Origin of the sequence: Bradyrhizobium agreste (assembly GCF_016031625.1) — a bacterium.
GTDB classification, from domain to species: domain Bacteria; phylum Pseudomonadota; class Alphaproteobacteria; order Rhizobiales; family Xanthobacteraceae; genus Bradyrhizobium; species Bradyrhizobium agreste.
On the sequence record NZ_JACCHP010000023.1, the window covers coordinates 57,108 to 98,630 of the forward strand.

34 protein-coding genes, 1 tRNA gene and 2 pseudogenes (1 of these 37 cut by a window edge) are annotated in these 41,523 nt (G+C 64.6%); 26 read left to right on the top strand and 11 right to left on the bottom strand.

What is annotated here, in order from left to right:
• Nucleotides 1-405 carry the start of a YjgN family protein gene (locus HZZ13_RS28860; RefSeq protein ID WP_376707085.1) on the bottom strand. The gene continues 750 nt to the left of window position 1, outside the view, so the window shows 405 of its 1,155 coding nt (coding positions 1-405); its start codon is at nt 403-405; its stop codon lies beyond the left edge, outside the window.
• A gap of 300 nt (nt 406-705) precedes the next feature.
• Between HZZ13_RS28860 and HZZ13_RS28865 the strand changes: the two genes are divergently transcribed.
• Both HZZ13_RS28865 and HZZ13_RS28870 read left to right on the top strand, forming a co-directional pair.
• Nucleotides 706-1,971, top strand: a complete 1,266-nt coding sequence (locus HZZ13_RS28865) for a cytochrome P450 (RefSeq protein ID WP_197962907.1) — start codon at nt 706-708, stop codon at nt 1,969-1,971.
• A gap of 176 nt (nt 1,972-2,147) precedes the next feature.
• The gene (locus tag HZZ13_RS28870; RefSeq protein ID WP_197962908.1) at nt 2,148-3,422 is read left to right on the top strand and encodes a cytochrome P450; all 1,275 of its coding nucleotides are present in this window, start codon (nt 2,148-2,150) and stop codon (nt 3,420-3,422) included.
• A 329-nt stretch (nt 3,423-3,751) separates the two neighbouring features.
• Here the strand turns inward: HZZ13_RS28870 and HZZ13_RS28875 are convergent, their stop codons facing one another.
• A complete protein-coding gene (locus HZZ13_RS28875) occupies nt 3,752-4,672 on the bottom strand; it encodes a LysR substrate-binding domain-containing protein (RefSeq protein ID WP_197962909.1) in 921 nt (306 codons plus the stop codon).
• Nucleotides 4,673-4,797: 125 nt separating this feature from the next.
• On the opposite strand from HZZ13_RS28875, the gene HZZ13_RS28880 reads away from it, so the two are divergent.
• The 4 genes from HZZ13_RS28880 (at nt 4,798) to mdlC (ending at nt 9,692) form a co-directional block, all read left to right on the top strand.
• Nucleotides 4,798-5,967: an acyl-CoA dehydrogenase family protein gene (locus tag HZZ13_RS28880; protein WP_197962910.1), complete on the top strand. Its 1,170-nt coding sequence runs from the start codon at nt 4,798-4,800 to the stop codon at nt 5,965-5,967.
• Between the two features lie 9 nt (nt 5,968-5,976).
• Complete coding sequence (locus tag HZZ13_RS28885) at nt 5,977-7,074, top strand: CaiB/BaiF CoA transferase family protein (protein WP_197962911.1); 1,098 nt, start codon at nt 5,977-5,979, stop codon at nt 7,072-7,074.
• 15 nt (nt 7,075-7,089) lie between these two features.
• A complete protein-coding gene (locus HZZ13_RS28890) occupies nt 7,090-7,941 on the top strand; it encodes an HTD2 family dehydratase (protein ID WP_197962912.1) in 852 nt (283 codons plus the stop codon).
• A gap of 116 nt (nt 7,942-8,057) precedes the next feature.
• On the top strand, nt 8,058-9,692 hold the full coding sequence (gene mdlC / locus HZZ13_RS28895; RefSeq protein WP_197962913.1) for a benzoylformate decarboxylase: 1,635 nt from the start codon (nt 8,058-8,060) through the stop codon (nt 9,690-9,692).
• Nucleotides 9,693-9,814: 122 nt separating this feature from the next.
• On the opposite strand, the gene HZZ13_RS28900 is transcribed toward mdlC, so the two are convergent.
• The gene (locus HZZ13_RS28900; RefSeq protein ID WP_197962914.1) at nt 9,815-10,591 is read right to left on the bottom strand and encodes an SDR family NAD(P)-dependent oxidoreductase; all 777 of its coding nucleotides are present in this window, start codon (nt 10,589-10,591) and stop codon (nt 9,815-9,817) included.
• Between the two features lie 75 nt (nt 10,592-10,666).
• Here HZZ13_RS28900 and HZZ13_RS28905 point away from each other — a divergent pair, with 75 nt between their 5' ends.
• Complete coding sequence (locus HZZ13_RS28905; protein ID WP_197962915.1) at nt 10,667-11,128, top strand: MarR family winged helix-turn-helix transcriptional regulator; 462 nt, start codon at nt 10,667-10,669, stop codon at nt 11,126-11,128.
• Between the two features lie 132 nt (nt 11,129-11,260).
• On the opposite strand, the gene HZZ13_RS28910 is transcribed toward HZZ13_RS28905, so the two are convergent.
• A complete protein-coding gene (locus tag HZZ13_RS28910; protein WP_197962916.1) occupies nt 11,261-12,055 on the bottom strand; it encodes an SDR family oxidoreductase in 795 nt (264 codons plus the stop codon).
• A 41-nt stretch (nt 12,056-12,096) separates the two neighbouring features.
• Entirely contained in the window at nt 12,097-12,792 is a 696-nt protein-coding gene (gene trhA, locus HZZ13_RS28915) for a PAQR family membrane homeostasis protein TrhA (protein ID WP_197962917.1), read from the bottom strand.
• Nucleotides 12,793-12,978: 186 nt separating this feature from the next.
• Here trhA and HZZ13_RS28920 point away from each other — a divergent pair, with 186 nt between their 5' ends.
• Complete coding sequence (locus HZZ13_RS28920) at nt 12,979-14,448, top strand: YcjX family GTP-binding protein (RefSeq protein ID WP_197962918.1); 1,470 nt, start codon at nt 12,979-12,981, stop codon at nt 14,446-14,448.
• Nucleotides 14,445-15,473: a YcjF family protein gene (locus HZZ13_RS28925; protein ID WP_197962919.1), complete on the top strand. Its 1,029-nt coding sequence runs from the start codon at nt 14,445-14,447 to the stop codon at nt 15,471-15,473. The genes HZZ13_RS28920 and HZZ13_RS28925 overlap by 4 nt, the downstream gene beginning before the upstream one ends.
• Before the next feature lie 211 nt (nt 15,474-15,684).
• On the opposite strand, the gene HZZ13_RS28930 is transcribed toward HZZ13_RS28925, so the two are convergent.
• Nucleotides 15,685-16,500, bottom strand: a complete 816-nt coding sequence (locus HZZ13_RS28930) for a DUF2927 domain-containing protein (RefSeq protein ID WP_197962920.1) — start codon at nt 16,498-16,500, stop codon at nt 15,685-15,687.
• A 290-nt stretch (nt 16,501-16,790) separates the two neighbouring features.
• Nucleotides 16,791-17,366 (bottom strand): L,D-transpeptidase, encoded by a 576-nt coding sequence (locus HZZ13_RS28935; protein ID WP_197962921.1) that lies wholly within the window; start codon nt 17,364-17,366, stop codon nt 16,791-16,793.
• Nucleotides 17,367-17,627: 261 nt separating this feature from the next.
• Between HZZ13_RS28935 and HZZ13_RS28940 the strand changes: the two genes are divergently transcribed.
• From HZZ13_RS28940 to HZZ13_RS29000, 14 genes and pseudogenes are all read left to right on the top strand, one after another.
• Nucleotides 17,628-19,175, top strand: coding sequence for an acetolactate synthase large subunit (locus HZZ13_RS28940; protein ID WP_197962922.1), 1,548 nt, complete (start codon nt 17,628-17,630; stop codon nt 19,173-19,175).
• A 38-nt stretch (nt 19,176-19,213) separates the two neighbouring features.
• Nucleotides 19,214-19,735, top strand: a complete 522-nt coding sequence (locus HZZ13_RS28945; RefSeq protein WP_197962923.1) for a hypothetical protein — start codon at nt 19,214-19,216, stop codon at nt 19,733-19,735.
• Between the two features lie 109 nt (nt 19,736-19,844).
• The gene (locus HZZ13_RS28950) at nt 19,845-20,183 is read left to right on the top strand and encodes a hypothetical protein (RefSeq protein ID WP_197962924.1); all 339 of its coding nucleotides are present in this window, start codon (nt 19,845-19,847) and stop codon (nt 20,181-20,183) included.
• 60 nt (nt 20,184-20,243) lie between these two features.
• Nucleotides 20,244-20,729: a hypothetical protein gene (locus tag HZZ13_RS28955; protein WP_197962925.1), complete on the top strand. Its 486-nt coding sequence runs from the start codon at nt 20,244-20,246 to the stop codon at nt 20,727-20,729.
• Between the two features lie 57 nt (nt 20,730-20,786).
• Nucleotides 20,787-21,269, top strand: a complete 483-nt coding sequence (greA, locus tag HZZ13_RS28960) for a transcription elongation factor GreA (protein WP_197962926.1) — start codon at nt 20,787-20,789, stop codon at nt 21,267-21,269.
• A gap of 121 nt (nt 21,270-21,390) precedes the next feature.
• Nucleotides 21,391-22,065: a hypothetical protein gene (locus HZZ13_RS28965; protein ID WP_197962927.1), complete on the top strand. Its 675-nt coding sequence runs from the start codon at nt 21,391-21,393 to the stop codon at nt 22,063-22,065.
• 154 nt (nt 22,066-22,219) lie between these two features.
• Nucleotides 22,220-22,519, top strand: a pseudogene (locus HZZ13_RS37685) (calcium-binding protein); the annotation flags it as partial.
• Nucleotides 22,520-22,864: 345 nt separating this feature from the next.
• A complete protein-coding gene (locus HZZ13_RS28970) occupies nt 22,865-24,175 on the top strand; it encodes an alkaline phosphatase PhoX (protein ID WP_311972760.1) in 1,311 nt (436 codons plus the stop codon).
• Between the two features lie 286 nt (nt 24,176-24,461).
• Nucleotides 24,462-26,225, top strand: coding sequence for a type I secretion system permease/ATPase (locus HZZ13_RS28975; protein WP_197962929.1), 1,764 nt, complete (start codon nt 24,462-24,464; stop codon nt 26,223-26,225).
• Nucleotides 26,222-27,526, top strand: coding sequence for an HlyD family type I secretion periplasmic adaptor subunit (locus HZZ13_RS28980; protein WP_197962930.1), 1,305 nt, complete (start codon nt 26,222-26,224; stop codon nt 27,524-27,526). The genes HZZ13_RS28975 and HZZ13_RS28980 overlap by 4 nt, the downstream gene beginning before the upstream one ends.
• A 144-nt stretch (nt 27,527-27,670) precedes the next feature.
• A complete protein-coding gene (locus HZZ13_RS28985; RefSeq protein WP_197962931.1) occupies nt 27,671-31,825 on the top strand; it encodes a GAF domain-containing protein in 4,155 nt (1,384 codons plus the stop codon).
• Nucleotides 31,822-32,211: a response regulator gene (locus HZZ13_RS28990; RefSeq protein ID WP_197962932.1), complete on the top strand. Its 390-nt coding sequence runs from the start codon at nt 31,822-31,824 to the stop codon at nt 32,209-32,211. Before HZZ13_RS28985 ends, HZZ13_RS28990 begins: the two co-directional genes overlap by 4 nt.
• A 91-nt stretch (nt 32,212-32,302) precedes the next feature.
• The gene (locus HZZ13_RS28995) at nt 32,303-33,142 is read left to right on the top strand and encodes a universal stress protein (RefSeq protein ID WP_197962933.1); all 840 of its coding nucleotides are present in this window, start codon (nt 32,303-32,305) and stop codon (nt 33,140-33,142) included.
• A 277-nt stretch (nt 33,143-33,419) separates the two neighbouring features.
• A pseudogene (locus HZZ13_RS29000) lies at nt 33,420-34,195 on the top strand (outer membrane protein).
• Nucleotides 34,196-34,428: 233 nt separating this feature from the next.
• Here HZZ13_RS29000 and HZZ13_RS29005 read toward each other — a convergent pair.
• From HZZ13_RS29005 to HZZ13_RS29015, 3 genes are all read right to left on the bottom strand, one after another.
• Nucleotides 34,429-34,503: transfer RNA gene (locus HZZ13_RS29005), tRNA-Val, on the bottom strand.
• Between the two features lie 148 nt (nt 34,504-34,651).
• A complete protein-coding gene (locus tag HZZ13_RS29010; RefSeq protein WP_197962934.1) occupies nt 34,652-35,950 on the bottom strand; it encodes a coiled-coil domain-containing protein in 1,299 nt (432 codons plus the stop codon).
• A 120-nt stretch (nt 35,951-36,070) separates the two neighbouring features.
• The gene (locus tag HZZ13_RS29015) at nt 36,071-36,676 is read right to left on the bottom strand and encodes a DUF1134 domain-containing protein (RefSeq protein ID WP_197962935.1); all 606 of its coding nucleotides are present in this window, start codon (nt 36,674-36,676) and stop codon (nt 36,071-36,073) included.
• Nucleotides 36,677-36,815: 139 nt separating this feature from the next.
• Between HZZ13_RS29015 and HZZ13_RS29020 the strand changes: the two genes are divergently transcribed.
• Nucleotides 36,816-37,301 carry a YHS domain-containing (seleno)protein gene (locus HZZ13_RS29020; RefSeq protein WP_197962936.1) on the top strand — a complete coding sequence of 162 codons (486 nt, stop codon included), beginning with the start codon at nt 36,816-36,818 and terminating at the stop codon, nt 37,299-37,301.
• A 9-nt stretch (nt 37,302-37,310) separates the two neighbouring features.
• On the opposite strand, the gene HZZ13_RS29025 is transcribed toward HZZ13_RS29020, so the two are convergent.
• Nucleotides 37,311-38,138, bottom strand: a complete 828-nt coding sequence (locus HZZ13_RS29025; protein ID WP_197962937.1) for a 3'(2'),5'-bisphosphate nucleotidase CysQ family protein — start codon at nt 38,136-38,138, stop codon at nt 37,311-37,313.
• Between the two features lie 185 nt (nt 38,139-38,323).
• Here HZZ13_RS29025 and chpT point away from each other — a divergent pair, with 185 nt between their 5' ends.
• Both chpT and HZZ13_RS29035 read left to right on the top strand, forming a co-directional pair.
• Nucleotides 38,324-38,977, top strand: coding sequence for a histidine phosphotransferase ChpT (chpT, locus tag HZZ13_RS29030; protein WP_197962938.1), 654 nt, complete (start codon nt 38,324-38,326; stop codon nt 38,975-38,977).
• 196 nt (nt 38,978-39,173) lie between these two features.
• Nucleotides 39,174-41,523: chemotaxis protein CheA (locus tag HZZ13_RS29035; RefSeq protein ID WP_197962939.1), on the top strand; the 2,350-nt coding region annotated here is incomplete at its 3' end.

Here is a 41,523-nt window from a genome sequence, read left to right on the forward strand (position 1 = left end):
GCGCCGCGCGCGAAAAATCGCGAACTGGCCGAAAGCGTAGAAGGCGATGAATAAGGGCGTCGAGGCAAAGCCCTGCCAGCGCTCGAACTCGATGCCGATAAGAAAATAGGCGAGATAGATCGGCACCAGGATCGCGAGCGCGAATAGGAAGCCGACCAGGAGCTCCTTGGCCCGACCGGTATATTCGGCCGCATCGCCGTCGATCGCGGTGTGCGTCCACAGGTGACGGCGGATGTCGGTGACGAGCCAGAACCGGTAGAAGCCGAAGGTGACGAGCTCGAGCATGGCACCCTTGGTGACCGTTTTGCGGAACTCGGAGCGGCTGCCGGAGAAATCGACCCGCGTCGCCGGCAGCGGCGGAGGTAAGGGTTCGGACCCGATGGGGGTCCATTGCATGTCGTTCACGGCGGCAACCTCGGGATGCGGTCTTGATCCGGTCAAACTATAGATCAGAGGTTGGTCGGTCCCCAAGATGGCGGGGTTCGATTTACCTCGATTTCAGGGAGGTTCTTGCACGATTCTCCACCGCGAGGCGTGTCGGAGGTCACGTTCGTGTGGCGGCGTGACGGCCGTTCGACGCTCTCGTGAAGGTTGGATGTGGCAAAACTCTCCCTTGCCCCGGCGCCGACAACCGGCTGTAATTGCAAATCAAATACCGCAGCGCAGAATTCAACGACGCGCGGTTCATATCGAGGGAGAACGGTCATGCATGGGACCATCGAAAGCGCGGCCAAGCTCGACGCATTGCGCGAGCGCGCCATGTCGCTGCCGCTGGAGCAGTTCGATCCAGGCGACCCTGAGTTGTTCAGGACCGATACGTTCTGGCCTTATTTCGACCGGCTGCGCCGCGAGGATCCCGTGCACTATTGCAAGGATTCGATGTTCGGGCCGTATTGGTCGGTGACGCGCTACAACGACATCATGGAGATCGAGACCAACCATTCGGTGTTCTCCTCGGCCTCCGCGCTCGGAGGCATCACCATCCGCGACATCGATCCGGATCTGCGCCGCGAAAGCTTCATCGCGATGGACCCGCCGCGCCATGCCGCCCAGCGCAAGACCGTGGCGCCGATGTTCACGCCGACGCACCTGGACAATCTCGCCATCAACATCCGCAAGCGCTCGGCCGAGTGCCTGGACAACCTTCCCCGCGGCGAGGTGTTCGACTGGGTCGATCGCGTCTCGATCGAGCTCACGACGCAGATGCTGGCGGTGCTGTTCGACTTCCCCTGGGAGGATCGCCGCAAGCTGACGCGCTGGTCGGACGTCGCCACCACGATACCCGGGCCCGATGGCCTGGTCGCGACCGAGGACGAGCGGCAGGCCGAACTCGCCGAATGCGCGGCCTACTTCTCCCGCCTGTGGAAGGAGCGCATCGAACAGCCGCCGAAGAGCGACCTGCTGTCGATGATGGCGCATGGCGCCGCGACGCGCGACATGGATGCGAAGAACTTCCTCGGCAATCTCATTCTCTTGATCGTCGGCGGCAACGACACCACGCGCAACACCATGTCGGGCTCGCTTCTCGCGTTGAGCCAGCATCCGGAGCAATATCGCAAGCTGCGCGAGAACCCCGATCTGCTCGACAGCTTCGTGCCGGAGGTGATCCGCTGGCAGACGCCGCTGGCGCATATGCGCCGCACGGCGCTCTCCGACTTCGAGTTCCGCGGCAAGCAGATCAAGAAGGGTGACAAGGTCGTGATGTGGTACGTCTCGGGCAACCGCGACGAGGAGGTGATCGACAAGCCCTACGAGTTCATCATCGATCGCGCCCGCCCGCGCACGCACCTGTCCTTCGGCTTCGGCATCCACCGTTGCGTCGGCCTCCGGCTTGCCGAGCTTCAGCTCAAGATTATTTGGGAGGAGATTCTCAAGCGGTTCGACCATATTGACGTGGTCGGCGAGCCCAGGCGGGTCTATTCGAGTTTCGTCAAAGGGCTGGAAGAGCTGCCGGTCAAGATTGCTGCGTGAGTCAACTCCCTCTCCCGCTTGCGGGAGAGGGTTGGGGAGAGGGTGTCTCGACAACGGGACAATCCCCAAGAAGAGAAAGCCCTCACCCGGCGCGCGGGACGATGCTTCGCATCGCCCGGGACGCGCCGACCTCTCCCGCAAGCGGGAGAGGTGAGAAGCCAACTGGAGCCACGACGATGAACATCCAAGCGCCGGTTCAAGTGGACAAGGCCGAACGCATGCGCAGGGCCCGTGAGGAGGCCTATGCGACGCCGTTATCGCAATTCCACCCCGGCGCGCCCAGGCTGTTCCAGGACGACACGCTGTGGCCCTGGTTCGAGCGGCTGCGCAACGAAGAGCCGGTGCACTACTGCACCAACGCGCCGATCGAGCCGTATTGGTCGGTGGTGAAATACAACGACATCATGCATGTCGACACCAATCACGGCATCTTCTCCTCGGACTCCAAGCTCGGCGGCATCTCGATCCGCGACGTGCCGGAAGGCTACGACTATCCGAGCTTCATCGCGATGGACCAGCCCCGGCATTCGGCGCAGCGCAAGACGGTGTCGCCGATGTTCACGCCGACACACCTGGACGAGCTGGCAAAGCTGATCCGCCAGCGCTCGCAGACCGTACTCGACAATCTGCCGCGCAACGAGACCTTCAACTTCGTCGAGCGCGTCTCGATCGAGCTGACCACGCAGATGCTGGCCACCCTGTTCGACTTCCCCTGGGAGGAGCGGCGCAAGCTGACGCGCTGGTCCGACGTCTCCACCGCGCTGCCCAAGAGCGGCATCGTCGCATCCGCCGAAGAACGCCGCCGCGAGATGGACGAGTGCTACGCCTACATGTCGAAGCTGTGGAACGAGCGTGTTAACTCGGCGCCGCGCAACGATTTGTTGTCGCTGATGGCGCACAACGAGGCCACGCGCCACATGGACCCCGATAACCTCATGGGCAACATCATCCTGCTCATCGTCGGCGGCAACGACACTACGCGCAACACCATGACCGGCTCGGTGCTGGCGCTGAACGAGAACCCCGAGCAATACGACAAGCTGCGCGCCAACCCTGAGCTGATCGATTCCATGGTGCCGGAGGTGATCCGCTGGCAGACGCCGCTAGCGCATATGCGTCGCACCGCGCTCGCCGATACCGAGATCGGCGGCAAGCAGATCAGGAAGGGCGATCGCGTCGTGATGTGGTACGTCTCCGGCAATCGCGACGAGGAGATGTTCGAGAAGCCGGACGAGTTCATCATCGACCGCCCGCGCCCGCGCACGCATCTCTCCTTCGGCTTCGGCATCCACCGCTGCGTCGGCATGCGGCTCGCCGAGCTGCAGCTGCGCATCGTGTGGGAGGAGATGCTGAAGCGCTTCGACCGGATCGAGGTGGTCGGCGAGCCCAAGCGGATCTATTCGAGCTTCATCAAGGGATACGAGACGCTGCCGGTGCGGATTCCGGGGTAGGCTCTCTTCTCCGTCATTACGAGTGACGGCATCTTGTTCGCACGTGTCCCGGACGCGACGCAGCGCCATAGCGCGCCGAAGACGCGCGTGAACGCGCTTATGGCGATGCGGCGCAGAGCCGGGACCCAGCAAGCACGGACTCGCTGCAACTTGGGCCCCGGCTCTGCAGCGCATCACACCGGACGATGCTTCGCATCGTCCCGCGTGCTGCGCTGCGTCCGGGGCACGAGAGCGGTATGTCGGCGTCCCGGCCCAGCTATAAAATTCCGGCATGACAGCTCGCGCCAGATGCGAAGGCACGATGGCGCGCGGCTGTTCTACCACACCATCTAACTCAACTTGATGTCCCACACGCCGTCCTTGCGGCAGGCGGCGACCTCCTCGCGCAAAAGCGCGGTGATGGCGAGCGAGGCCGTCGAGGCCGGGCGGTCGATTGGAGAGGCAAAGATGAGCTCGCGCGTCATTGGCTTGGATACCGGTGCGGTTTCCAGCCGCCCGTCCGCGACCTCGCCGTGGACAGAGGACGGCGGCAGCAGCGCGAAGCCGAGGCCCTCCTCGACCAGGCTCGTCAGCACGCGGAAGGAATCCGCTTCCAGCTGGACGTCGAGCTTGATCTTGCGCTGGGCCGCGGCGTGCTCGATCAGCGCGCGGAGACCGTGGGAATGAGAGGGCAGCACCAGCCGCTGCCGCAGCAGCCAGCCGATGTCGACGCTCTTCTTGCGCGCCAGGCCGCAGCCGCGCGGACCGACCGCGACGATGTTGTCGCGCCCCAGGCTCTGCACGTTGAGATGCAGGTCGGCCGACCGGCCGTAGAGGATGGCGAGATCCATCTCGCCGCGATGCAGCCATTCGACCAGATGGCCGCTGTAGCTCTCGACGATGCGCAGCGAGATGCCGGGAAATCGTTCGACGCAGCGCCGTGCAAAGCGCGCCGACAGCACGCAGCTCACGGTCGGAACCAGGCCAAGCACCACCTGGCCGGACGGCGGCCCCTTGGCCGACTGGATGTCGTCGCGGATCTGGTCGATCTGCCGCACGATGCCGGAGGTGCGCGCGAGCAGCAGGCGGCCGGCCTCGGTCAGCACCATGCCGCGGCCGTTGCGCGTGAAGAGTTCAGTGCGCAGCTCGTGTTCCAGCAGCTTGATCTGCCGGGAGAGCGCCGGCTGCGCCACGCGCAGGGTGTCGGAGGCCTTGGACAGGCTGCCGAGCTCCGCCACGCAACTGAAGGTCCTGAGCTGCCGGAAATCCATGCTTGCCAATCCTGGAAGGCTACTCCATACGCTATAACAAATGAGCATAGGGGGCGGGCATTGTTTTCACAACGCCCGTGGGTTGGCCGGCGTTATCTTAACTGCCGCTGAGAATTGGAAACGCCATGAGCCAAGAACACCACACTGAAGATTACGCCGACATCCGCGAGGCCGTTGCCAAGCTCTGCGCGCAGTTCCCCGGCGAATATTGGCGCAAGCTCGATCGCGAGATGGCCTATCCCAAGGCGTTCGTCGATGCGTTGACGCAGGCCGGCTATCTCTCGGTGCTGATTCCGGAAGAATATGGCGGCGCGGGCCTGAAGCTGTCGGCGGCCGCCGCGATCCTGGAAGAGATCCAGCGCGCGGGCTGCAACGGCGGCGGCTGCCATGCCCAGATGTACACGATGGGCACGGTGCTGCGGCACGGCAATGCCGAGCAGAAGGCGAAATACCTGCCGAAGATCGCGAGCGGCGAGTTGCGCCTGCAGGCGTTCGGGGTCACCGAGCCGACCAGCGGCACCGATACCTCCTCGCTGAAGACGTTCGCGCGCAAGGACGGCAACGACGGCTACGTCGTCAACGGCCAGAAGATCTGGACCAGCCGCGCCGAGCATTCCGATCTGATGGTGCTGTTGGCGCGCACCACGCCGAAGGACCAGGTCAAGAAGCGCACCGATGGCCTGTCGGTTTTCATCGTCGACATGCGCGAGGCCAGGAACAACGGCCTCGAGATCCGCCCGATCCGCACCATGATGAACCACGCCACCACCGAAGTGTTCTTCACCGACATGAGGGTGCCGGCGGAGAATCTGATCGGCGAGGAGGGCAAGGGTTTTCGCTACATCCTCTCCGGCATGAATGCCGAGCGTATCCTGATCGCGGCCGAATGCGTCGGCGACGCCAAATGGTTCATCGCCAAGGCGACGAATTACGCCAAGGAGCGCGCCGTGTTCGGCCGGCCGATCGGCCAGAATCAAGGCATCCAGTTTCCGATCGCCAAGGCCTACGCCTCGATGCGCGCGGCCGAGCTGATGGTGAAGGAAGCGACGCGCAAATACGAGGCCGGGCTCGATTGCGGCGCGGAGGCCAACATGGCCAAGATGCTGGCGGCGGACGCGTCGTGGGAGGCGGCGAATGCCTGCATCCAGACCCATGGCGGGTTCGGCTTTGCCGAGGAATACGACGTCGAGCGCAAATTCCGCGAGACGCGGCTCTATCAGGTGGCGCCGATCTCGACCAATCTCGTGCTGTCCTTCGTCGCCGAGCACGTGCTCGGCATGCCGCGCTCGTACTGAGGTCGCGCCATGGGAGCACTTGACGGGATCAGGGTGATTGCTGTCGAGCAGGCGGTGGCGGCGCCGTTCTGCTCCTCGCGCCTGGCGGATGCCGGCGCCGAGGTGATCAAGATCGAGCGGCCCGAGGGAGATTTCGCCCGCGGCTATGACGCGGCGGCCAAGGGCCAGAGCAGCTATTTCGTCTGGCTCAACCGCGGCAAGCAATCGGTCGTGGTCGATCTCACGACGAAGGAAGGCCGCGCCGAGCTGGAGAAGCTGATCGCGAGCGCCGACGTGCTGATCCAGAACCTCAAGCCGGGCTCGATGGACAAGCTCGGCTTCTCGCGCGAGCGGCTCTTGAAGGACTATCCCAAGCTGATTTCCTGTACGATCACCGGCTATGGCGACGAGGGTCCTTACGCGCACCGCAAGGCCTATGATCTGCTGATCCAGGCCGAGAGCGGGCTCGCCTCGATCACCGGCAATCCCGACGGCGCCTCGCGCGTCGGGATGTCGATCGTGGATGTGGCGACCGGCGCCACCGCGCATGCGGCGATCCTGGAAGCGCTGATCGCGCGCGGGCGCACCGGCAAGGGCGCCGACATCCGCATCTCCATGTTCGACGTGATGGCGGACTGGTGCACCGTGCCGCTGCTCAATGCCGAAGCCGGCAATCCGCCCAAGCGCATGGGCCTGCGGCATCCGTCGATCGCTCCCTATGGCGTGTTCACCTCCAGGGACGGCAAGGACATCCTGATCTCGATCCAGAGCGAACGCGAGTGGAAGACGCTGTGCGCGAAGGTGCTGGATCAGCCGGACCTGCCGGCCGATCCCCGCGTCGCCAACATGGTCGAGCGCGTGCGCAACCGCGACTTCACCGACACGACGGTGGCCGACATCTTCGGCAAGATGACGCGCGACGAGCTCTTGAAGCGGCTGTCGGACGCCGACATCGCCTTTGCCGAGATCAATACCATGGCCGATCTCGCCAGCCATCCGCATCTGCGCCGCATCGAGGTCGACACGCCGAACGGCCGCGTCAGCTATCCCGCGCCGGCGCCGATAATCGTCGGCGAGACGCGCTCTTACGGCGCCGTGCCCGCGATCGGCGAAAATCCCAAGAAGTAACAAGAGCGAGGCGTCATGACCGAGAAGCTCGACATCGATCATTTGCGGCAATGGATCGGCCGCAGCCAGGAGGCCACCGACATCGTCACCGCGCAGCTCGTCAAGGGTCTGCGCGCGACGCTGTTCCAGGAGGTCGGCGAGCCCAAGGCGGGCGACGCTGCACCGTTCACGGCGCACTGGTGCCTGGCGCAGCCGGTGTTTCCGATGTCGATGTTGGGGCCCGACGGGCATCCGACCCGCGGCGGTTTCCTGCCGCCGGTGCCGCTGCCGCGCCGGATGTGGGCCGGCGGCGAGATCGAGTTCCTGCAGCCGCTCTGCGTCGGCGATGAATCGACGCGAACATCGCGCATCGCAGATGTGCAGGTGAAGACAGGCTCGACCGGTACGCTGTGCTTCGTCTCGGTCGAGCACAGCATCTCCTCGCCGAGGGGCATCGCGATCCGCGAGCGGCAGGACATCGTCTATCGCGAGATGACCGGCAGCGCGCCGGCTGGCGGCAAGGCGCCGCCTCCGCCGCCGAAGGCGCAGCATCGCGAAACGCACGTGTCCGATCCCGTGCTGCTGTTCCGCTATTCCGCACTGACCTTCAACGGCCACCGCATCCATTACGACCGCGATTACGTCACCAAGGTCGAGGGCTATCCGGGCCTGATCTTCCACGGCCCGCTGCAGGCGGCGCTGATCGTCGAGATGGCGGCCAAGCTTCGTGGCGGCAAGGCGCCGAAGAAGTTTTCGTATCGCGGCGTGCAGCCGCTGTTCGAGGGCACGGAGTTCTCGGTCAACGCCAACGAGACCGAGACGGGGATGGAGCTGTGGACCGCGAACGCGGAGGGACAGCCGACGATGAAGGGCACGGCGGTGTGGTAGCTCCGTCATTGCGGGGCGCCTCGAAGAGGCGAACCCGGAATCTCGAGATTCCGGGTTCGATGCTTCGCATCGCCCCGGAATGACGCCTCAATAACAAGCACGCAGGGACGGAAACCATGGCCAAGAACGGCAAGACCGGCGGCAAGACCGGCAGCAAGTCCGTCACCGTCAAGCAGGCGACGCTCGATCTTCTGCGCGCCTTCGGCATCACAAAAGTGTTCGGCAACCCCGGCTCGACCGAGCTGCCGTTCCTGTCCGACTGGCCCGACGACATCGACTACGTGCTGGCGCTGCAGGAAGCTTCCGCGGTCGGCATGGCCGATGGTTATGCGCAGGCGACGCGCAATGCCGGCTTCGTCAATTTGCATTCGGCGGCCGGCGTCGGCAATGCGCTCGGCAACATCTACACCGCACATCGCAACCAGACCCCGCTGGTGATCACCGCGGGCCAGCAGGCGCGCTCGATCCTTCCCTTGCAGGCGTTTCTCTATGCCGAGCGCGCCTCGGAATTCCCGCGGCCTTATGTCAAGTACAGCGTCGAGCCGGCAAGGCCTGAGGACGTACCGGCCGCGATCGCGCGGGCCTATTACACCGCGATGCAGCCGCCGTGCGGGCCGACCTTCGTGTCGATCCCGATCGATGACTGGGCCCATGCCTGCGCGCCGGTCGAGGCGCGGAAAGTGAGCCGCGAGATCGGCCCCGAGCTGGAGCCGATGAAGGCGCTGGTTGCCGCGCTCGCCTCAAGCAAACACCCAGCGCTCGTCGTCGGCCCCGGAATCGATCGCGCCGGCGCGGTCGATCTGATGGTGCGGGTCGCCGAGAAGACCAAGGCGAGCGTCTGGGTCAGCCCGTTCTCGGCACGCTGCTCGTTCCCCGAGCGGCATCCGCAATTTGCGGGCTTCCTGCATGCTTCGCCGGCGCAACTCTCCGATGCGCTGCGCGAGCACGATGTCGTCGTCGTCATCGGCGCGCCGGTGTTCACCTTCCATGTCGAGGGTCATGCCGCGATCTTCGACGGCGGCGCGACCATCTTCCAGATCACCGATGATGCGGATGCCGCCGCGGTGACGCCATCAGGCACCAGCATCATCGCCACGATGAAGCCGGCGCTCAGCCTGCTGCTCGATCTGCTGCCGGAGAGCAAGCGCGCGGCGCCAAAAGGCCGCACGCTGCCGCCGGCGCCGCAACCCGCCGACCCGCTGCCGGTCGAATACCTGCTGCATTCACTGTCGCAGGCAATGCCGGATGGCGCGTCACTGGTCGAGGAAGTGCCCTCGCACCGGCCGGCGATGCAGAAATTCCTGCCGATGCGCGGGCAAGATAGTTTTTACACCATGTCGAGCGGCGGCCTTGGCTACTCCCTGCCGGCCGCGGTCGGCATGGCGCTCGGCAAGCCGAAGAGCCGCACGGTGTGCCTGATCGGCGACGGCTCGGCGATGTATTCGATCCAGGCGCTCTGGACTGCCGCGCAGCGCAAGCTGCCGCTCACCGTCGTCGTCATCAACAATTCCGGCTACGGCGCGATGCGCTCGTTCAGCCAGGTGATGCAGGTGCGCAACGTGCCGGGGCTCGAGCTGCCGGGGATCGATTTCGTGCGGCTTGCCGAGGGCATGGGCTGCCATGCGGTGCGGGTGACGAAGGCGGCCGAGCTGGGCGAAGCGCTGAAGCGCGGCATGGCGTATGCGGGCACGAGTCTCGTCGAGGTCGTCGTGGATTCCGCGGTGCCGCTGCTGTACGGGCAGAAGCATTGAGTTGCATGTAGCCCGGATGGAGCGGAGCGCAATCCGGGAATAGTGCCACAAGCCAAGTCGGCCCCGGATTACGCTTCGCTCCATCCGGGCTACGAACTGCTATACGGGCAGAAGCATTGACATCACGACGCCAGAAATCCCCCGTCGGCCGCCAGCACGTGCCCGACGACATAGGATGAGGCATCCGACGACAGCCACACCACGGCCTCGGCGACCTCCTCCGGGCTGCCCATCCGCCGCAACGGCAGGCCTGCGCTGACCGTCGCCACGTCGCCGACGCCGGCGCGCAGCATCATGTCGGTGACGACGCGGCCGGGGGCGATGGCATTGATGCGGATGCCGCGCGGCGCGTTCTCCATCGCCGCCGAGCGTGTCAGCGAGATTGCGGCAGCCTTGGAGGCCGAGTAGAGCGAGAAGCCGGGATTGGGATTGCGCACGCCGCTGACCGAGGCGTTGACGACGATGCTGCCGCGCCCCTGCGCCAGCATGACAGGCAATTGATGGCGCAGGCAGAGGAACAGCGCGCGGACATTGGTGTCGAACACGCTGTCGTAGATCTCCGTGCCCTGCTGTTCCAGCGGCGCGCGGCGCTCCTGGAAGCCGGCATTGTTGAAGGCAACGTCGAGCCGGCCGCAGCGCGCGACGGCTGTGGCGACGAGGCGCGCGACCTCGTCTTCCTCAGTGATGTCGGTCCTGAGCGCGATCGCCTCCGTGCCGAGCTCGCGGCACGCGGCAGCGGTGGCCTCGATCTCGGCCTCGCGCCGGCCGGCGACGACGACCGCGTCCGCCCCTTCGGCAGCCATCCGCAGCGCCGTCGCGCGGCCAATGCCGCTGCCGCCGCCCGTGACCAGGCAGACCTTGCCGCTCATCCGCACTCCGGTTGGCAAGGCTCCGCTCATGGTCCACTCCAAAACGCTTGCGCGCGCCGTTGCGCCGATATAGTTGTATGATACAACTATGTGGGCGGAGTCAAGATGGCCGAGCTTTCGCTGATCGACGACATCCGCGCCGCCTCGCGCCTGATGGTACGCGAGCTCGGCTTCATGGACGCGACGGTGGCGGCCTCGGGCTATCCGCCGTCGGCAGTCCACACCATCCTGGAGATCGGCATCCGCGGCCCGATGACGTCGGGCGAGCTCGGCGCTTTCCTGCGGCTGGAGAAATCCAGCGTCAGCCGTCTGGTGCGCAAGCTGATCGATTGCGGCGAGCTCAGGGAGACGCCGGACGAGGCGGATGCGCGCAGCAAGCTGTTGTCGCTGACGGCGAAGGGGCAGCGCACGCTTCAGGCCCTCCATGCGTTCGGCCGGCAGCAGGTGCGCGGCGCGCTGGCGACGCTGACGGAAGCCGAGCAGCGCACGGTGCGCGAGGGCATGATGCTCTATGCGCAGGCGCTACGAGCGAGCCGGGTGGGGGAGGAGGCGGAAGCGGCGGTGTGATGCAATGTAGCCCGAATCTACTCCGTCATTCCGGGGCGGTCCGCAGGACCGAACTAAGGTGCGCAATTGCGCACCTGACAATCTCGAGATCCCGGGTTCGATGCTGCGCATCGCCGCGGGATGACCTAACGGTCACTTCCCGAACTCTTCCCGCATCTTCGCCTGGATCTTGGCCATGCCGCCGATCCAGCGGTCGTAATTCTCGGTCTTCTTGCGCATGTAGCCGAGCACTTGCGGGTGCGGCAGGATCAGGAACGTCTCCTGCTCGAGACCGGCGAGCACGTCTTGCGCCACCTGCTCGGGCGTCAGGTCGCCGTCGGCGGATTGTGGGCCCTTGGGGATCGCGCGCAGCATGTTGGTATCGACGCCCTGCGGGCAGAGGATCGAGACCCTGATGTTGTGGGCCTTGTGCGAAATTGCGAGGCTCTCGGCAAAACCGACCGCAGCGTGCTTGGTCGTCGAATAGGCGGGGCTGCCGACCTGCGACAACAGGCCTGCGGCCGAGATGGTGTTGAGGAAATAGCCGCCGCCGCGCGCCCTCATGCGGGGGACGAGATGCCGCGCCGCGTAGACATGCGCCATGACGTGGATCGCCCAGCTGCGCTGCCACGGCTCGTCGGAAGCGCCACCAGCATTCTCCGACATCGGATCGAAGCCGCCGCCGATCCCGGCGTTGGAGCAGAACAGCGCGATCGGGCCGAATTGCCGCTCGGTCTCCTCGATGACGTGGACGATGTCCTTTTCCTGCGCGACGTCGCATTTGAACGCGGCCCCATCGACCATGGCCGCGACCGCTCTCGCATTGGCGGCATCCATGTCCGCGACCACGACCTTGGCCGCGCCTGCATTGTGGAAGGCCTCGCACAGCGCCTTGCCGATGCCGTTTGCGCCGCCCGTGACGACCACGACCTTGCCGGTCACCTGCATGCGACGTCTCCTCTCGTCTTATACCGCTTCGCGGAAACTTCTCAGCTCAACACGAGGTCGAGCACCGCGGTATAATGGCATGCCGCGCCGGCCAAGACAAAGCCGTGCCAGATCGCATTCTGAAAGCGCAGCCGCCGCCAGGCGTGGAAGAGCACGCCAAGGCTGTAGAGCAGGCCGCCGGCAAGGATGAAGCCCAGTACCAGCGTGGGCAACGCCCTGACCACGGCATCGTACAGCATCATGCCGCTCCAGCCCATCGCGAGATAGATGCCGACCGAGATGCGGTCGAACCGGCCGGGATAGAGCAGCTTCAGCACGATGCCGAGGATGGCCACGCACCAGACGCCGGCCAGCAGCACCAGCGCGAACACGCTGTCCTTCAGCTTCAGGATGAACGGCGTATAGGTCGCCGCGATCAGGAGATAGATCGCGGAATGGTCGAAGCGGCGCAGCAGCCATTTGGCCGGCGAGACCGGCCAGAGATTATAGGTCGCCGACAGCACCAGCATCGAGAGCAGGCCGGCGACATAGACTGAGACGCCGACGATGTCGGTGGCGTCGGCATAAACCGCCGTCAGCACCACCAGCACCGTCGCGGCAACGATGCCCGCAAGCAGGCCGATCCCATGGACGATGCCGTCGGCGATCAGCTCGGCGCGATCGTAGTCCCAGCCGATCGCGTCGGCTGCGGCGTGGACGGAAGAGGATGCAAGCTGCTTCAACTGGAAGACGGTCATGGCATTCCGGAAAAGGCTCGAGGCAATGCCCTCTGGATGGGTGTTACGGGACCGGCGCGTCGTTCAAACGGCTGATTTGCCGACAAAGGCGGTGGAAGTATGAAAGCTTGAATTTCCTCAGGCAATTGCCACTTTTGTGACTAATCCGATTTGCGTATTCCTCGCCCGAGATCTCCTCACGTTCATATGGCATTCAGTTTCCAGGATATGGTCGAGGAGGCGCGGCTGTCGGCGCGTGCGCTGATCGACTATGGCGAGCACTTCTTCAATCCGACGGTGCGGCTTGGTGTCACCGGCCTGTCGCGCGCCGGTAAGACCGTATTCATCACTGCGCTGATCCATGGGCTGACGCGCGGCGGCCGGTTTCCGGTGTTCGAGGCCTATGCCTCGGGCCGGATCGCGCGGGCGCACCTGGCGCCGCAGCCGGACGATGCGGTGCCGCGCTTTGCCTATGAGAACCATCTGCGCGCGCTGATCGAGGAACGGCGCTGGCCGAACTCGACCGTGGATATCAGCGAGCTCAGGCTCGTGATCGACTACCAGCGGCCGAACGGCGCCGACCGCACGCTGACGCTCGACATCGTCGACTATCCCGGCGAATGGCTGCTGGACCTGCCGCTGCTCCACAAGAGCTACGAGCAATGGTCGGCGGAGAGCCTGGCGCTGTCGCGCGAGGCGGCGCGCGCGCATCTCGCGACCGAGTGGCACGCCCATCTTGCAACGCTCAAGCCCGAAGCGCGCGAGGACGAGCAGGCGACGCTGACGGCCGCGAAGCTCTTCACCGATTATTTGCGCGCCTGCCGCGACGAGCGCTTTGCGATGAGCCTGCTGCCGCCCGGCCGCTTCCTGATGCCCGGCAATCTCGCCGATACGCCGGCGCTGACCTTTGCGCCGCTCGACGTGCCCCCTGGCGGGCAGCCGGTCGAGGGATCGCTGTGGGCGATGATGGTGCGGCGCTTCGAGGCCTACAAGGACGTCGTGGTGCGGCCGTTCTTCCGCGATCATTTTGCGCGGCTCGATCGTCAGATCGTGCTGGCCGATGCGCTCTCCGCGTTCAACTCCGGCCCCGAGGCGCTGCACGATCTCGAGGCCGCGCTCGCTGGCATTCTCGACTGCTTCAACATCGGCCGCAGCACGATCCTCTCCAGCCTGTTCCGGCCGCGCATCGACCGCATCCTGTTCGCCGCGACCAAGGCGGATCATCTGCATCATTCCAGCCACGACCGGCTCGAGGCGGTGCTGCGCCGCGCCGTCTCGCGCGCGGTTGCGCGCGCGGAAGACACCGGCGCGGCGATCGACGTCGTGGCGCTGGCCGCCGTGCGCGCCACGCGCGAAGCGCAGGTGGCGCATGGCCGCGACAGATTGCCGTCGATCCTGGGAACACCCGCCGCGGGCGAAAGCGCCGGGGGCGAGTTCTTCGACGGCAACACCGAGGTTGCGACCTTTCCGGGCGATCTGCCGCTCGATCCCGAACCGCTGTTCAATGGGACGGATGCATTCCGCGGGCTGGCGAAGGAGGCGGCCGGGAACAGCGATTTCCGCTTCCTGCGTTTCCGCCCGCCGAAGCTCGAGCGCGAGGGTGCCGACGAGCCGGCGCTGCCACACATCCGCCTCGACCGTGCCTTGCAGTTCCTGATCGGAGACAAGCTCGCATGAACGACCGATCGAAGCCCCGACGGCCGGCGACGTTCCGGCTCGACGATCCCGGCGTCGTCGTCGCCGAGGCCGACGAGACCGGCCGTCTCGGTCGCGCCACCATCCAGATCACGCCGGAGCCCGACACGGCGATGCTGCCGGTGCCGGTGCAAGCTGCAGTCCCGGCGCGGCGCGGCTTTCCCTGGGGCACGCTGTTCTGGTCGGGGCTCGCGGGATTGACCCTGCTCGGCACCGGGCTCGGCGTCGTCCATCTGGTCGAGGATCTGTTCGCGCGCAGCGAGACGCTCGGCTCTGTCGGACTTGGCTTCGCCGCCGTCACCACGCTGGCGCTCGCGGTGGTGATCGGTCGCGAGGCGTTCGGGCTGGCGCGTCTGGCGACGATCGAGAAGCTGCACCAGCGCGCAGCGGCCGTGCTGGCCAGCGACGACCGCAAGGAGAGCCGGGTCATCGTCCAGGACCTGCTCAAGATCGCGCACCAGAACCCGCAGCTGGCGCGCGCCCGTGCGACGCTGGAGAGCCATGCCGGCGAGATCATCGACGGCGCCGACATGATCCGCCTCGCCGAGCGCGAGCTGATGTCGCCGCTGGATGCCGAGGCGCGGCGGCTGGTGTCCTCAGCCGCGCAGAAGGTCTCGATCGTCACCGCGGTGAGCCCGCGCGCCGCCATCGACGTGCTGTTCGTGTTCGTCGCCGCGCTGCGCCTGATCCGCCAGCTCGCTTATCTCTATGGCGGCCGTCCCGGCGCGCTCGGCATGATCCGCCTGCTCCGCCACGTCATCGCCCATCTCGCCATCACAGGTGGCATGGCCGCGAGCGACAGCCTGGTGCAGCAGATGCTCGGCCACGGCATCGCGGCGAAGCTGTCGCAGCGCCTGGGTGAAGGCGTGCTGAACGGGCTCTTGACGGCGCGGCTGGGATTGGCCGCGATCAATGTGACGCGGCCGCTGCCGTTCGCGGCCTTGCCGCCGCCGAAGCTGTCGGATCTTGCGACGGATCTGCTGCGGAAGAAGGACGGAGACGAGTAGCTCGCTCCGGTACCCCCGTCGGCAGGATCAGGGCTCTCGCATATGAAATGTGGCTAGGGGCACCAGCTGCCTCCAAAGCGTCATGGCCGGGCTTGTCCCGGCCATCCACGCCTTTCCACGCAGCACAAAGAACGTGGATGCCCGGGACAAGCCCGGGCATGACGACCTCTACTAACTGCCGTCAGGGACTCTGCAGGGGAGGTAAGCCCCCTCACTCCTTCAGATCGTTCGCCCGCTTCACCCAGGCGCGCACGTCCTTGAGGACGGCGGGAAGCACGGCCTTGACCTCGGCCACGGTCATGCCCGCCTTGATGCGGGGATCGTACAGCAGGTTGAGGATGTACTGGTCGTAGACGTCGAAATAGCCCATCGAGACGTTGTCGTTGAACATGGTCCAGGGCACGCTCGTGGTGTCGTTGATCGGCCCGAGCGATTGCAGCAGCTCCTCATAGGCGCAGTCCAGGAAGGTGAAATCGCCGTTGTCGACGGTGAGGATGACGTCGGAATGCTCGATCTCGAAATTGTCGTTCTTGCGGAAGCCGGACAGGCATTGCGGATCGAGCGAGGAGCGGATCTCGCGCGCCTTGTCCACGCCGTAGAAGCTCGAGATGGTGCGGAAGAGATCGCGGTCGCGCACCATTTTGACGCGCACGTTCGCCGCTTCGTTGGTGTCGATCATGGCGATGTCGAGATGCTGCACGCGCTTGCCGATGTCGGCCACGACCTTGGCGAGCTGTTTCTTGCGATCCTCGCGGTCGCTCTCGGCGTAGACGCGCACCGGCCCCTCGAACTTGCGGATGCGGTCGACGCGCCCGGCAAGATGGTATTCGGCGCCGAATGCCGTCTTCAGGAAGCCTTCGATGATCTCGGCGTCGGTGAAGCTCTTCTTCTCGGCGCGCTGGCGCGAGGAGATCGCGGGCAACTCGCCGGCCGCAGCCATGGTAGCGGTGTCAGTCGCACAGGTGAGCGTCACGAGCGTCAGCAGGGCGAAGCGAAGGCCGGGCGAGGGCGGGACAGATGCGCTCATTGTCCTGCGACGCTGCCGCATTCGCGCCCCGCGCACAAGCCCGCAAATTCACGCGCCCTGCGGGTTTTCTCCGGTCGTCGGGCTCTCCTCCACCTCTCCCGCCTGCGCGAGAGGTCGCCATAGGCGGCCCGTGGCCGCCGTTCTTAAAACGCCGATGCTTTGCATCGGCTATGGCGGTGGGTGAGGGTTGTTTCTTCTGGGGGATTGCCCCGGTGCGGAGAGACCCTCTCCCCAACCCTCTCCCGCAGGCGGGCGAGGGAGCGCACCTCGTGCGGGGGGACGATTGCGCTTCAGTTGTTCAGCACCACCACCGTGGTGCCGACCGAGACGCGGTTGTAGAGGTCGGTGACGTCGTCGTTGGTCATGCGGAAGCAGCCCGAGGACACGGCCTGACCGATGGTCTCCGGCTCGTTGGAGCCGTGGATGCGGTACAGCGTCGAGCCGAGATACATGGCGCGGGCGCCGAGCGGATTCTCGATGCCGCCCTTCATGTGGCGCGGCAGGTCCGGCCGGCGCGCCAGCATCTGCGAGGGCGGCGTCCAGTCCGGCCATTCCTTCTTCGCGGTGATCTTGTGCACCCCGCCCCAGCGGAAGCCGTCGCGGCCCACGCCGATGCCGTAGCGCAGCGCCTGCCCGTTGCCGAGCACCAGATAGAGCCGCCGCTCGGCGGTGTTCACCACGACCGTGCCGGGGGCGTAACTGCCGTTATACATGACGGTGGTGCGGGGAATCGGGCTCACACTGCTGCCGAGATAGCCGGTGGAACTGGTGCCCGTGAAGTCTATCATCCCCGCCGCGGATGCGTCGGCGGCGCCAGCCAGCAACAGCGCCATTGCGGCCATCGGTGCGGCAAAAAACCGGATCATTGTCTCCCCCAGAAAAATCGATTCAACCAGAGCCAGAGGCCATATTTGCGCGCTTTCCGCAAGCCACGGGCCCGTGAGGGTCGCATCGTTGACGACTGACGTTACCAAATCGCAACTGCGACAATTCGCTGGAAAGCGTTAGCCAAATCCGCGCGTCGTCACGCGGGGCAGGGCCGCAATGCCCGCTATTGCTTTGACGGGCCGCGCGAACAATGATTGATCGAGCGGATCACTAAAAGGACAGTTGCGGGAGCAGACAGAATGAACGGTGCGGAAAGCCTGGTGCGGACGATGGTCAAGGGCGGGGTGGACGTCTGCTTCACCAACCCCGGCACTTCCGAGATGCATTTCGTCGCGGCGCTCGACCGTGTCCCCGGCATGCGCTGCGTGCTCGGCCTGTTCGAAGGCGTGGTGACGGGCGCGGCCGACGGTTATTTCCGCATGAAGGGCACGCCGGCCTCGACCCTGCTGCATCTCGGGCCCGGCCTCGCCAACGGCCTTGCCAATCTGCACAATGCCAAGAAGGCCAATTCCGGCATCGTCAACATCGTCGGCCAGCACGCGGTCTACCACATCGGCTACAACGCCCCCCTGACCTCCGACATCGAGGGCCTCGCCCGGCCAATGTCGTCCTGGGTCCGCACCTCCCCGGATGCCAAATCGGTCGCCGCCGACGGCGCCGCCGCGATTGCCGCCGCCAAAAGCGCGCCGCCGCAGATCGCGACCCTGATCCTGCCCGCCGACACCGCCTGGAACGAGGCCGACGGCATCGCCGAGGTCCCAGTCGAGCAGCAGCGCGCCAGCTACTCGCCCCAGGCGGTGGAGCAGGCCGCAAGAATCCTCCATGGCGATGGCGAAGGCACGCTGCTCCTGATGACCGGCAGCGCACTGAGCGAGCAGGGTCTGGCGCTGGCCGAGCGCATCGCCGGCAAGACCGGCTGCACGGTGATGGGCCCGACCTTCCGTCCGAAGATGGCGCGCGGCCGCGGCCGTTTCTCGATCGACCGCATCCATTACGTGATCGAGAACGCGCTGCCGATGCTGGCAAAATTCCGTCACATCGTGCTGGTCGAGGCCGACGATCCCGTGGCGTTCTTCGCCTATCCGAACAAGCCGAGCATGCTCAAGCCGCAAGGCTGCGAGGTGCATCGCATGACCTCGTGGGGCGAGAATTCGGTCGCCGCGCTCGAGGCGCTCGCCGGCGCCGTGAAGGCCAGCGCCAAGGACGTCAAGCCGCAGGCTTTGCAGGAGCTGGTCAAGCCGACCGGCGCGCTCACCTTCGCCTCGATCGCGCAGGCCATTGCCTGTGCGATCCCCGAGAACGCGATCATGGTCGACGAATCCCTCACCACCGGTCGCGGCTTCTTCCCGCCGACCGCGGCGGCCGCCCCGCACGACTGGCTGCAGAACATGGGCGGCTCGATCGGCTTCTCGACGCCGCTGTCGATCGGTGCCGCGATCGCCTGCCCGGACCGCAAGGTGATCACCATGGTCGGCGACGGCAGCGCCATGTACACGATCCAATCGCTGTGGACCCAGGCGCGCGAGAACCTCGACATCGTCACCATCGTGTTCGCCAACCGCATCTACCAGATCCTGCGCGGCGAGTTCGACAATGTCGGCGCCGGCGAGCCCGGCCAGCGCGCCAACGACATGCTCCGCCTCGATCGGCCGACGCTCGACTTCGTGGCGCTGGCCAAGGGCATGGGCGTGCCCGGCCGCGCCGTCACCAATGCCGACGAGTTCAACAAGGCACTGGCAGAGGCCGTCGCCGAGCCCGGCCCGCGGCTGATCGAAGTTCAGATGTAGGGCGCCAACAGACAGAGCGCCGTGAGCCCGGAGGCACGATGCAGACCGAGCTGAACAAGGTGATCGCGGCGCTCCGGGACTTCTATGCCCACGAGGATTTCCTGTTCGAGAAGGATGTCGGCGAGCGGGCGGTCACGCACCGCTTCGCCGTGCATCTGGAAAAGCAGTTCTCGGGCTGGTCGGTCGATTGCAATTACGACCGGCTCGGCGAGCGCACGCTGCATCTGCCGCACGGCACCATCATCTCGACCGACGACCATCTCGGCAAGTCGATCTATCCGGATGTCGTCGTGCATCAGCGCGAGATCCCGAACAATCTGCTCGCCGTGGAAATCCGCAAGGCGAGCAATCACACGCCGCTCGATCACGATCAGCACAAGCTGCGCGCGCTGACCGACGTCCATGTCTGGTTTCCCTATTGGATCGGCCTGCTGCTGGTGCTGGACAGGCATTCCGTGACGACGTCGGAAGTCTATGTCTCTGGCCTCGTCGACGAGGCGCTGTCGCGCTGGTTCGCGACGCGGCTGGAGGAGACCGGACTTGGAGCTCGCGCAGTGTGATCCCCACCACAGTTCCGGCGCGGGATCGGACCTAGTGTCGACAGACTTGCACGCATCGATGCCGGAGGCCTACGCTGGCCCATTCGGATCAGGCATTTTGGAGGTTCTGATGCAGAAATCATATTTCCTGGCTGCGACGGCAGCGCTGGTGCTCATGATGCAATCGCCGCTCGCGCTGGCGCAGGGCGCTCCAGCCGCTGGCGGAACCGCTGCGCCTGCCGCGACAAGCACTGCGCCGGCTGCGACGACGACAGCGCCGAGCGCGACCACCGACACGTCCAGCCAGCCCGCTGACGGCAAGAAGAGCGCGTCGAAGAAGCCGGCGAAGAAGAGGATGACCCGGCAGCAGGAGATCGATCATTCGATCGACACCGGTACCGTGCCGGCGCGCTACCGCAGCTCGGTGCCCAAGCGGTACCAGCAGTACATCCCGTTCGATAAACAGTGATCGCAAGGCGGCGCGACGTGACTATACGTGGTGCCGCCGATCGTTTGGGCGGGGGGAACGATGAGTGACGAGGTGAAGGATGCCGGCCTTGTGGCCATGATCAGCAGCATCCTGGGCGGCAACAAGCGCGCAGACCCTGTTGCACCGCCGCCGCTTGCCGAGGTTCCGCCGATGGTGCCGGCGGATCCCGTGGAGCCGGCCGCGACGTCCGGGTCCGATGCGGCCGCGGCCAAAGCCGAGAACGCGCCCGACGCCGCAGCGGCGGTCGCCAAGCCGGCCGAGCCGCCCGCGCAAATCGCAACCACGCGGGACGGCAAGCGCCTGCTGCCGGCAGAGGCGATCGCCGATCTCGTGCTCGGCGAGCTGCGCAAGCTGGACAACTTCCCGAGCTCCGGCGTCTCGGTCACGGTCTATGGTTACCGGCACTGGAACGCGATGCTCACCTTCGCGCCGTTCTCGACCAGTTTCCAGAACGCAACCCGGTTCCGTCAGGCCGTGCCGGACCTCGTCTTCAAGCTCCGCCGTTTCGTCGAACTTGAGATATAGTCTCGCTCGTCGGCGCCACACGGCGTCGCCAACGAAGCAGTTCGACAGGATCTTCAATTGAGCGTCGCCTTCACCAAAGAAGAGAGCGCCGAAACCGCGTCCGAGACGCTGTTGCCGGACCGCCCGATCTCGCCGCATCCGAATCTCGTGACGGAAGCAGGTTTCAAGGCGTTGCAGACGCAGCTTGCCGAGGCGCGTGCGGCCTACGACGCCGCGCAAGCCATCGAGGACGTCAACGAGAAGCGCCGACAGTCGGCTGTGCCCCTGCGCGATCTCCGCTATCTCACCGAACGCCTGCGCACGGCGCAGGTGATGCCCGATCCTGTCGCGACCGACGTGGTTGCCTTCGGCAGCACCGTGAGCTTCAGCCGCGCCGACGGCCGGGTACAGACCTACCGCATCGTCGGCGAGGATGAAGCCGATCCCAAGGCCGGCTCGATCTCATTCGTCGCGCCGGTTGCGCGGTCGCTGATGGGAAAAGCGGTCGGCGACGTCGTCGGCTCGGGCGCGCAGGAGATCGAGATTCTGTCGATCGCGTAGGCACGCAAGCTGAGGGCTGCGTGGCAAAGAGCGCCCTCGACAGCATCAAGCCCATTGGCCTAAAGCATGATCCGGAACAGCGCGAGGCCGTCGTCTCCGCCAAACAAAGCTTGATGATTGGATGAGACGGTTTTTGTCGGGAGCGTTGCCGTTCTACGCGCTGGCTGGCCTCGCCATGTGCATGTACCTCGTTCTCTACAGGACGAGCCTGTTCGACCTGAATGCCATCGTCCATGGTGCGGCCGGGTCGGCATGGTTTCCGGCCTTCATGTTCGTCTGCGTGCTGGTGGAAGCGGTCTTCCCGTATTTCGGCTATTTTCCCGGCACCGCCCTCATCCTGATGTCCGTGGCGCTGAACCCGAAGGCCGTGGATGGCTCGGTCTTCGCCGCGGCGTGGCTCGCCATCATCCTGGGTGCCGTTCTCAGCTATGGACAGGCGCGTTTCTTCAGGCCGTTTCTGCAGCGGGTGGCCTCGAATGCGGCGCTGCGCCGATGCGAGTCCCTGTTCGACGCCTATGGCCGCTATGCGCGCATTGCCCTGTTCGTTCATCCCAACGCCTGCGCGATGTATTTCACGGCGCTCGGACTGCTCGGCCGCAGCCTGACGCGCGAGCTCGCTTATCTCTGCGTGGGTGCCGCGGCCGCGGTCGGCATTCTGTTCGTCATCGTGACCAGGCTGGTGTCGTCCATCGGCCCCACCGACGACGGCGAGTTGCAGGTGCTGCTGGCAGCCGCGCTGGTCGCCATGGGGACTCTGATCGGTCTCTACACGGCCTGGCGGCCGAAGGCCGCCTGAAGCTTGCTCCGTCATTGCGAGGCTGCAATGACGACGGCCCTACCTCCGTCCAGCCGTGGCAGCGTACTGGTCATCTCGATGTCGCGTCAGCGTCATAGCCGTTGGTTAACGGAGCATTCGTGCCAGTACCAAGCCAAAAGCCAGGGAGCAAAGCATGTCGCACCATCAGCACGGCGATCATCGCCACATCGGTCCGTTCAAGAAGATCAAGTTCCGAACCGACGCAGACGACACCATCTTGGGGTCGGAGCACAGTGACATCATCCTTGGTTTCGGCGGCAACGACACCATCGATGCCGGCCTCGGCGATGACATCGTGTTCGGCGGCCGCGGCAATGACCGGATCGAGGGCGGCAAGGGAAACGATTTGCTGTTCGGCGAAAGCGGCAATGATGCCCTGATCGGCGGCGACGGCAACGATGATTTGCACGGCGGCCACGGCCGGGATCTGCTCCTCGGCGGCGCAGGCCGGGATCATCTCAGCGGCGACGAGGGCAACGATAAGTTCCTGCTCCGCAAGGGCATGGGCGTCGATACGATCGAGCATCTTCAAGCCGGCGACCGTATCGACGTCCGCGACTTCAACATTCCAAGCTTTCAGACGCTCATCGATTCCGCGCACCAGATCGGCCACAACGTTCAGATCGATCTGGGCAATGGCGACGCGCTGATCATCGAGCATGCCCGCATTTCTGACCTTCACGCCGAGCAGTTCATCCTTTCCAATGAGGTGAAGGGCGCATCGAGCTCGCAGACGCCCTACCTGCTTAGCAGCAATTCTGACGTTTATACCGAGTCGGTGCTGACGACCGGCGACAGCGTGAACGGCTACAAGATGGCCGGCATTCCGGACGGCCTCGGCGCGTTCGACAATGGCGACGGCACCTTCACCGTGCTGATGAACCATGAACTTCGCTCATCGGACGGCATTCCCCGCGCTCATGGCGGCACCGGCGCGTTCGTGTCGGAGTGGGTCATCGACAAGACCACGTTGCAGGTCCTGTCGGGCAAGGATCTCATCCACGACGTCTGGATGTACGAGGGCGGCACCTATGTCGACCACAACGCCGGCAACAGCCCGGTGACGTTCAACCGCTTCTGTTCGGCAGACCTTGCCGATTCGGGCGCATTCTACAATGCACAGACGGGCCTCGGATTCGACGGCAGGCTCTATCTCAACGGTGAAGAGAGTGGCGTCGAGGGCCACGCCTTTGCGCATGTCGTCGGCGGTGCCCAGGACGGTAACAGCTATGAGCTGGCCTGGCTCGGCAACATGGCCTACGAGAACGTGGTCGCCAATGCGCACACCGGGGACAGCACCGTCGTCGCCATGATGGATGACGGCCAGAACGGCCAAGTCTATTTCTATTCCGGCACCAAACAATCGACCGGAAATGCCGTCGAAAAGGCCGGGCTGACCGGAGGCCATTTGCTCGGCATCCACGTAGCCGATTTTGAAGCTTCGGCGAACAATGCTCAGAGCAACACCAGCCCGCTGGGTGCCGACGAGAAGTCCGACTTCAGCATGATTGATCTCGGCGATGTCAGCGGCAAGAGCGGCGCGCAAATCGACGCGGACAGCGAAAATCTAGGTGTGACGAGCTTCCTGCGACCGGAGGACGGCGCATGGGATACCCTCAATCCCAACCGCTTCTACTTCGTGACCACGAATGCGTTCAGCGCGCCGAGCCAGCTGTGGGCGCTGGACTTCACCGACGCCTCGCACCCCGAGCTCGGCGGCACCATCAAGCTGCTGCTCAACGGCAGCGAAGGCCAGCGGATGCTTGACAACATCACGGTCGACTCCCATGGCAAGGTCATCCTTTGCGAGGACGTCGGCAACAACGCCCACCTTGGCAAGGTCTGGCAGTACGATCCTGCGACCGATGCGCTCACGCAGCTTGCCCAGCACGACGCGAGCCGCTTCGTGACGGGAGGTGCGAACTTCTTGACCCAGGACGAGGAGGCATCGGGCGTCATCGACGTCACGCATATCCTCGGCAACGCCGGCGAAAACGTCTACCTGATCGACACCCAAGCTCACTTCAGCGTGGGGGGAGAGCTCGTCGAAGGCGGCCAGTTGCAGCTGATCCACCAATATCTCGTCTGACACTGGAGCGTTTTCGAGCGAAGTGGATACCGGTTCGCGTCAAGAAAACGCGTCAAAACAAGAATCTAGAGCCCCGCTCCGATTCCATCGGAGCGGGAACGGCTCTGGTAATCCGACGAAGATAGCGCTCGATGTGGAGGTGCCGGCGTTTCAGCCGGCACCCCTGCGACTGTCAAACGGCTGTCATAAATTATCGACAGTTAGATGCAGTTTCATTGCTCCTGCGGTGAAGCGCGGTCAATTCAAGATCATCACCACATCGTAAGCCGCGGAGTCATTGCGTGTGATGTTGGCTACGCAAGCAGACGTTGCCACGGATGAAGGATCGGAGCTGCGCGCTGCCCTTCGATCGTGCCGCACGGCCCTTGTGGGCATCGCGGCCTTCAGCGGATTGATCAATATCCTCAGCCTGACCGGTTCGCTCTACATGCTGGAGGTGTATGATCGCGTGCTGCCTGGCCGCAGCGTATCGACGCTGGCCGGTCTGACGATCATTGCGGCCCTGCTGTTCGTCTTTCAGGGCACATTGGAAGTGGTTCGCGGCCGGATGCTGGTTCGCATCGGGAACGAGATCGACTGGCGCATCGGCGACCGCATCTACGATCTGGTGATTCGCCTTCCGCTTCGCACACGCGGTGGCGGCGACGGACTGCAGCCGCTTCGCGACATCGACACCGTACGATCGGTGATGTCGGGATCCGGTCTTCCCGCCCTGTTCGATCTGCCCTGGTTGCCGTTCTACCTCGCCATCTGTTTTGCGTTCCATCCGCTGATTGGCGCAACAGCCCTCGGCGGCGCGCTCGTCTTGGTGATGTTGACGCTGGTCACCGACCGGTTGTCGCGGCAATCCGTGGCGAAGGCGTCGAGCTTTGCTGCTGCGCGCAACCGCCTTGCGGAGGCCAGTCGTCGCAACGCGGAAGTCCTGATCGCAATGTCGATGTCGTCCCGGTTCCTGGAACGATGGCGCAAGTTGGGCGATGCTCATCGCAGGCAGCAAAGGATCGCCAACGATATCTCCGGAGGCTTCGGGGTTACGGGACGGATACTGCGCATGATGCTGCAATCGGCCGTGCTCGGAGTTGGAGCCTATCTCGTCATTCGGCAGGAGGCATCCGGCGGGATCATCATTGCCAGTTCGATCCTGACGGGCCGCGCCCTTGCACCCGTGGATGTCACGATCGGCAATTGGAAGAATTTCATCGCTGCGGCCCAAAGCTGGCGGCGCCTCGCCGGGCTCATGGTGGCATTGCCGGCATCCGCCGAAAAACTGCCTTTGCGGCCTCCGACGCGTTTGCTCGTCGTGGACAAGTTGTCCGTCGCAGCCCCTGGATCGGAAAAGCTCCTGGTCGCCGATGTCAGCTTTCACCTGAAGGCAGGCAGCGGGCTTGGCATCGTCGGCGCCAGCGGCTCGGGAAAATCCTCGCTGGTGCGCGCCCTTGTCGGCGCATGGCGGCCATCGCGCGGCGTCATCCGGCTCGATGGTGCATCGCTCGATCAATGGTCGCCTGATGCCCTGGGGGATCACATTGGATACCTGCCTCAGGACGTCGAATTGTTCGAGGGCACCATCGCCGAGAACATCGCACGGTTTGCACCTGATGCTTCGATGGAGCAGATCCTTGCCGCAGCCGAAGCCGCCGGCGTCCACCAGCTTATCGTCAGCCTGCCCGATGGATACAACACCCAGATCGGCGAACAGGGCGCATTGTTGTCGGCGGGACAAAGGCAGCGCGTGGCCCTGGCGCGGGCGCTCTATGGAAATCCCTTCCTGGTCGTGCTCGACGAGCCCAATTCCAATCTGGACATCGAAGGCGAGGAGGCCCTGACGCGCGCAATCCTCGCCGTCCGGGCCCGAGGCGGCGTTGTCGTCATCGTCGCACATCGTTCGAGCGCGCTGGTTGCCGTGGACTTCGTGATGACGATGGCCCATGGACGGCAGCAGGCGTTCGGGTCCAAGGAGGAGGTGCAGTCGCTGCTGGCGAGGCGGGAAGCTGGGCCGCCTGCCGCGCCGTTCAAGGTGGTCGTCCCGCAACCGGCCGCATCCACATGACGAGCGCGACATACGGCGAAGATCGCAGCCTGCGCCATCATCTGCTTGTTGGCGCGATCCTGGCGGTGGGGCTGACCGGCGGGATCGGCGGCTGGGCCGCCACCACCGAGCTGTCGGGTGCGGTCAGTGCCGCCGGATCCGTGGTCGTCGATTCCAACGTCAAGAAAGTCCAGCATCTCACCGGCGGTATCGTTGGAGAGCTGATGGTTCGCGAAGGCGACCATGTTCGTGCCGGTGAAACATTGGTGCGGCTCGACGAAACCGCCCTGCGCGCCGGGCTCGCCATCTATAGCAAGGGACTGGATGAGATGCGCGCCCGCAAGGCGCGTCTTGCCAGCGAGCGAGACGGCGCCGACCATCTCGTCGTTCCGCAGGAGTTGCTCGATAATGCTTCTGCGGAATTCGTTGCGGCGGTCGGTAGCGAACGCAAGCTGTTCGAATTGCGAGCCAACGCGCGTCGCGGCCAGAAAGCCCAGCTTCGCCAGCGGATCGCGCAGCTCGAGGACGAAATCCGCGGCTATGCGGCTTTGCAGCAAGCCAAGGCGGAAGAAATCGAATTGATTCAGCGCGAGCTGACCGGAGTGCGCGGCCTCTGGGACAAGAATCTGGTCCAGATCAACCGCCTTACCCTGCTTGAGCGCGAAGCCGCCCGGCTGAAGGGCGAGCTGGCGCAATCGATGGCGTCCACGGCTCAGGTCCAGGGCAAGGTCACCGAAATCGAGCTGCAGATCCTGCAGATCGACCAAGACCTCAGCAGCGAGGTTGCGAAGGAATTGCGCGAGATTGACGGCAAGATCGGCGAATTCATCGAGCGCAAGGTGACGGCCGAAGATCAATTGAAGCGGGTTGACATACGCGCTCCGCAAAGCGGCGTGGTTCATCAACTCAACGTCCACACGGTCGGCGGCGTGGTAAGCCCGGCCGATCCCGTCATGCTGATCGTCCCGGAAGCCGATTTGTTGATGGTGGAAGCCAAGGTTTCCCCGGCCGACATCGACCAGCTGTACGTCGGCCAACCGGCAAGCCTGCGGTTCTCCGCATTCAACCAGCGCACGACGCCTGAGATCGAAGGGAAGGTCAGCCGCATCTCCGCCGACGTGACGCCGGATCAACGCACGGGTCAGAATTACTACACGGTACGAGTCTCGATCATGCCCGAGGAGCTGGCCCGACTCGGCAATGTCAAGCTCGTGCCCGGCATGCCGGCGGAAGTCTTTGCCAGGACCTACGATCGCAGCATCTTGTCCTATTTCACCAAACCCCTCCTGGATCAGGTCGCGCGGGCTTTCCGCGAGCGCTAGGGTCGGGAGGTGCAATCGGCCAGCCGCCGCTTGGTCGATCGCGGGGTGGCGAATTGACGCGAAGTCGATCGAAAATCAACTCACGGTAGGTCTGGTCGGAAGCACCTGATGGTGGAATAATTCCCGACGCTTTCTTGATTAGATTTGACGTCGGCCGCGAACCGGCTGGCGACGTGGATTTTCATCATGGCCGCGCTTCCTCAGGACGTTGTGGCGGATTTGCAGCAGGAGAACGCGCGGCTCCTGGCCGAATTGCGCGCCGCACAAGATCGCGAGACCGCCACCGCGGACATTCTCAAGATCATCGCCAGTTCGCCATCGGAGGTGAAACCGGTATTCGATGCCATCGCGAGGCGCGCAAATGCCCTGCTCGGCGGCTTTTCGACGACCGTATTCCGCTTCATCGACGGCAATGCCCACTTGGCGGCGTTCACGCCGACGAATTCTGCCGCCGATGAAGCATTGAAGAAGATGTTCCCGCGTCCGATTGCCGATTTCGAGAGCTTTGCGAGGGCAGAGGCCGGCAAGGTGGTGCCGACCCCCGATACTGAAGCGCTGACGAACGAAATCAAGTTCATCGCGCGCGCCCGCGGTTTTCGCAGCATGTTGTTCGTTCCGCTCGCGACCGGCGGCGTGGTGATCGGCATGATCAGCGTAACGCGAGGCGAGCCGGGGGCCTTCGCTCCGCATCATGTGCAACTTCTGCAGACCTTCGCCGACCAGGCCGTCATCGCCATTGAAAATGTGCGGCTGTTCGACGAGGTGAAGGCGCGGACCGACGACTTGCGGGAATCGCTGCAGCAGCAGACCGCGACCGCCGATGTGTTGAAGGTCATCAGTCGCTCCGCGTTCGATCTGCAAACGGTTCTCGACACTCTGACGGAATCGGCGGCGTCGCTGTGTGGGGCCGACATGGCGGCAATCCTCCGGCAGGACGCCGATGGTTCCTACTATCACGCAACTCGGTACAATTTCTCGCCCGAATGGGCCAAGGTCTCGGTGGGCGTTCGGCTCAATGCTGGACGCGGTAGCCTCGTCGGGCGCGTCCTGCTGTGCGGGAAGGCGGTTCAGATCCCGGATGTCCTGGTCGATCCCGACTATGACTATCCCGAGCAACAGAGGGCCGGCGGTTACCGCACCCTTCTGGGCGTACCCCTGCTTCGGTCCGGAGAAGTGATCGGCGTGCTGTTCCTGGGCCGCAAGACCGCGAACTCGTTCACGGACAAGCAGATCGACCTGGTCTCCACTTTCGCTGATCAAGCCGTGATCGCGATTGAGAATGTGCGGCTGTTCGATGAGGTCCAGGCGAAGACGCGCGATCTCGCCGAATCGCTCCAGCAGCAAACCGCCACTGCCGATGTCCTGAAGGTGATCAGCCGCTCGACCTTCGATTTGCAAACCGTGCTCGACACGCTGGTCGATTCGGCGGCACGGCTGTGCGAAGCGGAGATGGCATTCATCATGCGCCGCGAGGGCGATGAATATCAGGCCGGAGCAGCGGTCGGGTTTTCCGAGGACTACATCGCCTTTCTGCAAGCTCATCCGATTGTCCCCGGCCGGGGCACGGTCACGGGTCGAGCCGTCCTCGAACGCCGTCCGGTGCAAATCCTCGACGTCGCTGCCGATCCCGAATACGGCCTGCAGGCGTCGATTGCGATGGCTGGTCAACGCACGGCGCTGGGTGTCCCACTCCTGCGCGAGAATGAGCCGATCGGCGCGATCGTGATCGCCCGCAAGCGCGTGCAGCCCTTCACCGAAAAGCAGATCGAGCTCGCAGCCACATTTGCCGATCAAGCCGTGATCGCCATCGAGAATGCGCGGTTGCTCAAGGAGTTACGCGAACGTACTGAGGATCTCAGCGAGTCGCTGCGCCAGCAGACCGCAACGGCCGATGTGCTCAAGGTGATCAGCCGTTCGGCGTTCGACTTGCCCAATGTTCTGGAGACGCTTGTCAGCTCGGCCGCACGGCTCTGCGGCGACCCCAGAGCAGCGATCTATCTCATTCGCGATGGCCTGCTGCACCTCGAGGCCGCCCATAACAACCCGCCGGAATGGGTCGCGCTGCGCAAGAGCCAGCCGCTTGCGCCGAGCCACGACACGCCCAGCGGCCGCGCAGCGCTCACCGGTCAAATTGATCATGTCGCCGATCTCATGAACGATCCCGACTTCACGCGGCATGACCTCGCGAGGATCGGCGGCTATCGCGCGACCCTCAACGTACCTCTCGTCCGGGAGGGCGTTGTGATCGGGGTGCTCAGTTTGGCACGGCCGGCGCCGGGCCCGTTCAGCCAGCGACAGATCGAGATCGTGCAGACCTTTGCCGACCAGGCGGTGATCGCCATCGAGAATGTCCGGCTGTTCGAACAATTGCAAACCAGGACGCGCGATCTGTCCGAGGCGCTGACGTACCAGACCGGCAGCGCCAATATCTTGAGGGTCATCGCTTCCTCCCCGACGGAAGTCGGACCGGTGCTCAACGCGATCGTGGAAAGCGCATGCGGGCTCTGCGAGGCATATGATGCGCTGGTGGTTCTGAGGGATGGCGACGATCTCGTCATCCAGGCGCACCATGGCCAGGTTCCCGTGGTGTGGAGCCGACGATCGATCAGTGGCGAAACGCCTAGCGGCCGGGCGATTATCGATCGTCGCACCGTTCATGTGCACGACCTACTAGGGCCCGAAGGGGAGCAATACCCGACGGGACGCGAATATGCGCTGCGCTCCAACGTTCGGACCGTTTTGAGTGTGCCGCTCTTGCGCGAAGGCGAGAGCATGGGGGCGATCGTGCTGCGTCGTTTGGAGGTACGCCCATTCGACGACAAGCAGATCACCCTGCTGCAGACCTTTGCCGATCAGGCTGTTATCGCCATCGGCAACGTGCGTCTGTTCGAGCAATTGAATGAATCGCTGGAGCGGCAGACGGCGACGTCGGAGGTGCTGGAGATCATAAGCGCTTCATCGGGCGCACTCACGCCGGTGTTCCACAAGATGCTGGAGAATGCGACGCGAATTTGCGGCGCCGGCTTCGGCACCATGAATCTCTACGAGGAGGGCGGCTTTCGTACGGTCGCGTTGCACAACGCGCCGCAAGCTTATGTCGATACCCGGCTCTACCAGCACATTCGCCCACATCCCGCGAGCGGGCTCGGTACCGTCGAGAAGACGCATCAGACGGTTCACATCGACGACATCAGGACGCAGCCGCCCTATATCGAAGGCGACCCCAACGTTCGCGCGCTTGCCGACCTTGCTGGCGCAAGGACCCTCGTCATCGTGCCGATGCTGAAGGAAGACGAGCTGATCGGCACCATCACGATCTTCCGTCAGGAAGTGAAACCCTTCACAGACAAGCAGGTCGAGCTCGTGTCCAATTTCGCACACCAGGGCGTGATCGCGATCGAGAATGCGCGCCTGCTGAATGAACTGCGCGAGCGTACTATGGAACTGTCGCAATCGCTCGAGGAATTGCGAAATGCGCAGGATCGGCTGATCCAGACCGAGAAACTGGCCTCGCTCGGGCAACTCACCGCCGGCATTGCGCATGAGATCAAGAACCCGCTCAATTTCGTCAACAATTTTGCCGCGCTGTCCTCCGAACTGACCGACGAGCTCGGCGACGCGCTGCGCTCAGCGGGCCTGGGCGAGGCGGAAAGGCACGATATCGAGGCGCTGATACACATGCTGCAAGGTAACCTGGAAAAGATCGTGCAGCACGGAACGCGCGCCGATTCCATTGTCAAGAACATGCTTCTGCACTCCCGCGAAGGGTCTGGCGAACGCCGCGCGGCGGACATCAACGCCATCCTCGAGGAAAGTCTCAACCTGGCCTATCACGGGGCCCGCGCTGAAAGACCCGGCTTCAATATCGCGCTTGAAAGAAAACTCGATCCGTCTGCGGGGGCGCTCGAGCTGTATCCGCAGGAAATCACGCGGGTGTTCCTCAATCTGGTTTCAAACGGTTTCTACGCGGCAAGCAAGCGAAAGGACGCCGTCGGTGACGGCTTCGAGCCGAGGCTGCGCGCGACGACCACAGACCTCGGCGGCGCCGTCGAGATCCGCATTCGCGACAATGGCGCCGGCATCCCGGCCGATGTCAGAGAGAAGATATTCAATCCGTTCTTCACGACCAAGCCCGCCGGCGAAGGAACTGGCCTTGGTCTTTCAATCTGCCACGACATCATCGTGAAGCAGCACGGCGGCAGCATCGAGGTCGATACCGCGCCGGGCGAATATACCGAGTTCATCATTACGCTGCCGCGTACGCGGGCAGCGCCGTCGCAGACCGGAGGCAGAACTTGAGCGTGTATATCATGGTGGTCGACGACGAGCCCGATGTCGAGGCGCTGTTCCGCCAGCAGTTTCGGCGCGATCTGCGCGCGGGCCGTTTTCTGATGGAGTTTGTATCCTCGGCACCCCTGGCATTGCAGCGCGCGGCCGAGATTGGGGATGCCACGCTGATTCTGATCCTGTCCGACATCAACATGCCCGGCATGAGCGGACTGGAGATGCTGCCTATCGTGCGCTCGGCCCGTCCCGATGTACCGGTCATCATGATCACGGCCTACGGCGATGCCGAGACCAAGCGCAAGGCGCTGGAGAAGGGCGCCGCCGATCTATTGACGAAACCAATCGACTTCGCGGTGCTGCGCCAGGAGATCGATACGAGGCTTGAGCAGGCCGCATGATGGCAACCATTGCCGGCTCGCAAAGCGAAGCTGTTGCAGACACGACGCCAATTGAAAGCAGGTTCTTCGTCAGAAAAATCGGGGATTCAAAATGAAAACGCTCCTGGTCCCGCTTCAGAATGTTCCGATGATGACATCCACGCTCGCTGTGGCCTTAGACCTCGCGCGACGTTCCGGCGCCTATATCGAAGGTTTCCCACTCCGGTACGGCATCCCTCAATATGCGGCCGCCGAATTGGCGACCGGCATTCTCCTGGACTCGTATCAAGAGAAGAGCGAAGCCGAACTGAACGACATGCGCAACTTTTTCGAAGCATTCATGCAAAAGCATGATGTTCCTCGAGCCGCCGCAGGGTCGAAGCCGCCATGCTTCGGCTGGCTGGAGAACGCGCCTGAGGGTGAAGACTTTGTCGGAAGTTATGGGCGCGCTTTCGATCTGATCGTGATGGCGCGGTCTGACGTTGATGCAGCCGGCCCGCACCGCCGCGCGATCGAGTCCGCGCTGTTTGAGAGCGGCAGGCCCGTTCTATTGGCGCCGGTCAATGCACGAAGAAGCGTCGCAACAAACATCATGATCCACTGGAACGGGAGTACGGAGCAAGCGCGAGCAAACGCATTTGCCATGCCCTTGCTTCGTCTGGCCGAAAGGGTATCGATCCTGACCGTGATCGGCGGCCAGGCGGTGCCAGGACCGTCTGCCGGTCAGATCGCTCGGCAACTCCAATACAATGGCATTGCGGCTAGCTCGATCAGCGTTGAGCTGGACGGGCGCGAAACTGGTGAGGCGGTCCTCGATGCCGCCAGGGCTCAAGGTTGCGATCTATTGATCAAAGGAGCCTTTACCCGCACGCGGCTGCGGCAGATGATATTCGGCGGGGCGACCAGCTATATCATGGAGCACGCGGATTTGCCCGTTCTGATGGCTCACTAGCGAAGAAGAGGCATGGTTTTCTCGTCGCTGGCAACGCGGCGGTGCACCACGGAGCTTTGGATAACCAACGTTTGGAAGCTCCTCGAACGGTCCGGGACAAGCTTTCTGACGCCCGCTTGTTCACATCGGACGCCTGGACGACCCACCCAACTTCAGCGTGACATGGCTCGCCCGCAGCGAAGTCGCCTCAGTGTTGCATGTCGATCACATACAACCGCCTCGGAAATCGATAAACTCAGCCCAATTGCATGACCATGAGATTCGTTGGGGGACTCTGATGAAGAAATTGCTGCTTTCCGTCGCAGCATTCGGGCTGGTCTGCACGGGCGCCAACGCAGCCGATCTTGCGGCGCGTCCCTATACCAAGGCGCCGCAACGATGGTTGCTGCCGTCTACGATTGGAGCGGCTTCTACATCGGCGTCAATGGCGGCGGAGGCTCAAGCCGCAAGTGCTGGGATCTGATCTCTCCTGGACTTGGCATCGTCGTTCCGGAAGGGTGCCACGATGCCACGGGTGGCACCGCCGGCGGGCAGATCGGATATCGCTGGCAGTCTGCCAGCTGGGTGTTCGGCGTCGAAGGCCAGGGCAACTGGGCGGACTTCACGGGCGATAGCGTCAGCACGGTGCTTTTCCCGCCCACCGGTCTTCGCAACCGTTCCCACATCGAAGCGTTTGGCCTGATCACCGGGCAGGTCGGCTACGCCTGGAATAACGTGCTGCTGTACGTGAAGGGCGGTGGCGCGGCAGTGGCCGACAAGTACCGCACCAACGACGTCGTCACCGGCCTTGAATTCGACCGAGCCAGCGAAACACGTTGGGGCGGCGTCATCGGTGCCGGCCTCGAATTCGGGCTGGCCCCGAACTGGTCACTGGGTATCGAGTACGATCACATCTTCCTCGGCCATCGCGACATCGCGTTCGCCGGTGCAGGCGGTTTTGGCGGCGTGGCCGCCGGGGCCTTCACGCGCAGCGAGCGTATCGGCCAGGATGTCGACATCGGGCTCGTGCGATTGAACTATCGCTGGGGCGGTCCCGTCATCGCCAAATACTGAGGCGGGACACGGCCGGTGATGCCGTTGCGCTGGGCGCAGCGCCGGCAGACCGATTCGACAACGCCGTAACCCATTGATCCGACTGACCCCCCCTACTGTGCATGGGGTTGTTTTCGAGATTTCGACGGAGCGGGAGCAGGACGCCCCAGTCCGTCTACGCTCTTCGAGCTACGCCGGACACGCTTCGCCATCATTGGGCCTGGCTGCGCCACGCGAAGCCTTTTGGCGAAGCGTGGTGGGCGCACAAGGGATCGAACCTTGGACCTCTCCCGTGTGAAGGGAACGCTCTCCCGCTGAGCTATGCGCCCGGGACCATCATGCAGGCGGCCGGACTCGTCGGCCGGCCGGCACATCGGAGCCCGCGATTTAGAAGTGCGGGCGGAAGGTGTCAAGTTTTCAAGGCGGCGCGGGGGCGGAAAACCTTCGGCAGCTCGCAGGGAAGCCGGATTTCGGCCGTTACGCGCCCTGCTGGCGGGCGCGGGAGGCGTGGGCCTGCAGCGCGCGGATGCGCTCGGCCAGCGTTCCGCCGCCTTCGGGCAGGCGGGGCGCCGGAGCGCCGTTGCTTGCGGCGTCGTTGGCCGGGCGCGGCGCCGGCTTCGGCGGCTGGCCGGCTTCGGCCGCGAGCAGCGCCTCGATCGGCGAGTTCGGGCCTTCGAGCTGCATCGCGAGTTTTGCTACTTCCGCCGCGATGTCGTTGATGCGCTCGCGCAGCAGCGCGTTCTCCATGCGCTCGGTCGCCCAGGAACTCTCCGCCTGCTGCTGGATCGCGTTGAGGTCGCGCTGAAGCTTGGCGCGCTCGTCGCGCGCCGTGCGCAGCTGCTCCTCCAGCGCGGCCTTTTCCGCGCGCAGCTGCTCCATCGCAGCCGACGACTTGCCGCCGCTGAGGCCCGCGATCTCGACGCGCAGCTCCTTGATGGTGCGCTCGTTGGCCTCGTTGGCTTGGCGCAGCTGGTTGTTCTCGTAATCGCGCTCGGCGAGCAGCTTGCCCTGCGTGGCGAGGCGTCCCTCGAGATCGGCGACGCGGCCCGACAGCATCTCGGCCTCCTTGATCTGCACGATGAGCTGGCGATCGAGCTCGGTGACGCGCTGGCTCAGATTCTCGACGCGGCCGCGCGCCTCGCCGAGCTCGCGCGAGGCGGTCTCGGATTCGGTGCGCTCCTGTGCGAGGCGCGCTTGCGTGGCGGCAAATTCCTTCTCGGCATCGCCGACGCGGTGCTTCAATTCCTCGATCTGCGCGCGCACGGCGACCAGCTCGACCTGGCGGCTCTCCGCCATCATCGAGCGGTCGGACAGTTCGGAGTTGATCTTGGCGAGCTCGGCCTGCTTGTCGGCCAGCGCAATCTCGGCGGCGTGCAGCGCCTCGGTCTTGGCGTTGAACTCCTCCTCGGTGGCGCGGAGCTGCTCCTTCATCGCCTTCTCGCGCGCTTCCAGCGCGAAGATCGTGGCGTTCTTCTCGCCCAGTTCGATCTTCATGCGGTTGATGGCGTCGCTCTTCTTGCCGAGCTCGGCGAGCTGGCTCGTGGTCTTGTTCTTGAGCTGCTCGACACTCATCTCGAGCCGCCGCGCCGACATGGCGAACTCGGCGCGGAGCTGGTCCTTGTCGGCCTGGATCTCGGCCATCGACAGCGGGGTGGCGGCCTCGAGCCGGCGCGTGGTCAGGCGCACCGCGCGGTTATGCACCAGCGGCACGATCGCGAGCCAGCACAGCATCGAGAGCAGGAAACCGATCGCCAGGTACATGATCGGTTCGACCATGGGCCAGAACTCCCAAGCTTAAGGAAAAATTCACCAACGACAATGCCATGGCGGGCCGGCAAAAAGCCAGCCCCGCCCTGTCGTTAACCTTGATCGGTGGGCAGTGGGGAGGGCGCGCGCCTAGAACGGGTTCCAGGTCGCCCGCGGGGTGTACTTGAGATAGCCGATATTGGCGCCCAGGCGCAGCCCAATCCCGGAGCGGATCGGCACCAGCACGATGTTGTTGGCGGTGAGCGCCGTCATGCCGAAGCCGCCGATGATGTAGGCCGAGCCGTCGATGCCGGCGAAGCGCTGGTAGATCGCGTTGGTGGCGGGCAGGTTGTAGACCAGCGTCATGGTGCGGGCGCCGTCGCCGCCCCAGTCGAAGCCGAGCGAGGGGCCCTGCCAATAGACGCGCAGGTCGCCGGCATTTTTGGTGTAGAGCGTGCCCTCGCCGTAGCGCAGGCCGGCGACGAAGGCCCCGGAGCCCTCCTCACCCAGGATGTAGCCGTTCGGCAGGCCCCATTGGCTGACCGCCTTCTCGATGATCGAGGCGAGCCCGCGCGAGACGTTGCCGAAGAAGCGATGGCCGGCGGTGACGAGCTCGTCCGGCCCATAGGTATTGGGCGTGGGGCTCCGCTGCGGCGGCGGCAGGTCAGGCGGGGGCGCCTGCTGGGCGGAGGCCGGCACGATCCAGCCGATCATCCCGGCAAGCGCGAGCGCAGCAAGGCGTGATGCGAAAGTCATAAAAGAACCCCTGGTATCGAATCCAATCGCTTCCTTAACCTGACGCCAACAGGCACGGCTCTAGGTTGCGCCGGATGTCCCCTCGACTCGGATGTTATCCGCAGCAACTATGACGGCACAACGGCAGGAAGATAGCCCTTTGCGCCCCGGAATTGCCTTGATCGCCCGCCGCCTCTGCCTGCTGGCGGGCATTTGGATCTCCGGTGCCGGCGGGCCGGCAGGGGCCGCCACCACGGAGCGGATCGTCGTCAACCGCTTCACCGGCGTCGCCATCGAGGGCTTCGACCCCGTCGCCTATTTCGTCACCGGCGCGGCCGCGCAGGGCACGGCCGAGTTCGAGGCGAACCTCTGGGGGGCGGTCTGGCGTTTCCGGAACGAGGGCAACCGCGCCTCCTTCCTTGCCCACCCCGAGATCTACGGACCGCAATTCGGCGGCTACGATCCGGTCGATATCGCCCGCGGCGTCATTGTCGCCGCCAATCCGCATTTCTTCGCGATCGTGGCGCAGCGGCTCTATTTGTTCAGCCGCGAAGACAATCGCGACGCCTTCGTCGCCGATCCCGAGCGCTTCCTCTATGAGGTGGGCAAGCGCTGGCCGGCCCTGCAGGAGACGCTCGGGCAGTAACGAGCCCGGTCAGTAGCAGCCTACCGCCTGCGGGTCGCCCCAGGCGATGAACTCCGGGATGATGAAGCCGGTGTCGCTGCGCTGGCTGAATCGGAGCTCGCCGCCCTTGCCGTCGGTCACCTTGCCGCCGGCTGCGGTCACGACCGCGCAGCCGGCCCCGACGTCCCATTCCGAGGTCGGCCCGAAACGCGGATAGATGTCGGCGCTGCCTTCCGCGATCCGGCCGAATTTCACGGCCGAGCCGCACGTTATCCTGACGGCATTGGGCCGGCTCGCGATGAACGCCTCGCTTCTGGCATCGCCGTGCGATCGGCTCACCGCGGCGATCCAGGGCTCCCCCCGCGTCGGCAGCTTGCGGGTGCGGATCGGCTCGGCGGCTGTGATCGTCGCGCCGTTGAACCTCACGCGCTCGGCGCCGTGGCCGACGATGCCGCGCCAGAGCAGGCCGAGCGCGGGTGCGGAGACGATGCCGAGCAGCGGCACGCCGTCCGTCACCAATGCGAGGTTGACGGTGAACTCGTCGCGGCCGGCGACGAACTCCTTGGTGCCATCGAGCGGATCGATCAGGAAGAAGCTGCCCTGAAACGGCGGGGAGGCGAGCTGGGTCCGCTCCTCCGACAGCGTCGGAACGTCGCCCGCGAGCTGAGCAAGCCCGTCCGCGATGATGCGGTCGGCGGCAAGGTCAGCCTCGGTCACCGGCGAGCCATCCTGCTTGCCGTCGATCCGCATGGCAGCGCGGTTGACGGCCAGGATCGCCTCGCCCGCCTTCACCACCAGCGCGGTCAGCGGCTCCATCCATCCGGATGCGGCCTGGGCGTCGATGATCCTCACCTGCATGCCTCATTCATCGGCAAGTCCGCCCTCTCGGTCGATTCGCCCGCAGCTCTTATGGCGGCCCCGAACCGATCGCAAGCTAGCTGGCGCGGGGTTGCGAATGTTAGAACCCGCAGCATCCGTCAAGCATGCGTGATTCGCGGCGTCCAGCGCCGTGCAATTCCAGGAACCCTCCAGGACCCCATTATATGTCTGACGCTTCGTCGCCCGCGACCACTACTGCTCCCGATATGCTCGAACTCGCCGCGCTGTTGTGCTCGCGGGTCTGCCACGATCTCATCAGCCCCGTCGGCGCCATCGTCAACGGGCTCGAAGTGCTCGACGACGATCCCAAGCCGGAGGACCGCGAGTTCGCGCTCGACCTGATTCGCAAGAGCGCCAAGACCGCCTCCGCCCGGCTCCAGTTCTGCCGCCTTGCCTTCGGCGCGGCCGGCTCCTCCGGCGCGCAGATCGATCTCGGCGATGCCCAGACCATGGCGAAGGGCCACATCGAGGACGGCAAGTGCTCGATCACCTGGAATCTGCCGCGGCTGCTGCTGCCGAAGAACCGCGTCAAGCTGCTGCTCAACATGCTGGTCGTCGCCCAGCACACGATCCCGCGCGGCGGCATGCTGACGGTCGATCCGGTCGGCGAGGGCGAGGCGATGAGCTTTCGCATCACCGCCACTGGACACAATGCGCGCCTGCCGCAGAACATCTCCGAGCTCCTGAGCGGCGAGCGCGGGCCGGCTGCGGATGCGCATGCGATCCAGCCTTATTATACGCGGCTGCTCGCGCAGGCCTGCGGGCTCACCGTGACGCTGAAGCCCGAAGGCGAAGCCATCATCGTTACCGCTTCGTAAACAGCGCGTCGCACTCGGCTCCTTAAGCGAATCTTGACGAGGCGCTTCGACTTGTCCGGAGCGCCTTATCTCTTTGTTGGTTCCGTTCTTTTGCACATACTCAACCAATATTAAACGCTTTGCGGTGAAGCTGGCCCCATTCCGAAATGGCGCATCACGCCTCGTGCGCGCCCTTCCTGTATGAAGGCCTGTTTTCATGGATGATCTGTTGCGGGAGTTTCTGACGGAGACCAGCGAGAGCCTGGACACCGTGGACAATCAATTGGTGAAGTTCGAGCAGGAGCCGAACAACGCCAAGATCCTGGATAACATCTTCCGCCTGGTCCACACCATCAAGGGCACCTGCGGCTTCCTCGGCCTGCCGCGGCTGGAAGCGCTGGCGCATGCCGGCGAGACCCTGATGGGCAAATTCCGCGACGGCATGCCTGTCACCGCCGAGGCGGTGACGGTGATCCTGTCCTCGATCGACCGCATCAAGGAGATTTTGGCAGGCCTGGAGGCGACCGAGGCCGAGCCGGAAGGCAATGACCGCGATCTCATCGACAAGCTGGAGGCGATGGTCGAGCAGGGCATGGCGGCCATGGCGGCCGCTCCCGTTGCCGATGCGCCGCCGCTGGCGCCGGAAGCCCCGGCGGCTGCGCCCGCCAAGGCGATGACCATGGGCACGCTGGTCGAGCAGACCCTGGAGCGCCCCTTGCGTCCGGGCGAGGTCTCGCTCGACGAGCTCGAGCGCGCCTTCCGCGAGACCGCGATCGAAGCCCCGGTGCCGGCGCCCGTGGCCAAGGCCGAGGTCAAGGCTGAGGTCAAGCCCGCGCCGGCTATTGAAGCCCCCGTTGCCAAGGAAACTGCGAAGGAAGCCGCAAAGGCGCCCAAGGAGAAGGCCGCGCCGAAGAAGTCGATGGCCGACGAGAGCGCGGGCGAGGGCGACCGCATCGCCAACCAGTCGATCCGCGTCAACGTGGATACGCTGGAGCACCTGATGACCATGGTCTCCGAGCTGGTCCTGACCCGCAACCAGCTCTTGGAGATCTCCCGCCGCAACGAGGACACCGAGTTCAAGGTGCCGTTGCAGCGCCTCTCCAACGTCACCGCCGAGCTGCAGGAAGGCGTCATGAAGACGCGCATGCAGCCGATCGGCAATGCCTGGCAGAAGCTGCCCCGCATCGTCCGCGACCTCTCAAGCGAACTCGGCAAGCAGATCGAGCTCGAGATGCACGGCGCCGACACCGAGCTCGACCGCCAGGTGCTCGATTTGATCAAGGACCCGCTCACCCACATGGTGCGCAACTCCGCCGATCATGGCCTCGAGACCCCCGCCGAGCGCCTCGCCAGCGGCAAGGGCGAGCAGGGCACCATTCGCCTGTCCGCCTATCACGAGGGCGGCCACATCATCATCTGCATCGCCGACAACGGAAGAGGCCTCAACACCGAGAAGATCAAGGCCAAGGCGCTCTCCTCCGGTCTCGTCACCGAGGCCGAGCTGGAGAAGATGAGCGAAGCCCAGATCCACAAGTTCATCTTCGCGCCGGGCTTCTCCACCGCGGCCGCCATCACCTCGGTGTCGGGCCGCGGCGTCGGCATGGACGTGGTCCGCACCAATATCGACCAGATCGGCGGCACCATCGACATCAAGAGCGTGGCCGGCGAGGGCTCGTCCGTCACCATCAAGATCCCGCTGACGCTCGCCATCGTCTCGGCCCTGATCGTCGAAGCCGCCGGCGACCGCTTTGCGATCCCGCAGCTCTCGGTGGTCGAGCTGGTGCGCGCCCGCGCCAACTCCGAGCACCGCATCGAGCGCATCAAGGACACCGCGGTGCTGCGCCTGCGCAACAAGCTGCTGCCGCTGATCCACCTCAAGAAGCTCTTGAAGATCGACGACGGCGCGGCCTCCGATCCCGAGAACGGCTTCATCGTGGTCACCCAGGTCGGCAGCCAGACCTTCGGCATCGTCGTCGACGGTGTGTTCCACACCGAAGAGATCGTGGTGAAGCCGATGTCGACCAAGCTGCGTCACATTGACATGTTCTCCGGCAACACCATTCTGGGCGATGGCGCGGTGATCATGATCATCGACCCCAACGGCATTGCCAAGGCGCTCGGCGCCGCCGGCTCGTCGGCCCACGACATGGGCGACGAAGCCGCCGGCCATCACATCGGAAGTGGCGAGCAGACCACCTCGCTGCTGGTGTTCCGCGCCGGCTCGTCGCAGCCCAAGGCGGTTCCGCTCGGCCTCGTCACCCGCCTGGAAGAGCTGCCGGCCGACAAGATCGAGTTCTCGAACGGCCGCTACATGGTGCAGTACCGCGAGCAGCTGATGCCGCTGGTCGCCATGGACGGCGTCACCATCGCCAGCCAGGGCGCCCAGCCGATCCTGGTGTTCGCCGACGACGGCCGCTCCATGGGCCTCGTCGTCGACGAGATCATCGACATCGTCGAGGAACGGCTCAACATCGAGGTCGGCGGCTCCTCCTCCGGCATTCTCGGCTCGGCCGTGATCAAGGGCCAGGCCACCGAGGTGATCGACGTCGGCCACTTCCTGCCGATGG

What these genes read in the sequence shown, in the direction of transcription:
- HZZ13_RS28920 (WP_197962918.1), top strand. Translation starts at nt 12,979, where the DNA reads ATGGCATTCAGTTTCCAGGATATGGTCGAGGAGGCGCGGCTGTCGGCG.
- HZZ13_RS28880 (WP_197962910.1), top strand. Translation starts at nt 4,798, where the DNA reads ATGAGCCAAGAACACCACACTGAAGATTACGCCGACATCCGCGAGGCC.
- HZZ13_RS28930 (WP_197962920.1), bottom strand. Translation starts at nt 16,500, where the DNA reads ATGAGCGCATCTGTCCCGCCCTCGCCCGGCCTTCGCTTCGCCCTGCTG.
- HZZ13_RS29015 (WP_197962935.1), bottom strand. Translation starts at nt 36,676, where the DNA reads ATGACTTTCGCATCACGCCTTGCTGCGCTCGCGCTTGCCGGGATGATC.
- HZZ13_RS28980 (WP_197962930.1), top strand. Translation starts at nt 26,222, where the DNA reads ATGACGAGCGCGACATACGGCGAAGATCGCAGCCTGCGCCATCATCTG.
- HZZ13_RS28885 (WP_197962911.1), top strand. Translation starts at nt 5,977, where the DNA reads ATGGGAGCACTTGACGGGATCAGGGTGATTGCTGTCGAGCAGGCGGTG.
- HZZ13_RS28865 (WP_197962907.1), top strand. Translation starts at nt 706, where the DNA reads ATGCATGGGACCATCGAAAGCGCGGCCAAGCTCGACGCATTGCGCGAG.
- HZZ13_RS28940 (WP_197962922.1), top strand. Translation starts at nt 17,628, where the DNA reads ATGAACGGTGCGGAAAGCCTGGTGCGGACGATGGTCAAGGGCGGGGTG.
- HZZ13_RS28965 (WP_197962927.1), top strand. Translation starts at nt 21,391, where the DNA reads ATGAGACGGTTTTTGTCGGGAGCGTTGCCGTTCTACGCGCTGGCTGGC.
- HZZ13_RS28910 (WP_197962916.1), bottom strand. Translation starts at nt 12,055, where the DNA reads ATGCAGGTGACCGGCAAGGTCGTGGTCGTCACGGGCGGCGCAAACGGC.
- HZZ13_RS28900 (WP_197962914.1), bottom strand. Translation starts at nt 10,591, where the DNA reads ATGAGCGGAGCCTTGCCAACCGGAGTGCGGATGAGCGGCAAGGTCTGC.
- HZZ13_RS28995 (WP_197962933.1), top strand. Translation starts at nt 32,303, where the DNA reads ATGAAAACGCTCCTGGTCCCGCTTCAGAATGTTCCGATGATGACATCC.
- HZZ13_RS28870 (WP_197962908.1), top strand. Translation starts at nt 2,148, where the DNA reads ATGAACATCCAAGCGCCGGTTCAAGTGGACAAGGCCGAACGCATGCGC.
- trhA (WP_197962917.1), bottom strand. Translation starts at nt 12,792, where the DNA reads ATGACCGTCTTCCAGTTGAAGCAGCTTGCATCCTCTTCCGTCCACGCC.
- HZZ13_RS28875 (WP_197962909.1), bottom strand. Translation starts at nt 4,672, where the DNA reads ATGGATTTCCGGCAGCTCAGGACCTTCAGTTGCGTGGCGGAGCTCGGC.
- HZZ13_RS28905 (WP_197962915.1), top strand. Translation starts at nt 10,667, where the DNA reads ATGGCCGAGCTTTCGCTGATCGACGACATCCGCGCCGCCTCGCGCCTG.
- HZZ13_RS28955 (WP_197962925.1), top strand. Translation starts at nt 20,244, where the DNA reads ATGAGTGACGAGGTGAAGGATGCCGGCCTTGTGGCCATGATCAGCAGC.
- HZZ13_RS28890 (WP_197962912.1), top strand. Translation starts at nt 7,090, where the DNA reads ATGACCGAGAAGCTCGACATCGATCATTTGCGGCAATGGATCGGCCGC.
- HZZ13_RS28935 (WP_197962921.1), bottom strand. Translation starts at nt 17,366, where the DNA reads ATGATCCGGTTTTTTGCCGCACCGATGGCCGCAATGGCGCTGTTGCTG.
- HZZ13_RS28950 (WP_197962924.1), top strand. Translation starts at nt 19,845, where the DNA reads ATGCAGAAATCATATTTCCTGGCTGCGACGGCAGCGCTGGTGCTCATG.
- HZZ13_RS28925 (WP_197962919.1), top strand. Translation starts at nt 14,445, where the DNA reads ATGAACGACCGATCGAAGCCCCGACGGCCGGCGACGTTCCGGCTCGAC.
- HZZ13_RS28975 (WP_197962929.1), top strand. Translation starts at nt 24,462, where the DNA reads ATGTTGGCTACGCAAGCAGACGTTGCCACGGATGAAGGATCGGAGCTG.
- mdlC (WP_197962913.1), top strand. Translation starts at nt 8,058, where the DNA reads ATGGCCAAGAACGGCAAGACCGGCGGCAAGACCGGCAGCAAGTCCGTC.
- HZZ13_RS29010 (WP_197962934.1), bottom strand. Translation starts at nt 35,950, where the DNA reads ATGGTCGAACCGATCATGTACCTGGCGATCGGTTTCCTGCTCTCGATG.
- chpT (WP_197962938.1), top strand. Translation starts at nt 38,324, where the DNA reads ATGTCTGACGCTTCGTCGCCCGCGACCACTACTGCTCCCGATATGCTC.
- HZZ13_RS28945 (WP_197962923.1), top strand. Translation starts at nt 19,214, where the DNA reads ATGCAGACCGAGCTGAACAAGGTGATCGCGGCGCTCCGGGACTTCTAT.
- HZZ13_RS29025 (WP_197962937.1), bottom strand. Translation starts at nt 38,138, where the DNA reads ATGCAGGTGAGGATCATCGACGCCCAGGCCGCATCCGGATGGATGGAG.